General features: G+C 67.9%; 54 protein-coding genes, 1 tRNA gene, 1 pseudogene and 1 riboswitch (1 of these 57 cut by a window edge). Of the genes and pseudogenes, 36 read left to right on the forward strand and 20 right to left on the reverse strand.

All coding sequences use genetic code 11. The features are described from left to right. Both ACFXKA_RS32815 and ACFXKA_RS32820 read right to left on the reverse strand, forming a co-directional pair. Nucleotides 1–296 (reverse strand): annotated as a pseudogene (locus tag ACFXKA_RS32815) (cyclase); the annotation flags it as partial. Between the two features lie 5 nt (nt 297–301). Beyond that, nucleotides 302–907, reverse strand: a complete 606-nt coding sequence (locus ACFXKA_RS32820; protein WP_379430250.1) for a hypothetical protein — start codon at nt 905–907, stop codon at nt 302–304. Between the two features lie 652 nt (nt 908–1,559). Between ACFXKA_RS32820 and ACFXKA_RS32825 the strand changes: the two genes are divergently transcribed. Further along, on the forward strand, nt 1,560–1,715 hold the full coding sequence (locus ACFXKA_RS32825) for a DUF6131 family protein (RefSeq protein WP_354836738.1): 156 nt from the start codon (nt 1,560–1,562) through the stop codon (nt 1,713–1,715). Between the two features lie 304 nt (nt 1,716–2,019). Here ACFXKA_RS32825 and ACFXKA_RS32830 read toward each other — a convergent pair whose 3' ends face one another. Then, entirely contained in the window at nt 2,020–3,273 is a 1,254-nt protein-coding gene (locus tag ACFXKA_RS32830; RefSeq protein ID WP_379430251.1) for a PucR family transcriptional regulator, read from the reverse strand. A 141-nt stretch (nt 3,274–3,414) separates the two neighbouring features. Between ACFXKA_RS32830 and ACFXKA_RS32835 the strand changes: the two genes are divergently transcribed. The 6 genes from ACFXKA_RS32835 to ACFXKA_RS32860 all read left to right on the forward strand — a co-directional run bounded on the left by ACFXKA_RS32835 (nt 3,415) and on the right by ACFXKA_RS32860 (nt 11,510). Next, on the forward strand, nt 3,415–5,217 hold the full coding sequence (locus tag ACFXKA_RS32835) for an AMP-dependent synthetase/ligase (protein WP_379430252.1): 1,803 nt from the start codon (nt 3,415–3,417) through the stop codon (nt 5,215–5,217). 79 nt (nt 5,218–5,296) lie between these two features. Further along, entirely contained in the window at nt 5,297–6,517 is a 1,221-nt protein-coding gene (locus tag ACFXKA_RS32840) for an acetyl-CoA C-acetyltransferase (RefSeq protein WP_379430253.1), read from the forward strand. A gap of 31 nt (nt 6,518–6,548) precedes the next feature. Beyond that, the gene (locus tag ACFXKA_RS32845; RefSeq protein WP_379430254.1) at nt 6,549–8,699 is read left to right on the forward strand and encodes a 3-hydroxyacyl-CoA dehydrogenase NAD-binding domain-containing protein; all 2,151 of its coding nucleotides are present in this window, start codon (nt 6,549–6,551) and stop codon (nt 8,697–8,699) included. 33 nt (nt 8,700–8,732) lie between these two features. Continuing rightward, nucleotides 8,733–9,872, forward strand: coding sequence for an acyl-CoA dehydrogenase family protein (locus tag ACFXKA_RS32850; RefSeq protein ID WP_379430255.1), 1,140 nt, complete (start codon nt 8,733–8,735; stop codon nt 9,870–9,872). 224 nt (nt 9,873–10,096) lie between these two features. After that, nucleotides 10,097–10,564 carry a MaoC/PaaZ C-terminal domain-containing protein gene (locus ACFXKA_RS32855; protein ID WP_354836750.1) on the forward strand — a complete coding sequence of 156 codons (468 nt, stop codon included), beginning with the start codon at nt 10,097–10,099 and terminating at the stop codon, nt 10,562–10,564. Between the two features lie 304 nt (nt 10,565–10,868). Beyond that, nucleotides 10,869–11,510, forward strand: a complete 642-nt coding sequence (locus ACFXKA_RS32860; RefSeq protein WP_379430256.1) for an esterase/lipase family protein — start codon at nt 10,869–10,871, stop codon at nt 11,508–11,510. 28 nt (nt 11,511–11,538) lie between these two features. Here the strand turns inward: ACFXKA_RS32860 and ACFXKA_RS32865 are convergent, their stop codons facing one another. The 3 genes from ACFXKA_RS32865 to ACFXKA_RS32875 all read right to left on the reverse strand — a co-directional run bounded on the left by ACFXKA_RS32865 (nt 11,539) and on the right by ACFXKA_RS32875 (nt 13,161). Then, complete coding sequence (locus ACFXKA_RS32865; RefSeq protein ID WP_379430257.1) at nt 11,539–11,901, reverse strand: hypothetical protein; 363 nt, start codon at nt 11,899–11,901, stop codon at nt 11,539–11,541. Nucleotides 11,902–12,034: 133 nt separating this feature from the next. Beyond that, nucleotides 12,035–12,445 (reverse strand): VOC family protein, encoded by a 411-nt coding sequence (locus ACFXKA_RS32870; protein ID WP_379430258.1) that lies wholly within the window; start codon nt 12,443–12,445, stop codon nt 12,035–12,037. A gap of 71 nt (nt 12,446–12,516) precedes the next feature. Then, on the reverse strand, nt 12,517–13,161 hold the full coding sequence (locus ACFXKA_RS32875; RefSeq protein WP_379430259.1) for a dihydrofolate reductase family protein: 645 nt from the start codon (nt 13,159–13,161) through the stop codon (nt 12,517–12,519). Nucleotides 13,162–13,219: 58 nt separating this feature from the next. Between ACFXKA_RS32875 and ACFXKA_RS32880 the strand changes: the two genes are divergently transcribed. From ACFXKA_RS32880 to ACFXKA_RS32890, 3 genes are read left to right on the forward strand one after another with little or no spacing between them, the layout of a single operon-like run. Then, the gene (locus ACFXKA_RS32880) at nt 13,220–13,756 is read left to right on the forward strand and encodes a helix-turn-helix domain-containing protein (protein WP_354836760.1); all 537 of its coding nucleotides are present in this window, start codon (nt 13,220–13,222) and stop codon (nt 13,754–13,756) included. Nucleotides 13,757–13,775: 19 nt separating this feature from the next. Next, nucleotides 13,776–14,066: a hypothetical protein gene (locus ACFXKA_RS32885; protein WP_379430260.1), complete on the forward strand. Its 291-nt coding sequence runs from the start codon at nt 13,776–13,778 to the stop codon at nt 14,064–14,066. A 56-nt stretch (nt 14,067–14,122) separates the two neighbouring features. Next, entirely contained in the window at nt 14,123–14,749 is a 627-nt protein-coding gene (locus ACFXKA_RS32890; RefSeq protein ID WP_354836764.1) for a hypothetical protein, read from the forward strand. 192 nt (nt 14,750–14,941) lie between these two features. Here the strand turns inward: ACFXKA_RS32890 and ACFXKA_RS32895 are convergent, their stop codons facing one another. Continuing rightward, on the reverse strand, nt 14,942–15,700 hold the full coding sequence (locus ACFXKA_RS32895; protein ID WP_354836766.1) for a dienelactone hydrolase family protein: 759 nt from the start codon (nt 15,698–15,700) through the stop codon (nt 14,942–14,944). Nucleotides 15,701–15,995: 295 nt separating this feature from the next. Here ACFXKA_RS32895 and ACFXKA_RS32900 point away from each other — a divergent pair, with 295 nt between their 5' ends. The 3 genes from ACFXKA_RS32900 to ACFXKA_RS32910 all read left to right on the forward strand — a co-directional run bounded on the left by ACFXKA_RS32900 (nt 15,996) and on the right by ACFXKA_RS32910 (nt 18,006). Further along, nucleotides 15,996–16,805, forward strand: coding sequence for a PIG-L family deacetylase (locus ACFXKA_RS32900; RefSeq protein WP_379430261.1), 810 nt, complete (start codon nt 15,996–15,998; stop codon nt 16,803–16,805). A 272-nt stretch (nt 16,806–17,077) separates the two neighbouring features. Further along, nucleotides 17,078–17,626, forward strand: coding sequence for a hypothetical protein (locus tag ACFXKA_RS32905; protein WP_379430262.1), 549 nt, complete (start codon nt 17,078–17,080; stop codon nt 17,624–17,626). A gap of 68 nt (nt 17,627–17,694) precedes the next feature. Beyond that, a complete protein-coding gene (locus ACFXKA_RS32910; RefSeq protein WP_354836769.1) occupies nt 17,695–18,006 on the forward strand; it encodes a hypothetical protein in 312 nt (103 codons plus the stop codon). A 237-nt stretch (nt 18,007–18,243) separates the two neighbouring features. On the opposite strand, the gene ACFXKA_RS32915 is transcribed toward ACFXKA_RS32910, so the two are convergent. After that, nucleotides 18,244–19,788 carry a long-chain fatty acid--CoA ligase gene (locus ACFXKA_RS32915; RefSeq protein WP_379430263.1) on the reverse strand — a complete coding sequence of 515 codons (1,545 nt, stop codon included), beginning with the start codon at nt 19,786–19,788 and terminating at the stop codon, nt 18,244–18,246. Between the two features lie 141 nt (nt 19,789–19,929). Between ACFXKA_RS32915 and ACFXKA_RS32920 the strand changes: the two genes are divergently transcribed. The 4 genes from ACFXKA_RS32920 (at nt 19,930) to ACFXKA_RS32935 (ending at nt 25,490) form a co-directional block, all read left to right on the forward strand. Continuing rightward, nucleotides 19,930–21,060: a PucR family transcriptional regulator gene (locus ACFXKA_RS32920; protein ID WP_379430264.1), complete on the forward strand. Its 1,131-nt coding sequence runs from the start codon at nt 19,930–19,932 to the stop codon at nt 21,058–21,060. A gap of 400 nt (nt 21,061–21,460) precedes the next feature. Further along, nucleotides 21,461–21,985, forward strand: a complete 525-nt coding sequence (locus ACFXKA_RS32925) for a MarR family transcriptional regulator (protein WP_354836773.1) — start codon at nt 21,461–21,463, stop codon at nt 21,983–21,985. Further along, entirely contained in the window at nt 21,982–24,672 is a 2,691-nt protein-coding gene (locus ACFXKA_RS32930; protein WP_379430265.1) for an MFS transporter, read from the forward strand. The genes ACFXKA_RS32925 and ACFXKA_RS32930 overlap by 4 nt, the downstream gene beginning before the upstream one ends. Continuing rightward, the gene (locus ACFXKA_RS32935; RefSeq protein WP_379430266.1) at nt 24,669–25,490 is read left to right on the forward strand and encodes a YceI family protein; all 822 of its coding nucleotides are present in this window, start codon (nt 24,669–24,671) and stop codon (nt 25,488–25,490) included. Before ACFXKA_RS32930 ends, ACFXKA_RS32935 begins: the two co-directional genes overlap by 4 nt. A gap of 128 nt (nt 25,491–25,618) precedes the next feature. On the opposite strand, the gene ACFXKA_RS32940 is transcribed toward ACFXKA_RS32935, so the two are convergent. The 3 genes from ACFXKA_RS32940 to ACFXKA_RS32950 all read right to left on the reverse strand — a co-directional run bounded on the left by ACFXKA_RS32940 (nt 25,619) and on the right by ACFXKA_RS32950 (nt 27,434). Continuing rightward, on the reverse strand, nt 25,619–25,795 hold the full coding sequence (locus tag ACFXKA_RS32940) for a hypothetical protein (protein ID WP_379430267.1): 177 nt from the start codon (nt 25,793–25,795) through the stop codon (nt 25,619–25,621). A gap of 461 nt (nt 25,796–26,256) precedes the next feature. Beyond that, a complete protein-coding gene (locus ACFXKA_RS32945) occupies nt 26,257–26,730 on the reverse strand; it encodes a hypothetical protein (RefSeq protein WP_354836779.1) in 474 nt (157 codons plus the stop codon). Beyond that, complete coding sequence (locus ACFXKA_RS32950; protein ID WP_354836781.1) at nt 26,727–27,434, reverse strand: hypothetical protein; 708 nt, start codon at nt 27,432–27,434, stop codon at nt 26,727–26,729. Before ACFXKA_RS32950 ends, ACFXKA_RS32945 begins: the two co-directional genes overlap by 4 nt. Before the next feature lie 195 nt (nt 27,435–27,629). Here ACFXKA_RS32950 and ACFXKA_RS32955 point away from each other — a divergent pair, with 195 nt between their 5' ends. From ACFXKA_RS32955 to ACFXKA_RS32965, 3 genes are read left to right on the forward strand one after another with little or no spacing between them, the layout of a single operon-like run. Continuing rightward, entirely contained in the window at nt 27,630–28,190 is a 561-nt protein-coding gene (locus tag ACFXKA_RS32955; protein WP_354836783.1) for a hypothetical protein, read from the forward strand. Between the two features lie 9 nt (nt 28,191–28,199). Then, complete coding sequence (locus ACFXKA_RS32960) at nt 28,200–29,534, forward strand: peroxidase (protein WP_354836785.1); 1,335 nt, start codon at nt 28,200–28,202, stop codon at nt 29,532–29,534. Next, on the forward strand, nt 29,531–30,544 hold the full coding sequence (locus ACFXKA_RS32965; protein ID WP_379430268.1) for a hypothetical protein: 1,014 nt from the start codon (nt 29,531–29,533) through the stop codon (nt 30,542–30,544). The genes ACFXKA_RS32960 and ACFXKA_RS32965 overlap by 4 nt, the downstream gene beginning before the upstream one ends. Nucleotides 30,545–30,601: 57 nt before the next feature. On the opposite strand, the gene ACFXKA_RS32970 is transcribed toward ACFXKA_RS32965, so the two are convergent. The 3 genes from ACFXKA_RS32970 to ACFXKA_RS32980 all read right to left on the reverse strand — a co-directional run bounded on the left by ACFXKA_RS32970 (nt 30,602) and on the right by ACFXKA_RS32980 (nt 32,093). Further along, nucleotides 30,602–31,357, reverse strand: a complete 756-nt coding sequence (locus ACFXKA_RS32970; RefSeq protein WP_379430269.1) for a type 1 glutamine amidotransferase domain-containing protein — start codon at nt 31,355–31,357, stop codon at nt 30,602–30,604. 303 nt (nt 31,358–31,660) lie between these two features. Next, nucleotides 31,661–31,885: a hypothetical protein gene (locus ACFXKA_RS32975; RefSeq protein WP_379430270.1), complete on the reverse strand. Its 225-nt coding sequence runs from the start codon at nt 31,883–31,885 to the stop codon at nt 31,661–31,663. A 4-nt stretch (nt 31,886–31,889) separates the two neighbouring features. Beyond that, the gene (locus tag ACFXKA_RS32980) at nt 31,890–32,093 is read right to left on the reverse strand and encodes a hypothetical protein (RefSeq protein ID WP_379430271.1); all 204 of its coding nucleotides are present in this window, start codon (nt 32,091–32,093) and stop codon (nt 31,890–31,892) included. 172 nt (nt 32,094–32,265) lie between these two features. On the opposite strand from ACFXKA_RS32980, the gene ACFXKA_RS32985 reads away from it, so the two are divergent. From ACFXKA_RS32985 to ACFXKA_RS32995, 3 genes are all read left to right on the forward strand, one after another. Next, nucleotides 32,266–33,171, forward strand: a complete 906-nt coding sequence (locus ACFXKA_RS32985) for a helix-turn-helix domain-containing protein (protein ID WP_379430272.1) — start codon at nt 32,266–32,268, stop codon at nt 33,169–33,171. Further along, on the forward strand, nt 33,168–33,362 hold the full coding sequence (locus ACFXKA_RS32990) for a DUF397 domain-containing protein (protein ID WP_379430273.1): 195 nt from the start codon (nt 33,168–33,170) through the stop codon (nt 33,360–33,362). The genes ACFXKA_RS32985 and ACFXKA_RS32990 overlap by 4 nt, the downstream gene beginning before the upstream one ends. An 84-nt stretch (nt 33,363–33,446) precedes the next feature. Beyond that, nucleotides 33,447–33,510: riboswitch (guanidine-III (ykkC-III) riboswitch) on the forward strand. Between the two features lie 9 nt (nt 33,511–33,519). After that, nucleotides 33,520–33,834 carry a DMT family transporter gene (locus ACFXKA_RS32995; protein ID WP_379430274.1) on the forward strand — a complete coding sequence of 105 codons (315 nt, stop codon included), beginning with the start codon at nt 33,520–33,522 and terminating at the stop codon, nt 33,832–33,834. A gap of 3 nt (nt 33,835–33,837) precedes the next feature. On the opposite strand, the gene ACFXKA_RS33000 is transcribed toward ACFXKA_RS32995, so the two are convergent. Next, a complete protein-coding gene (locus ACFXKA_RS33000; protein ID WP_379430275.1) occupies nt 33,838–34,494 on the reverse strand; it encodes a hypothetical protein in 657 nt (218 codons plus the stop codon). A gap of 322 nt (nt 34,495–34,816) precedes the next feature. Here ACFXKA_RS33000 and ACFXKA_RS33005 point away from each other — a divergent pair, with 322 nt between their 5' ends. From ACFXKA_RS33005 to ACFXKA_RS33045, 9 genes are all read left to right on the forward strand, one after another. Continuing rightward, the gene (locus ACFXKA_RS33005; RefSeq protein ID WP_379430276.1) at nt 34,817–36,178 is read left to right on the forward strand and encodes a hypothetical protein; all 1,362 of its coding nucleotides are present in this window, start codon (nt 34,817–34,819) and stop codon (nt 36,176–36,178) included. Between the two features lie 673 nt (nt 36,179–36,851). Next, nucleotides 36,852–37,628 carry a hypothetical protein gene (locus ACFXKA_RS33010; RefSeq protein WP_379430277.1) on the forward strand — a complete coding sequence of 259 codons (777 nt, stop codon included), beginning with the start codon at nt 36,852–36,854 and terminating at the stop codon, nt 37,626–37,628. A gap of 3 nt (nt 37,629–37,631) precedes the next feature. Beyond that, the gene (locus ACFXKA_RS33015; RefSeq protein WP_379430278.1) at nt 37,632–38,600 is read left to right on the forward strand and encodes a MinD/ParA family protein; all 969 of its coding nucleotides are present in this window, start codon (nt 37,632–37,634) and stop codon (nt 38,598–38,600) included. 425 nt (nt 38,601–39,025) lie between these two features. Next, the gene (locus ACFXKA_RS33020; protein WP_354836805.1) at nt 39,026–39,610 is read left to right on the forward strand and encodes a hypothetical protein; all 585 of its coding nucleotides are present in this window, start codon (nt 39,026–39,028) and stop codon (nt 39,608–39,610) included. A gap of 17 nt (nt 39,611–39,627) precedes the next feature. Continuing rightward, entirely contained in the window at nt 39,628–41,310 is a 1,683-nt protein-coding gene (locus ACFXKA_RS33025) for a cutinase family protein (RefSeq protein WP_379430279.1), read from the forward strand. After that, complete coding sequence (locus ACFXKA_RS33030; RefSeq protein WP_379430280.1) at nt 41,307–42,497, forward strand: hypothetical protein; 1,191 nt, start codon at nt 41,307–41,309, stop codon at nt 42,495–42,497. Before ACFXKA_RS33025 ends, ACFXKA_RS33030 begins: the two co-directional genes overlap by 4 nt. A 151-nt stretch (nt 42,498–42,648) precedes the next feature. Then, nucleotides 42,649–42,721: transfer RNA gene (locus ACFXKA_RS33035), tRNA-Gly, on the forward strand. Between the two features lie 116 nt (nt 42,722–42,837). After that, nucleotides 42,838–43,137, forward strand: a complete 300-nt coding sequence (locus ACFXKA_RS33040; RefSeq protein WP_354837076.1) for a hypothetical protein — start codon at nt 42,838–42,840, stop codon at nt 43,135–43,137. Nucleotides 43,138–43,236: 99 nt separating this feature from the next. Continuing rightward, nucleotides 43,237–44,421 (forward strand): hypothetical protein, encoded by a 1,185-nt coding sequence (locus ACFXKA_RS33045; RefSeq protein WP_379430281.1) that lies wholly within the window; start codon nt 43,237–43,239, stop codon nt 44,419–44,421. Nucleotides 44,422–44,822: 401 nt separating this feature from the next. Here ACFXKA_RS33045 and rox read toward each other — a convergent pair whose 3' ends face one another. Together rox and ACFXKA_RS33055 are read right to left on the reverse strand one after the other, a co-directional pair. Further along, nucleotides 44,823–46,250 carry a rifampin monooxygenase gene (gene rox / locus ACFXKA_RS33050; RefSeq protein ID WP_379430282.1) on the reverse strand — a complete coding sequence of 476 codons (1,428 nt, stop codon included), beginning with the start codon at nt 46,248–46,250 and terminating at the stop codon, nt 44,823–44,825. 257 nt (nt 46,251–46,507) lie between these two features. Then, nucleotides 46,508–47,545 carry a hypothetical protein gene (locus tag ACFXKA_RS33055; protein WP_379430283.1) on the reverse strand — a complete coding sequence of 346 codons (1,038 nt, stop codon included), beginning with the start codon at nt 47,543–47,545 and terminating at the stop codon, nt 46,508–46,510. Between the two features lie 220 nt (nt 47,546–47,765). Here ACFXKA_RS33055 and ACFXKA_RS33060 point away from each other — a divergent pair, with 220 nt between their 5' ends. Both ACFXKA_RS33060 and ACFXKA_RS33065 read left to right on the forward strand, forming a co-directional pair. After that, nucleotides 47,766–48,998 carry an MFS transporter gene (locus tag ACFXKA_RS33060; protein ID WP_379430284.1) on the forward strand — a complete coding sequence of 411 codons (1,233 nt, stop codon included), beginning with the start codon at nt 47,766–47,768 and terminating at the stop codon, nt 48,996–48,998. A gap of 8 nt (nt 48,999–49,006) precedes the next feature. Further along, complete coding sequence (locus tag ACFXKA_RS33065) at nt 49,007–49,543, forward strand: GNAT family N-acetyltransferase (RefSeq protein WP_354836819.1); 537 nt, start codon at nt 49,007–49,009, stop codon at nt 49,541–49,543. On the opposite strand, the gene ACFXKA_RS33070 is transcribed toward ACFXKA_RS33065, so the two are convergent. The 3 genes from ACFXKA_RS33070 to zapE form a co-directional block, all read right to left on the reverse strand. Further along, nucleotides 49,519–51,339, reverse strand: coding sequence for an ABC-F family ATP-binding cassette domain-containing protein (locus ACFXKA_RS33070; protein ID WP_379430285.1), 1,821 nt, complete (start codon nt 51,337–51,339; stop codon nt 49,519–49,521). The genes ACFXKA_RS33065 and ACFXKA_RS33070 overlap by 25 nt on opposite strands. A gap of 273 nt (nt 51,340–51,612) precedes the next feature. Next, the gene (locus ACFXKA_RS33075) at nt 51,613–52,416 is read right to left on the reverse strand and encodes a tyrosine-protein phosphatase (RefSeq protein ID WP_379430286.1); all 804 of its coding nucleotides are present in this window, start codon (nt 52,414–52,416) and stop codon (nt 51,613–51,615) included. A 139-nt stretch (nt 52,417–52,555) separates the two neighbouring features. Further along, nucleotides 52,556–53,578: a cell division protein ZapE gene (zapE, locus tag ACFXKA_RS33080; RefSeq protein ID WP_379430287.1), complete on the reverse strand. Its 1,023-nt coding sequence runs from the start codon at nt 53,576–53,578 to the stop codon at nt 52,556–52,558. A 35-nt stretch (nt 53,579–53,613) separates the two neighbouring features. On the opposite strand from zapE, the gene ACFXKA_RS33085 reads away from it, so the two are divergent. Both ACFXKA_RS33085 and ACFXKA_RS33090 read left to right on the forward strand, forming a co-directional pair. Further along, on the forward strand, nt 53,614–54,387 hold the full coding sequence (locus ACFXKA_RS33085) for a pyrimidine reductase family protein (protein WP_379430288.1): 774 nt from the start codon (nt 53,614–53,616) through the stop codon (nt 54,385–54,387). Between the two features lie 32 nt (nt 54,388–54,419). Continuing rightward, nucleotides 54,420–55,771, forward strand: the 5' portion of a protein-coding gene (locus tag ACFXKA_RS33090) for an alpha/beta fold hydrolase (protein WP_379430289.1). The gene runs 211 nt beyond the window's last position; 1,352 of the gene's 1,563 nt are visible here — the first part of the coding sequence; its start codon is at nt 54,420–54,422; the stop codon falls past the right edge of the window.

Below are 55,771 nucleotides of genomic sequence, written 5' to 3' on the forward strand. Positions count from 1 at the left end.
GCGCCCCCGGCCAGTTTCTCCACCCCGGTCACCGCCGCCAGCAGATTGCCTCCGCTACCCTCTGCGTAGTCGGTGAGCCGCTCCGCGGTTCGCGATGCCCGGTCCGACAACCCGGCTACCGCGCGTTCGGCCAGGGTCCCGGCAAGGTTCTGCACCGATTGTTGCAGCAACCCCGTCGGGGTGGACGATTTCCCGGCCTTCGCCCCCGCATGGGTCGCGGTGTCCGCAATTTTGCCGACAGCGTCGGCAGCGAGCTTGCCGACTCCATTGGTCTTGTCGTGCAACGTCTTCGGCATCGATCTCATCTCCTCGTGCGGCGCACGGGCGCTTCGTCGGCATCGGCGCGACTACGGCGTCGCGTGGACGAGGCAGGCTGACGATCCGAAGATCCGGACCTACGAACCGGGGTCCGGGAGCCGGATTGACGCGCGCGGGTGGTTCTCGGGCTGCTCGACCGCGCCCGCGCCGCGGGCTGCTTCCTGCGCTCCTCGTCGTCGTGGTCTGTTCCGGACTCGGTGCGGTCCTCGAGATCCTCGTCCTCGCCGGCGGACGATTCCCCGGCGTCTCGGGAGGTATCGTCGGCGTCCTGATCTTCGTCGGAATCCGTTTCGTGCGAACGGTCCCGGTCTGTATCCGAGACGATGGTTGAGCCCTGCTGTAGCCGTGTGTTGAGTGCGTCGATACGGTTGCTCGCGGCGGTCACCGCGGCCGACCGGACCGCACCCACCAACTCGCCGCGAACGGTGTCGGTGAGCTCCGCCAGCTCAGGTGACGATTTGAGCAATTCAGTTCCTCGCCCCAGCAGCTCCCCGGACAATCCCGAAGATCGCTTCGCCAGCGCCGCACCCGCCAGCGACAACGCAAAACGCATCTTGCGTGTGCGGCCGAGTACGTAGCCGATTCCCACGCCTATCGCAATTCTTGTGCCACCTTGCATGGCTTACTCCTTGCTTGCTCGACTCCCGCTGCACCGATGCGGCCCCGGATCGGTCGAGACCCGATGAGTGGGGTAGGCCATATTGCGAATGGCCTTACCTGGCGTATACCCAGCAATCTCCGCCTTATCGGCCAAGATCTGGATGGCTTCAATCGAGTTCGGCCAGCGTGAAGTGCGGGGGCAGGCGGGAGCCGGGCAGCAAGGGCAGAAGACGGGTCGACACGGCGCAGGCCGAGCAAATTGCCCAGCGGGCGGGTCCATCCCGCGAGGCGGATTCACGAACCGACAAAGACTCGGAGCTCGCGGACAAGGTCGATCCGGACTGACGGTCCGGACTCGAAGTCCGATGACAAGAAGCGGGAGACAGGTGCGCCCTATCAACGGCGTTGTTTAACTGTCCGAATCCGGGTTATCCGCCAGGAGACCGCTCGAGTAGGCCGGGAGCCTTCGAGAAGAGGGGCCGTGATCACGGCCGCTCCTGGGCCTGAGGCGCCTACTGGAACAGCGGGATTGGGTGGGCGCGGTGACGCATGCCGGCATTGCGCACACGATCGATACCAGCATCAGCAACGGAGGGTTTCAAAGGCCCTTCCAGTACAGCAGCGAAACCAGGTAGCTGACCATGATCGTTCTCGGAATCATCCTTCTTATCGTCGGGTTCATATTCAGCGTCCCGATCCTCTGGACCATCGGAATCGTTGTCCTCCTCATCGGCCTCGCGTTGATGCTGTTGGGGATGGCGGGTCACGCCGTCGGCGGCCGAAGTCACTATTACTGACCCCTGGATCGCGTTTGCGCTCTGATCCGGTGGCCGTCACCGCCGTCGACTCACACTCTCAGGGTCGACGGCACTCGGCCTCGTGCACAGATCGGCCTATCACTGGAAGATGCCCGTTTGGTCCCAGGCCGGTGCGGACCGGGACGCTGTGGCGCGAACGGCGTGCGCGTCACTGGTTCAATCCCAGTATCGCGCACCAGAATTCGACCGGATCAGGCCCGGTTCCCGCCGGGCCCTTCTACCGTCGTGAACTCAACATGAACTATTGACGGCCATCGGCTTTCGTACCGAAGCCGATCGGTCTTCAGTGCGGGAGCACCCGTTCACCGAGGGTGGCCACTACCCGGAGAGCGACCTCCAAGGCCATCTTGTGTTCGTCGAGCGGCTGCGGCAGTAATTCCTCGACCTGCTGCATCCGGTAGAGCACGGTGTTCTTGTGCACGCTCAGTAATTCGGCGGCCTTGGCCATACTGCCTTGTTCGAGGTAGACCAGGGCGGTATCGCGCAGCCGTGCGGTGGCCTCGCCCCGCTCTGCGAGGCCGCCCAGTTCGCGGCGCACCAACCGCGACAGCGCGGCGATGTCGGCGGCCAGACAGCTGACGAGTTCGACATCGCGGTACAGGGTGACCGGCGCGGGCTCGGTCTCCGCCGCGATCCGGTAGGCCCGCAGGGCTTCCTGGTGGCTGACGCGGAATCCTTCCACTCCGGTCGCGGGGACCCCGGCGGCCAGCTGAACGATCGGTTGACGCTGCTGAAATGCCTTCAGGTGAGCGATCTTCCGGAGGTCGGGCACTTCGGGTGTAGCCAGCCAGGCCCAGAGCATCCGGCCGCCGGCGGGCAGCATCAGCGGACGTGGAGCGCCGAGACCGGTCGCGATGTCGACGGCCAGTGTCTCCAGCATCGCGGTGACGTCGTCCTCGGTGCGGTCCAGAGTCCAGATAATCAGGCCGGTCTGCTGGATGTAGAGGTTGTGCCCGAGTTGCCGTGTGCTGCGCTCGACATCGACCCTGTCCTCGTGCAGGATTGCCTCGACGAGCTCGCGCCTGCGGGTCAGCGCGCTGCTCGCTTGCCGCCGCGTCTCGTCCAGAAAGGCCATTTCAGCGCGCTCGGTAGCACCGGATATGGTGCGACTCAAGTGATCCCACCGTAGATCCAGCACCACCGGCAACAACTCCGGATCGGTGATCTCACGGCAGGCGGAGGTCATGATCTCGGCCCAGCTGATGCGTTGCAGGGTCCGGTAGCAGCGTTGCAGCAGTGCGATGTCGTAGCCGCGCTGGGCCAGTGCGCGGCCCAGGGCCTTGGCGGCGTTGGGCAGGTGGATATCGCCGGGACGTTCGTGCGGCCCCTGGCTGAAGTACGCGCCGACTCCGTCGTGCACGGCGACCCGAAGTTCCTGTCGGAGCGCGGCGTCGGATCCAATCTCGGGCACGTCAGCTGCGATGGCATCGATCATTCGCCCGGACAGGGTGCTCAACTCCGGCTCGGCCACCTCACGGTCGGCGAAGGATTCGAACCAGGCTCTGGCCTCCGCAACGAGGTCACGGGGTTGACGCATATCAATTTCTCCCGGCGTACGTCGATGTACAGATGGCGGCCGTGGCACATTACAGACTGCGGCGGCGGCACAACTGCGGCCGGTCGCTTTGTGATCCACGGTACAAGCGTCCCATTCGCGCATGACAGCACACTGACCGTCATGAGCACTACAGACACCCTTTCGCGGCTGTCGCAGGCGAAGTCGCTGTGCGAACTGTTCCAGCACACCTGCGCGACTCGGGCCGGAGATCTCGCGCTGCGCACACTCGACGGCAAGACCGCGTTGACGTGGGGTGAATACGGTGCGCGAGTGCACCGGCTCGCCGCAGGGCTGGCGGCCCTCGGTGTCGGACGCGGTGACACGGTCGCGATCATGCTCACCAACCGCCCCGAGTTCCATCTGATCGATACCGCCGCGTACCACCTGGGCGCGATCCCGTTCTCGGTCTACAACACCAGCGCCCCGGCGCAGATCGCCTACCTGTTCGCCAATGCGGGCAATCGCGTCGTCGTGTGCGAGTCCCAGCTCCTGGCACGTGTGCTCGAAGCCCAAGAGGGTGGCCGGGTCGAGCACGTGATCTGCCTCGATGACGCCCCGGCGGGCGCCATGACGCTCGCCGAACTCGAAGCCCTGGGCGATCCCGAGTTCGATTTCGAATCCCGTTGGCGTGCGGTTGAAGCCGATGACACGATCACCATCATCTACACCTCCGGCACCACCGGGGCGCCGAAGGGCGTGGAGATGTCGCATCGCAACGCCATGTTCGGCACCGAAGCGATGCTGGGAATCCCGGAGTTCGCTGTGGGTTGCGGTGGGCGGGTGGTGTCCTATCTTCCCGATGCGCACGCCCTCAACCGGTGGCTTGCCCACTACATGCCCGCCGTCACCGGTGCGGCGGTGTACACGGTGGCCGACGGCAAGAACCTCGCGGCCGCGCTGCCGGTGGTGCGGCCGACGGTGTTCGTCACCGTGCCGATGCTCTGGTACAAGATCGAGGCGGCGGTGCGTACCGCGCTCGCCGAGCAGACCGGCGGGCGCGGTGCGGCGGCCGCGTGGGCGCTCGGGGTCGGCCGTCGCAAGGTCGCCGCGGATCTCGCGGGCCGATCGATCTCCGTGGCGCTGCGGCTGCGGTATCTGCTGGCCGAGCGCCTCGTGTTGGCGCGGCTGCGGGAACGAATCGGTCTGGACCAGACGAGTATTGCCTACAGCGGCGCCGCGCCGATCACTCCCGAGACCCTGGAATTCCTGCTGGCACTGGGGATTCCGGTGGCCGAGGCGTGGGGTATGTCCGAGATCGGTCTGGCGACGTCCAATCGTCCGGGTGCGCAGCGGGTGGGCACCGTCGGCACGGTGCTGAACCGGGTCGAGATTCGCTGTCTCGAGGACGGTGAATTGGTGGTCCGCACCCCGGGATCGATGAAGGGTTACCGCAACGACCCGGTCCGCACCGCCGAGGCCGTCGACGCCGGCGGCTGGGTGCACACCGGCGATGTCGGGGTCATCGATGCCGACGGTTATGTCACCATCGTCGATCGCAAGAAGGAATTGATCATCAATTCCGCGGGCAAGAACATGTCCCCCGCCAATATCGAGAGCACGATCCGCGCGGCCAGCCCGCTGGTCGGATCCGTGGTGGCCATCGGTGATCGGCGCAAGTACGTGACCGCGCTGATCACCCTGGAGCCCGAGGCGGCGGCCGAGTTCGCCGCCGAGCACGGCATCGAGGGATCGCCGCAGGTGCTGGCGGCCCACCCGGCCATTCGACGCCGGCTCGACGCGGCCGTCGCCGCCGCCAACGCTCGACTGTCGCGTGTCGAGCAGGTGAAGGCATACACCGTGCTGCCGGTCGTCTGGGAACCCGGCAGCGACGAGATCACTCCCACGATGAAGCTGCGCCGCAACGTCATCGCCGAGAAATTCGCGGGCGAGATCGATGCGCTCTACACGCGCGACCGGGCCTGAACGCACTGCCGCTCAGGCATTTCCAATCGTATGAACCGTCGCGTCGAATCCGAAGCGACAGAACGGAAGACAGAGAGCAATGACGACAGAAGCACTCGTGTACGACGCGATTCGCACCCCGCGAGGTCTGGGCAAGCCGACCGGTGGGCTGTACACGATCGCGCCGGTCGAGCTCGCCACCGGCCTGATCCGGGAACTGCTGCGGCGCAACAAGGGCATCGACCCGAACCGGATCGACGACGTGATCCTCGGCTGTGTCAGCGCGGTCGGTGAGCAGGGCTTCGGCATCGCCGAAATGGCGGTACTGCGTGCGGGATTGGGCGAGACCGCCGTGGGCGTGCAGCTCAACCGGTACTGCGCTTCGGGACTCGAAGCGGTGAACACCGCGGCCCAGAAGATCGCCTCGGGGTGGGAGGACCTCATCCTCGCCGGTGGCGTCGAATCCATGTCCCGGGTTCCGATGGGCTCCGACGGCGGCATGGTCGTCGCCTCGGATCCCAATGCCTACCAGCGCACCCCGATCATTCCGCAGGGACCGGCCTCGGATCTGCTGGCCGCCAAGTACGGGTTCAGCCGCACCGATCTCGACGCATTCGCCGCGCGCTCGCACCAGAACGCCGCCCGAGCGTGGGCCGAAGGCCGGTTCAAGGATTCCGTGGTGCCCGTCGCGGATCTCAACGGCGTCGTCGTGCTCGACCACGACGAACTGGTTCGCCCGGACGCCACCGTGGAGTCGCTGGGCGCGTTGCGGCCGTCGTTCGCGGCGATCGGTGAGCACGGCGGCTTCGACGCCGTCGCGCTGCAGCGCTATCACGAGCTCGAGCGCATCGAGCACGTGCACACCGCGGGCAATTCTTCGGGCATCGTGGACGGTGCGTCGCTGCTCGCCATCGGAAACGCCCGTGTCGGTGCGGAATTCGGGCTCACCCCACGCGCCCGGATCGTGGTCACCGCGGTCACAGGATCCGACACGTCGATCGGATTCACCGGCCCCTACCCGGCCTGCCGCAAGGCGCTGGACAAGGCCGGACTGAGCATCGACGACATCGACCTGATCGAGGTCAACGAGGCGTTCGCGGCCGTGGTGCTGACCTTCGCCCGGCAGTTCGACATCGACGTGGACAAGATCAACGTCAATGGCGGCGCCATCGCCATGGGGCACCCGCTGGGCGCGACCGGCGGCATGCTGCTCGGCACCGTCATCGACGAACTCGAGCGCACCGGTAAACGCTACGGCATGGTCACGCTCTGCGCGGTCGGCGGCATCGGCATCGCCACCATCGTCGAGCGCCTGAGCTGATCCGCCCACACCAGAGAGGACTGGAAAGACTATGAGCGAGAACATCATCGGCTGGGAACTCGGCACGGACGGCATCGTGGTACTGACCATCGACGACCCCTCCCAGACCGCCAACACCTGGAATGCCGCCTTCCGGCAGTCGCTGGCCGTCACCGTGGACCGCCTGGAGGCCGAACGGGAGACCTACGCGGGTGTCGTGATCACCTCCGGTAAGGAAATCTTCAGCGCCGGAGCGGATCTCAAGGAGGTCGGGCCACTGTTCCAGAGCGCGGACGCGGTACAGATCGCCGCCTTCTTCGACGGGGCGAAGGCGCTGCTGCGTCGGCTGGAGCGCCTGGGCAAGCCCGTCGTGACCGCGATCAACGGCACCGCGCTCGGCGGTGGCCTCGAACTCGCGTTGGCCACACATCACCGAATTGCTGTGGACCGTCCAGGAGTTCAGATCGGCTTGCCCGAAGTGAACCTCGGTGTGATTCCCGGCGCGGGCGGCGTGGTGCGCACCGTGCGCATGTTCGGCTTGGCCGGCGCGTTGACGAACGTTCTGTTGAAGGGCACCAAGTTCAGCCCACACAAAGCGCTCGCGGCCGCGCTGGTCGACGAGGTGGTCGACACCGACGCCGAACTGCTGCCCGCCGCACGGGCGTGGATCGCAGCCAACCCGGCTCCGGTCCAGCCGTGGGACCGCAAGGGCTACACTCTGCCGGGCGGCCTACCCAACGGAGCCGAACTGTCGCAGCAGGTACTGGCCCTGACGGCGAGCGTGCGCAAGCAGCTCAAGGGAACCGATCTGCCGGCCCCGCGCAACCTGATCGCCGCCGCGGTCGAGGGCAGCCTCGTCGACTTCACCGCAGCGTCCGCGATCGAGACCCGGTATGTGGCCAACCTGGCGTTGAACCCGCTGACCGCCAACGGGATTCAGGCGTTCTTCGACCTGCAGCAGGCGAACCGGAACACCGACCGGCCCGCCGGGCTGGCGCCTTTCCGTCCGACCAAGGTGGCGGTGATCGGTGCGGGCATGATGGGCGCGGGTATCGCCTACGAATACGCCAAAGCCGGTGTGGCCGTAGCCCTCAAGGACATCTCGCTGGAGGCCGCCGAACGCGGCAAAGCGTACTCGCACACGCTGGTCGAGGCCGCGGTCGCCAAGGGCCGCTGGACCCAGCAGCGCGCCGACGATCTGCTCGCCCGCATCACCCCGACGGCCGACGACGCCGACCTCGCCGGTGCGGATCTGATGATCGAGGCCGTGTTCGAGGACCCCGAACTGAAGAAGAAGACCTACGCGCAGGTCGAGCCGGTCCTCGACGGCAGCGCGCTGCTCGCGTCGAACACCTCGCAGATCCCGATCTCCGGACTCGCCGAGGGAGTCACCCGGCCGGAGGCGTTCATCGGCATGCACTTCTCCTCGCCGGTGGACAGGATGCCGATGGTCGAGGTGGTCAAAGGTGCTCTGACCAACCGGGAAACGGTGTCGCGCGCCGTCGACGCGGTCCGGCTGATCAACAAGACGCCGATCGTGGTCAACGATGGTCGCGGCTTCTACCTGACGCGCTTGTTCATGGCGGCCACGTTCGAGGCGTGCGAGATGGTGGCCGACGGCGTGCCCGCCACTTCCATCGAACAGGCGGCGCTGCAGAACGGTATGGTGACCCAGCCGCTGCTGGTGCTCGACCAGGTAAGCCTGTCGCTGTCGCGGCAGATCATCGCCGACCGGGAAGCCGCGGCGGGTAGCGCGGACAAACGCACCGCCGGCCAGGGCGTCGTGGTCCGCATGGTCGACGAATTCGGGCGCCTGGGCCGCGCCGCCGGCGCGGGCTTCTACGACTACGCCGACGGCAAGCGCCTCGGGCTGTGGCCGGGCTTGCGCGAGGCGTTCGGAGCCGCCCGGGACATTCCGTTCCAGGATCTGCGCGACCGCTACTTGTTCCGGATCGCGTTGGAGGTGGCCGCCTGCCTCGAGGAAGGCATCGTCGAATCCGCGACCACGGCCAACGTCGGGTCGGTGATGGGTGGATTCCCGGCCGGGACCGGCGGCGCATTGTCGTTCATCAACACCTACCCCGGCGGCCCTGCCGGATTCGTCGCCCGCGCCCGTGAACTCGCCTGGGCTTACGGCCCCCGCTTCGCCCCGTCCGCCTCGCTGGTCGCCGCCGCCGAGACCGGCAGCCTCGTCGGCCGCTGAATCACCTACTTCCGCAACCAGATCGGACCCATCATGAACGCGTTCATCCTCGACGAGGATCACCTCGTCTTCCGCGACAACATCCGCAAATTCGCCCGCGAGAAGTTTATTCCCGGCCAGCTGCAACGGGCCGCGAGCACGGAATACCCGCGCGCGGAGCTGCGGGAGCTGGCCGCCGCGGGTCTCACCGCATTGGCGGTGCCGGAGGAGTACGGCGGACAGGGCGCGGACCTGCTCGCCCTCGGGATCGCCGCCGAAGAAATCGGCTACGCCTGCTCGACCATGGCCTTGGCGTACTTCTTCGTCAATGTGCAGACCAGCTTCTTCGCCGCACACGCCCCGGCGGCGGTGCGCGAGGAGTGGCTGCCCAAACTCATCTCCGGCGAGGCCATCGGCTGCACCGCGCTCACCGAACCCGGCACCGGTTCCGACGCCTCCGCGTTGACCTGCCGCGCCGAGCGGGTGGAGGGCGGCTGGAAACTGTACGGGGAGAAGTCCTCCATTACCCAGGCCCCGCACGCCGACGTCGCCGTTGTCATCGCGCAGACCGATCCGGGCAAGCGCGCCAAGGGAATCGGCGCCTTCGTGGTGCCGCTCGACGATCCGACGATCGCACGCCAGGCCTTCCACGACCCGGGCTGCAAGGCCATCGGCCGCGGCGCGCTCATCTTCGACGGCACCTTCGTGCCCGACTCCGCCGTGATGATGGAACCGGGCACCGGCTTCCACGGGATCATGCGCGAATTCGACCTCACCAGGACCCTGATCGGGCTCATGGTGATCGGCACCGCGCAGCGCGCCCTCGACATGACCGTGGAATACACCCAGCAGCGCACCACCTTCGGGCAGCCGTTGGCCGTGAACCAGGGTGTGCAGTTCCCGCTGGCCGAGCACAACACCTACATCACCGCGGTCCGGGCGCTGGCCTACCAGACCCTCGGCTTGCGCATGGCCGGCCAGCCGCACACCGCTCAGGCGGCGATGCTCAAATGGTGGGCTCCACAGGTCGCGATGGCCGCCATCAACGACTGTGTCGTCCTGCACGGCCACATCGGCTGGTCCGAGGAAATGCCGTTGCAGGCCATGCTGCGCGACGTGTCGGGCTACCAGATCGGTGACGGCACACCGCAGATCCAGAAGATGATCATCGCCCGCGATCTGTACACCCGGTGACGACGCCTGACGCATAGGCCGGCGAGGACCATCTGGTTGGCGTCATCAGTGGTCCGCCAACCAAGTGATCCTCGCCGTCGTGCGCCAACTCGGCGCGCTGTTGCTCGAACCGCTGGTCGAGCGGTCTCAGCGGCACCTCGGGCACCAGTCGGAGCATGCGCCTGCCGTCAGGGCACCGCTGCCCACCGAGTCTCCTCACCTGAGCCACTCCAAGGAGATATCCCATGAACGGAAACCAGTCCACAGGCGCGCGCCTCTACGCCGAGGACCTCACCGAGATAATCGGTGTCACACAGGAACTCGGCCGATACAGCCTGACCGAGGAGGCCATCCGCGCGTTCGCGCAGCAATGGGATCCGCTGGCAATCCATGTCGGCGATGGTGAACACTTCGGCGGTGTGATCGCCAGCGGACTACACACTCTGTGCGTGTTCCAACGACTCGCGGTGGCCGGCGTCTACTCGCGATGGGCCATCGTCGCCGGACGCGACGTCAAGGGCATGACGCTGCCGAAACCGGTCCACCCCGGAGACACCCTTACGGGCCGGGTCACGATCGCCGAGGTCGCGCCGGCGCGGCGCGGGCGAGCGAAAGTCCGCGTCCAGGGCGAACTCTCGAACCAGCACGACGAGCGCGTCATGATCATCGAACTCGATGGCTACGTCCACTGCCGAGGCAACGCCGCTACATGACACCCGCTGGTATTGCTGTCGGCCCTGCTTATGGCGGCCTGGCGTGCCGCGCTCAGGATCTCGGCGACCGGTTGGACCGCCAGGTCGATGCCAGGCTCTGAAGCCAAGCCGTCAGGATCCACCGCAACGCCCTCGAGAAATTCGGATCGGCTGCACCGACTCGGCACGCTGATAACTGCGGTGGTAGAACGGCAGTCAGATCTTCAACGAAAGCGGGCCGATGCACTCCCTCAGGCAGATCGCACGCATAGGAATCGTCCTGCTATGCGCGGCAACAGGATTGGTCACGGGGCAGGTCGGGGCCGTGGCAGCGGAAGGCGGTGACCGGGACCCGGTCCTGGTGATCGGCGGCATCTATGCGGATCAGGCGCGGTTGGAGAGCCTGCAGGGTTGGCTCGATGCACGCGGATATTCCACCTTTTCGATGGTGCTGGCCGGGAATCCTACGGGGACAGCACCGATCTCGGAGTCAGCGCAGGCCGTCGCCGACAAGGTCGCCGATATCCGTCGACAGACCGGGGCGCGACGGGTGGATCTGGTCGGTCACTCCATGGGCGGTCTCGCAGAGCGGGCCTATGTGAAATTCCTCGGCGGAATCGATTCGGTCGGAACCTACATCGACTACGGCACACCCGAACAAGGTGACGACCTCGGAACCCTATGCTCCGGGGTGTCCCCGGGTTGCCAAGATCTGGTGCCGGGTTCGGCATTCCTGACTCGGCTCAATGCGGATCCCGCGGTGCCGTCGGGCCTGATCGCCTACCACTTCTCCTCCGACAACGCCGGGGCGGAGAAGAGCCCGCTGCCGGGTGCGACCAATGCCAGTATCCAATCGTTCTGCCCCGGCCGTACGGTCTCCCACGGTCAAGAGCCGATCGACAGTGCATTGCAGCAGTTGATCGATTCCGCGCTGCGTGGTGCGCCATTGGCCACCGGCTGCCCCTGACCCGATTCACCGGCGTTTCGAGGGTGGATCACACACCGGATCGGTGCATGTAGCAGTTGGTTTCGATCACTGAACCGGGGTCGAGGTGTTCGGTCCAGCCGCCGGGGCCGACCACGTGGAGCGTGTCCGTCCACGGCGAATAGGGCTTGCCCTGGGCGTTATAGCCGGGGTACGGCACGTAACCCCAGTAGCAGGCGAGTCCGGCGGCCGGGGGCGCGAAGACCCACGTGTCGGAGGGGATATCCACTCCGACCGACACGTGCCGGATCTGCTGCTGTGCAAGCACATTCGGGTCGCCGTTGCTCACATCGCCGGGGGCTGCGCCCGCTACACCGACTGCCATCGCGAACGCCGCCGCGGCGGCCGAGCCCACCCCGAACACACGCTTCATCCCCAACCCATTCCTCTTGTCGAATCCCCGCCGCGCCCGAAACAAAGACGGCGGCGAACTCTAACAGGGACTGGGCATCTCGCAGTAGGGCATTGAATTGGTCATCGAATCCGTCATCGGTGGGATGATCCGTTCAACCGCGGTCGGTCGGGTCTGCTCCGAACAGCGAGCGGTACTGAACAAGACAGAATTCGTGCTCCTCGGGGTCAGCCATCACGACGACCACGCCCTCGTCATAGTCGTGCCGCTCCCCCGTCCACCGTCCGCCGAGCGCGACAACCTGGGCGATCCCCTGATCGATATCGTCCACTGCGACATCAAGATGCACCCGTACCTTGCCACGCTTGGGCTCGGCCACCGGCTGGAAGACAAGGCGAGGCTGCTGATCCCCGGGATCCCCGAGATAGACCCAGCCGGGTTCGGAAGGCCCCCGCGGCCGGTCCAGCAACGCGCTCCAAAAGCCCGCCACCCGTTCGACGTCGACGCAGTCGATGGTCACCCCGACCCAGCGATTAGCCATCATTTCAGTGTCCTGCAACGTCACCGCTGCCGGCGAGACCGCATCGGACTCGGTGCCGCCCCGCGCGCCCGGGCGGCACCGCCAGATGATCCGAGCTATCGACGCCAGAAGAAGTGGTGCGTCACGCCGCTCGGGCTCGGGATCTGCTCCAGGTGGAAGCGGTCGGTGAGTTCGCCGGGGCTTGTCCACAGTCTTTCGCCGTGGCCGAATTCGACTGGCGCGACGGCGAAATGGAGGGTGTCGATGAGGTCGGCGTCGAGGAATTGGCGGACCGTGGCCACGCCGCCGCCGATGCGGACGTCCTTACCTTCGGCGGCCTCGAAAGCCTGTTCCAGGGCGTCCTTCGGGGATGTGTTCAGGAAATGGAATGTGGTGGCGCCCCGGGTGATCGACGGCCGTACATGGTGGGTGAGGACGAATACCGGTGTGCGGAAGGGCGGTTCCTCTCCCCACCAGCCTTCCCACTCGTAGTTCTCCCACGGGCCGCGTTGGGGACCGAATTTGTTGCGGCCCATGATTTCCGCGCCGATGTTGCGGTGCCATTCCCGGGTGCAGTAGTCGTCGAGGCCGTAGCTGCCGCCAGGCTCGGTCCGGGTGGGCGCGTGGGCGGTGGCGCCGGACCAGGAGAACAGCGCGGTCGCGTCGGCATCACCGAACGGGTGCGCGAGACTTTGCCCCTCCCCGGCGCCGTAGCCATCGCTGGAGAGATTGAAATTGTGAACCCGAACCATCTGCGCCATCGACAATCCCTTCTGGTTGCAATATGCAATCAGTTTGGACTGTACCTAGACTGATCTCATGGTGCAACCAGTTGCTCATGACAAGCTGACGACGCCCCCGGGCAAGTCGGGCTGCCCGATCAATATGACGGTCGAGCTGCTCGGGGACCGGTGGAGTCTGATCGTCCTGCGCGACATCATGTTCAGCGGTGCCACCCACTTCCGCGAACTACTCTCCGGATCCATCGAGGGCATCGCCTCGAACATCCTCGCGGCTCGCCTGTCGAAACTCGTCGACGCGGGCCTGCTCACCCGCGACGACGATCCGAGCCACCGGCAGAAGGTGGAATACCACCTCACCGAAGCGGCGATCCAGCTCGTGCCGGTCATGGCTCAGCTCGGCGCATGGGGCGCACGCTGGCTCGATACGACCCCGGAGCTGACCGTGCGAGCCGAACTCCTCGCCGCCGGCGGCCCCGCACTGTGGGAGCGATTCATGGCCGAACTCCGTGCCATCCACCTACACGGCGCACCGCCCCCGACCGATGGCGTCCTGTCGGAACTCACTGCCGCTTACGAAGCCGCAGTCCGCCGAGAGCAGTACGCCACCGGATAACGACCGCGGATCTTCGGCGGTGACCGGCAAGCAAGAACTGCCTCATCAGCCGGCCGCGGTGCGGCCCGGAGTACACCATGTCGGTTTGTACGAGAACCGTTCGCTCTCTGCCGATTTCCAGGTCTCGCAGCCGCATTCGCCATATCGGTGGTACTGCGACCACGCCGCCGCCGGCCCGCATGCGCGGGAAGTCGAGATATCCGCTCAGGCATCGGGGCGGCGCCGGGTGATCTGTTTCCGCTGTTCACCCATGGCTGCCGAGCGTTTGCCGGCAGGCTATTGCCACAGCGATCTTGCCGGGGCAGGCTGAGGGGCGTCGGTGGCGTCACCGAGGCGCTGCCCCCGCTCAGAGGAGGTGGATCGAACGTGTTCGCACGCTCTAGCACGATTCAGGCGCAGCTGTCCTCTATTGATGCCGGGATTGCCTACATGCGCGATGAAGTGATGTCCGAATTGGCGGACATGCCCGGTTGGGTGGGCCTGTCGCTCATGGTCGACCGACGCTCCGGCCGGTGCATCGCCACGACCGCGTGGGAAACCGAAGACGCGATGCGTGACAGCCAGGGTCGAGTTCGCCCGATTCGCGATCGCGCGGCCGAAATGTTCGGGGGTGGCGGACCGCTGGTCGAGGAATGGGATATCGCCGTTCTGCATCGGGACCACCGCGCACAGGAGGGTGCCTGCGTGCGTGCGATCTGGACCCGGACCACACCGGATCGGCTCGACTCGGCCATCAATGTCTACCGATCTGCTGCCCTGCCGGGCATGGAAGGGCTGGAAGGCTTCTGCAGTGCCAGTCTCATGGTCAATCGGACAACCGGGACCGCTGTCTCGAGTGCCTCGTTCGATAGCGCCGAGGCCATGGCTCGCAACAGCATGGAGGCCGCGGATCTCCGGGCATCCACGACCCAGCAGGCCGGCGTCGAAGTGACCGACGTCGGTGAGTTCGAACTCGCGCTCGCACACCTGCGCGTCCCCGAGTTGGTGGGTTAACCCGCACCGGGCGGCGCCGGCACTCCGGCGCCGCCCGTCCGAGCGGTCGAGACCCACAGCAGCGCAAGCGCATCGCTCGCCATGATGTTCGCAGCGACGACCGGGGTTGCGGTTCCAGGACGCGGATGTGGCGGATCGTGGGACGCTGCACGTGTATGGGACCGAGGGTCTTGGGCTCAGCCGAATTGGGTGTCAGCGCAGGTTGCGGTCGAACAGGTTCAGTAGTTCGCGGTAGTGGCGTTCGTCGGCCTCGGCGTCGTAGGCGGAGGTATCGGCCTGGGTGTAGCCGTGTTGCGCGCCTTCGTAGACCTCGGTGCGGTGGCGGATACCGGCGGCATCGAGTGCCTTGTCGAACTGGGCAATGTGCTCCGGAGTCATGTGGTGGTCCTCGCCGGCGTGGGCGAAATACAGCTCCCCCGTGATGTTTCCGACGGTCAGGTGCGGACTTTCCGGGCTGTCGGTGACGAGCGGTCCGCCGTGGAATCCGGCCACCGCCGCGACCCGGTCGGGGAACATGGCGGCGATGATCACCGCCAGCCGGGCACCCATGCAGTAGCCGGTGAGACCGACCTTGCCCGGGGCGACCCGCGGCGACGCTGCCAGCCAGTCGAGGTAGGCGCCCGCGTCGGAACGCATTCGCTCCGGTGTCAGCTCGCGGATCATCGGGAAGACCTGCTCGAAGATCTCCGGCCGCTCCGACGGGTCGATGAAGTCCGGCAGCTCGACCACCGGTGCGCGCCCGTGCCGGTAGAAGGCGTTGGGTAGCAGGACGGTGTAGCCGTGGGCGGCAATACGATCGGCCAGCGCCCGCAGGCTCGGCCGCAGCCCGAACCCGTCCTGGATCACCAGCACTCCCGGATGGGGCGCGCCATCGTCGGGATGGACGACGTACGCGTCCGCGACTCCGTCCGGTGTCCGAATGTCGACCGACATCCCGTGCACAGCAGTCATCGTTGAATCCTCCTGTCGCGTGGCCCTTTCGAACGTACCTCATGCAAGATCGGCCGATTCGACTCGGCGGCGGACAGCCGCGAATGGCGCGGCGCGCACATCGACAACGAGCATCCATCCCCGCCTCGGCGCCATCTCATGACTTCGAACATCCGGTGATACCCGCGCGGTATACGTGCCGATCACAGCGCTGGTCGCCGTGCGATCTCGAGACACGGGAATCACCGCTCCGAGTCACGATGTTGGTTCGTAGAGTGAATGCACCGAATCGCCGAGCACACACGGATGGGGACTCATGACCGACCAACTGACGATCATGGCCGTACATGCCCATCCGGACGACGAAGTCCTCAGCACCGGTGGGGTTTTCGCGCAGTATGCCGCCGAAGGAATCCGGACCGTCCTGGTGACCTGCACCAATGGTGAGCAGGGCGATGCGCCCGGCGGGATCAAGCCGGGCGCGCCCGGCCACGATCCGAATGCGGTACGGGCACAACGACTTTCCGAACTTCAGGAGTCTGCCGCGCTGCTGGACATCCAGCACGTCGAGCTGCTCGGCTACCGCGATTCGGGGATGGACGGCTGGGACGCCAACCACGACCCCGAGGCCTTCTGGAATATTCCGGTCGATCAGGCGGCCGCACGACTCGCGGACCTGATGCGGCGCTACCGTCCCCAGGTGGTCGTCACCTATGACGAAAACGGCAACTATGGCCACCCTGACCACATCCAGGCCAACCGTGTCGCGGTGGCGGCGGCAGCGGCGACCGATATCCCGGACAAGCTCTACTACACGGCGCTTCCGCGCGAATCCTCCCGCGAAATGTTCGCGGATCTGCGGGTGAGAGGCCTGATCGACTTCGAGCCGCCGGACAACTTCGGCACGCCCATGGATCAGATCACCACCGTCGTGGACGTGGCCCCCTATACCCGGCGCAAGATCAAGGCGCTCGAGGCCCACGCCAGTCAGAGCGACAGCGTGCCGTTCCTCCAATTGCCCGCCGAACTACAGCACACGATCTTCGCCACCGAATCGTTCGTCCGCCACTTCAACCGCGTCGCCGTACCCACCCGCGAAACCGACCTCTTCGCCGGCCTCCGCTGACCGGCGCAGTCCCCGCTCCACACCGTCACGGCGGGTTGTTCCGCCCGTCGTGACCTGGTGGACTCGGCAACATAGGCAGACGCTGTGCCCAGTACCCGCCTCACATCATTCGTCTTTTACGCATCGGCCGCGTGCAAGTAATCTTGATCCAGGGGAACGCACGCTACCGCAGGCCGGAGGACACCTTCGGTTGTAATGCGGGGCAAGCAATTCGACAGAGATCTTCAAGGCTGCACCCGTAGATTTCGAGGGGATCGAGAGGGTGAAAGGCTATGGCGCTCCGCATATCCGGTCGCGCGATTACCAGCAATGTGACGCCCGAGACCGCGCATCTGGTGTTCGGTTCCGGCGGTGGTACGTGGGCGTTGAGCTGGCTGCCGGGGTGGGATCTGACCCGGGAGCAGGCCATCGACGGGATGGCGCTGGACGAGATCCTGAGCGATCCGTCCCCCGCCGACCGGGAGTTCGCGTTGGAGATGGCCGCGCTGCGGGCCGAATCGCTCGGCCTGCGGCTCGAGGAGGTCGTAGTGCGGCTGTTCGCACGGATCGCCGAACGGGATCGGCAGCAGCAGACGAGAACGGACGGGGCGGACGGTCCGCCGGGGAACGCTGAGGGACCGTGCCGCACCCGCCGCCTCGAGACGATCCGCCCCGGTGCGCTTCGGCGACACGCCGAGCCCGCACCAGGCGGGAAGCGGCCGACAGTGCGCATCGCGGATTCACGGCGGCGAGCCGCCCATCCGATGCCCGGGAACTGCACACCATTGGGGGATTTCTCCCTAATCAGCCCCGATGGTGGGTCGTTGGCCAGATGTCGATGATCGATTTTCGGCGGGCATCGGGCAAACTCGGAGGCGCCAACCGCACACGATCTCTTGGGAGTGAATGAATGCGCAAGATCCTGCCTTCCGCCCTGCTGGCCGCCAGCGCCGTGGGCGCCCTGCTGGTGCTGCCCGCCGGCACCGCCAACGCCCTCACCCCGGCCTGCCAGGCCGCCAACGACATCCTCGCCAGCTACGGTTCGCTCGGCCCGAGCCCGCAGCAGAAGCAGGAAGCCGCCGACCGCCTGCACGCCATCGACGCCGGCGGCCAGGAGCGGTGGGCGATCGACAACTACGCCGACGCGCTGGCCAAGGGCGACGTCGCGCTGGTCGGTAACAACGCGGCGATCCTGAACGGCGTCTGCCAGACCGGCCAGTAGCTCTTTCTGCTCCGCAGCACACTTCGGGCCGGGACACGCTGGGTGTCCCGGCCCGAAGTGTGAGGGCCGGCCGGCAACGATGCCCCGTCCACTGAAGGCTCGAATTCGGTTGGTTCCCAATACACCTCCGCGATACGTTCGAACCTTCGCTCGGACGGGGAGGTGCGGATCGGGCTTTCACAGCGGTGCGGAGCCGTCCGGGTGGCGGCCGCGATTCTCCGATAGGGCTTCGGCTCGTCAGTTGACCAGGCGCGCGTGGTCTCCCCAATACCGTTCGCGCAGGTCGCGTTTCAGGATCTTTCCGGCTCCCGACACCGGCATGGCGTCGACGATCTCGACGCTGCGCGGGGCCTTGTAGCCGGCGATCAGCTGCCGCGTGTGATCGCGGATCTCACCCGGGGTCACCGAATGGCCGGGCTTGCAGACGATGACCGCGTGGACTCGTTCACCCCATTCGTCGTCGGGGACGCCGATGACGGCGACCGCGGCCACGGCGGGGTGCGCGGCGACGGCGTTCTCCACCTCGGCGGAGTAGACGTTCTCACCGCCGGACACGATCATGTCCTTCAACCGGTCGACGATGTGCAGGAAGCCCTCGGCGTCGAGGTAGCCGCCGTCGCCGGTGTGCAGCCAGCCCGCGCGGAGGGCGGCGGCCGTCTCGTCGGGCTTGTTCCAGTAGCCGAGCATGACGTGGCCGCCGCGGGTCACCACCTCGCCGACCGCACCCGCCGGCACATCCTGCCCGTCGCCGTCGACAATGCGGATTTCGCTGTGCGGCACCGCCTTTCCCGCCGAACGCAATCGGCCCGCCCGGTGCTCGCCGGGGCCGAGCAGGGTGATGATGGGCGAGGCCTCGGTCTGGCCGTAGGCCTGGGTGAATCCGGCGCGGGGGAACAGCCGCATGGCCCGTTCGAGCACCGCCTCCGAGATCGGGGACGCACCGTACATGAGGTGCTCGACGCTGGACAGGTCGAATTCGGCCGCCTGTGGGTGATCGGCGAGCAGCTGGATCATGACCGGCACCAGCACGCTCGAGGTGACCCGGTGCTGCCGAATGGAACTCAGCACCGCCACGGGTTCGAAGGCCGGAACCGTCACATGGGTGCCACCGACGATGAGCACGCCCAGCCAACCGGCCAGATCCGCCAGGTGGAACATGGGCGCGGCGTGCAGGAACACCGTGTCCTGGGACATCAGGTAGCCGGTGGCGACGCCGCCGAGCGCGGAGGTCATCAGATTCGCGTGACTGAGCATGACGCCCTTGGGGAATCCGGTGGTGCCGCCGGTGTAGAAGATTCCGGCCAGCGCGTCACCGCCGCGGCGGGCGTCGGCGATGGGCTCGGCCGCGGCGATCAGCGTCTCGTAGGCCTCCATGCCCTCGGGCGTCGCACCGTCACCGCAGTGGATCACCGTGGCCAGTCCGTCGTACCGCTCCCGCAATGCGGGCACCAGAGCCGCGAAGGCGTCGTCCACCAGGAGGACGCGGCTGTCGGAATCGGCGAGGCTGTAGGCGATTTCGGCGGCGCTCCAGCGGATATTGACCGGGTTGAGCACCGCGTCCGCCCAGGGCACCGCGAGCAGGTACTCGTGGTACCGGTCCGAGTTCAGCGACAGCATGGCCACCCGGTCCCCCGGCGCGACCCCCAGCCCGCGCAGCGCCCCGGCCAGCCGGGACACGCGATCGAGCACCTCCCGATTGGTGCGGGTCCGCTCGCCGCAGATGGTCATGACGCCGTCGGGCCGCTGCTGGGCGGCGCGGTGCAGCCCCTGGGTCAGGTACATCGGGTAACCCTTCGTCGAACAACTGTGGTCGGTGTCACGAGTATTCGCGGGCACTGTGACGTGCGCCATGGAGATGGGGTTCAATTCCAGGTCGCTGGATTGTTGATTTCTCCAAGACACCGGTCGTAGGGTCGGGGCACCATGAGTTCGAGTCGCGTGAGCGCCAAACAACGGATGATCACCGGGGTCCTGGACCGGGTCCCCGAGGCGTCCGAGCGCATGGTCGCCCGCGCCCGCGCCGAGATGCCCGACTACGCCCGCCTGTCCGCGACGACCGTTGTGCGCAGCACCGAATCTATCCTGGAGCGGCTCGCGCGGGCCCTGCACGAATCCCGACCACTCCTCGCCGACGATCTGGACGCCATTCGGGATTTCGGTGAAACCCGTGCTCGCCAGGGCATTTCACTGGCCGACGTGCAGAATGGCTGGCGCATCGCGGTGCGCGAGATCCTGGCCGAGCTGACTGCGGCCGCCCATGCCGGCAAGGTTCCCGACCGCGTACTGCTGGAGTCCATCACCGACCTCCTCGACCTCGTCGACCAGGCCTCCATCGCCTTCAGTTCCGCCCATCGCGAGGTCGAGATCGCGCTGGCCCGCCATGACGAGCAGTTCCGCGCCGAGATCACCCGCGCCCTGCTGCTGGGCACGATCGGCCCCGCGGAGCTGCAGATTCGCGCCCAGCAGCTCGGTCTCGACGTCGACGGCGAGTATCGCGCGTACCGGTCCCGCCCGGACGAGGGACCGACAGTGCCTGCCCTGCAAGGTATTTCGACCATGCGCGGGTTCGCCACCACGGTGGACGGCGATCTCGCGGGCTTTGTGGAAAACTCCAGCAGGCTCGAGGGGTCCCGCCTGATCGCCTACGGCCCCGCCACGCGCATCGCGGACCTGGACCGCTCCTTCCGCCTGGCCACCCGGGTCCTCGCCACCGCCCAGCTGTTCGACCTCACCGGCCCGCTGGACCTCGATCGCGTCGGACTGCTGCCCGCCATTGCCGCCGACACCGAGCTGGGCGCCGAACTCGTGCGCCGCTACCTCGACCCGCTCGGCCCCGGCGAGGCCGCCCGCACCCTGATCGACACCGCCGAGTGCTTCCTCGACACCGGCATGCGGGTCGACGCCACCGCCGAGCGACTCATCGTGCACCCCAACACCGTTCGCTATCGACTGTCCCGTTTCGAGGAACTCGCCGCGACCGATCTGCGCGGTGCGGGCACCGCACTACAGGTCTGGTGGGCGATCCAGCACCGCCGCGCCACCGGTCACGACTGAGCCCGCAACCGGGGACGCGGGAGCCGTCGCGCGCCCGCCGCCAGGGGCGTTTCCCGCGGTGCTGGATACAGGCGCCTCGCATCGAGACCACCGGACTGGGCGAATCGGGTGCACAGGTGCCGGCCTCACGGCGTGGTGAGGCAGCGCCGGGAGCGACGCAGCCTGCCGCTCCGATCATCGAGACCACCGGACAGGCGAGCTGGATGCACAGGTGCCGGCCTCACGGCGTGGTGAGGCAGCGCTGGGAGCGACGCAGCCTGCCGGTATGAATTCCCGGCCGCGCTTCTGGTTCGCGGCGATGGCTGCCTGACCCGGGACTGGAATCAGGCGGGCGAACGTGGGTATAGTTGGCACGCGCAAGTAGTTGCACGTGCTAACTAAGTGTGAGAAGGAACCGATAATGGCTCACACCACCCACGATCCCGATACCAGCACCGACCTGTCGGACGCCGGGGCTCTGGGGGATGCCGACGCGCTAGGGGCGCAACTGGTTCGGCTCCTGCGAGCCGTCGGCAGGGCCAAGCATCGGGTGATCAAACACGGTCCCGAAGGACTCGAACAGCTGGCCTACGCCATGCTGTTCACCCTGGTCCACGACGGGCCGCAACGCACCGGGAAACTCGCCGAAATGCTGCACGCCGAGATCTCCAGCATCAGCCGGCAGAGCCGGAACCTGGTGCGCCACGGACTGGTCGAGCGCGGCGCCGATCCGATCGACGGACGCGCGTGCGTGCTCAAGGCCACCGCCGACGGGGAGCGCGTCTTCGCCGAGAACCGGCGGCTGCGCAATCTCTGGATCGCCGAAATGGTGGCCGACTGGTCCACCGCCGACCGGGCAGCGTTGACCGGTCTGCTGGCGCGACTCGTGGACGGCATCGAAAAGACCACCGCAACAATCGATTCGAAACAGGGCATCGACACATGACAACAGCGACGACCGACGCGCACGCAGGCGCACCGGCAGGCGCTCCACCCCAACTGTCGCATCGACAGATCCTCACCATCCTGTCCGGCCTGCTGCTGGGTATGTTCCTGGCCGCGCTGGACCAGAACATCGTCAGCGTGGCGATCGTCAAGATCGCCAACAGCCTGCACGGGTTCGACCAGCAGGCCTGGGCCACCACCGCCTACCTGATCACGGCCACCATCAGCACCCCGCTCTACGGCAAGCTGGCCGACATCTACGGGCGAAAGTCCTTCTACCTCACCGCGATCGGGCTGTTCGTCATCGGCTCCGCGGCCTGCACGTTCGCCACCTCCATGTACGAGCTGGCGGGGTATCGAGCCTTCCAGGGCCTGGGCGCGGGCGGGCTCATGTCACTGGCCATGACGATCATCGGCGATATCGTTCCGCCCCGCGAAAGAGCCCGCTACCAGGGCTATTTCATGATGACCTTCGGTATCGCCACCGTGCTCGGGCCGGTGCTGGGCGGCTGGTTCTCCGGCTTCGACCACCTGTGGGGGATCGAGGGCTGGCGCTGGGTGTTCCTGGTGAACGTGCCGATCGGCGTGCTCGCGCTCGGTGTGGTGGCGCGTGTGCTCAATGTGCCGCACCAGCGGCGTGACCTGCGGGTGGACTGGGGCGGCGCGGTGGCGCTGGCCATCTGCGTGGTGCCGTTGCTCATCGTCGCCGAACAGGGCCGCGGCTGGGGCTGGGGTTCGGGCAGGGCGATGGTCTGCTACGGCATCGGGCTCGTCGGCCTGGTGTTGTTCCTCATCGTCGAGCATCTGATGGCGGACGCCGCGCTGATTCCCTTGCGGCTGTTCAAGAATTCCACCTTCACGGTGTGCATCGTGGGTGGTTTCATCGTCGGTATCGCCATGTTCGGCGCGATCTCCATGGTCCCGCTGTACATGCAGGTGGTGCGCGGCTTCTCGCCCACCAAGGCGGGTCTGCTCATGCTGCCGCTGGTGGCGGGCATCATGATCGGCTCGCTGGTCTCCGGTCAGGTCACCAAGCGCACCGGGCGGTACAAGATCCTGCCGGTGCTGGGCACGTTCATCATCGCCTGCGGCGGTGCGCTGTACGCGACCGTGCAGTACGACAGCGCGCTGTGGCAGCCGCTGGTCTACGGCGGCATCATCGGTCTCGGCCTGGGTGGCTGCATGCAGACGCTGATCATCGCGGTGCAGAATGCCGGGCCGCGTTCGGATATGGGTGTGTCGACCGCGGCGGCGACCTTCTTCCGGCAGGTCGGCGGCACGCTGGGCGTCGCGGTCTTCCTGACGATCCTGTTCAACCTGTTGCCGCACAAGATCACCGACGCGTTCGGCGGACACCTGCCGCCCGGATTCTCGGCCGACAAGCTCTCCAGCGTGCAGTCCAATACCGCGGGCATCGCGGCGCTGCCGGCGCAGGTGCGCGACCCCATTCTGATCGGGTTCACCAACTCGATGCACGGAGTGTTCTGGGCGGCGGCGGGAGTGGCGCTGGTGGCGTGCATCGTGCTGCTGTTCATGAAGGAGATCCCGCTCCAGGAGGCCCCGGCCGCTCCGGCCCGGGCCACCGATCCCCTGGCCGCGCAGTCCGATCCGGCGGTCGCGGCGCGCGAGGCCGAGGCCGAGTGGGCCGATGACCAGGTATGGGAGGGTGCGGCCCAGGCGATCTCCCAGCCCGAGCCGGTGCTGGCCGCGGCCGCGGCGGCGCACAGCTCGATTGCCAACGGGCACAGCGTCATCGCGAACGGCCACACCCTGCTCGCCGGTGAGCAGGCGGCGACGGCCGACGACCCGATGGCGCAGCGGATCGCGACCGCCGCACTCGGCGGAGCGGACGGCTCGTCGATCGGCGGCCGGATCCAGCGGACGGACGGCAGCCCCGTCCCGGCCGCGGCGCTCACCCTGATCGATCAACGCGGGCATCAGGTTTCGCGCGCCACCGGCGGTGACGACGGCCGCTATCGCATCGACTCGCCCGCTACCGGCAGCTATGTGCTCATCGCTTCGGCCAACGGGCACATGCCGACCGCGGTGAATGTGTCGATGAACGGGCGGTCGCCGGAACTGGACCTCACGCTGGAGGGTTCGGGCGAACTGTCCGGCATCGTGCGCACCGCGGGCGGCGAACTGCTTGCGGGCGTGACCATTACGGTGACCGATCTGCACGGCGAGGTGGTCGGCGCGGCCATCTCCGGTGACGACGGTGGTTATGTCTGCCACGGCGTCGGAGCCGGTACGTACACCCTGGTGGCCGCGGCCGAACGCCTGCGCCCGACCGCCACGGCACTGGTGGTGCCCGCCGGTGGCCTGCTGCGCTACGACATCGCACTGACCCCGACGGCGACGCTCACCGGCACGGTCCGGGGCGACGGCCGGGCGGTGCCGAACGCCGAGGTCACCGTGCTGGACGCGGCGGGCACGCCGGTCGGAACCACCCGCACCGACGCGGACGGCCACTACACGCTCACCGACCTGGACGCGGGCGCGTACACCGTCGTCGCCCGCGGCTATCCGCCGGTGACCAGCCGGGTGACCGTGCTCGGCGGCGAGGTCGAGCACTCCGTCGAGCTCGGCTACGACCTGGAAAGCACCGAGCCCGAACGGGTTCCGGAGGAACAGGGCGAAACCGAGCTCTACGCAACGAGTTCCGATCCGGCCGCGGAGTTGTCGTGACCGGCCTGACCGCCGAGATCCGCGATCCGGAGGGCTGGCCGGTCGCCGAGGCGGTACTCACCGTCACCGGCCTCGACGGCCACCAGCTCGCCCGGGCCGCCGCCGATGCGACCGGGGCGGCGGCCACCGCGCCGCTGCCCCCGGGCACGCACACCGCGGTCGTCACCGCACCCGGCCATCAGCCGGTCGCGCTGATCGCCCGCATCTCGGCCACCGGCGCGGGCACTCTCGGCGAAATCCGCTTGGAACGCTCCGCCGACACGGTCACCACCCCACCCCCGGGCCCCTGGACCATCGACCCGGCGCACTCCACCGTCCTGGTCACCGCTCGCCACCTCGGCATCGCCGGCATCAAGGCCCGCTTCGCCGAGGTCGGCGGCCGCCTCGACATTGCCGAGATCTTCGAGCGCAGCACCGGATACGCGGAAATCAAGGCCGCCACCGTCGACACCGGCATCGCCATGCGCGACGACCACCTGCGGTCGGCGGACTTCCTCGATGTCGAGCGCTATCCGCTGATCACCTTCCGTGGCAACGGATTACAGCGCACCGGCCCTACCGGCTGGTCGATGCCCGGCGCCCTGACCCTGCACGGCCGCACCCGCCCCACCGAACTCACGGTCACCTACGGCGGCTACGGCCCCGACCCGTGGGGCGGCGTCCGCGCGGCCTTCCACGCCGAAACCCTGTTGCACCGTGAGGATTTCGCGCTCGACTACAACGTCATGGTGCAGGCGGGCATTGCCGCGGTGGGCACCACCGTGCGTATCGAACTGGACATAGAGCTCATCCAGGGAGACCGGCTACCCGCGATGTAGCGCGGACGCGTTCGATATCTCTGCCTGGTGAGTATGGGGGCATCCCCGGCCCTGGGTCGTCGGAATCCGGGGATGCCACAGGATCCTTGCAGCTCCTTCCAACTATGCGGAGGCGTCAGCCCGTGGTCTCAGATGCACCAGACCACACTGCCCAGGGGGAAGCAGATAGCAATTGATCCATCAGCGGGAGTAACCGCCGTCGATGTCGAACTTGGCGTCGCGGCCGAAGCTGCCGGAGCTGCGATAGCGCCCAACGGCAGGGCAATAGCGATGGCGGCCACGAACTTGATCATTTTGCTGGACATATCTGTTCCTCGATGTCGAGTGACTTGTCCAGTGCAGCCGGGCAACCTCAGTGATTGCCGCCGAGCCGCTGCGCTGGTGATTGAGCGGCGAAGTCTGCTGAGGCAGACAGTGGTACGACTGCTGTCGCTCGTTTCGCCGCTCTCGGAAGCGGCTCATGACGCACTTCGTCGTTCTCGACCCCGACCGTTTGTCATGGTCCTGATGACGAGCGATAGCCACACGATGAAGTTGCCGAACCAGATCCTGTGTGGGAATGGTCCGGTGCCAGGCACTGTCGCCACCACGTCGACCTGGCGGCTCCGGTAGCTGTTGTCGACCGAAGCGACGTCCTCTCCACAGTTTTTGAGAAAGGACGATCTTCAGGCTAACCGCGATCGGCCAGCGTCCGCTAGGGGCCAGAAGCCTCCATTCGCGGGTCCAGCATGCCGACCAGCGGAGACTGCTCAATTGCCGAGACCGATCAGATCAGTGTCCGCAGGATCATGAAGACGGCGGCTACGCCGAAGCAACCAAGTCCGACGACCCATACCTTGAACATCTGCCGCATCGGTGTCAGCTTGCCCACAAGCCCCGCGTCCAGGTCGGCGATGTCTTGTCGCCGCGCGAATGCGGCGCCGTGTGCGCCCCAGGTTCCCACGTCGAGTTCGTTCTGTTCGAAACGCTCCAGCCAGAGCTCATCCTTGCGGCCGGCGAGGCGATGACTCGCCATCAACATGATCGACATGATCGAGACGATCAGCGCGAGGAGCGAGGAGACGACCCGCGCGACGGGGTCGTTGCCCGCTCCCATCGCGATACTGAACAGGAAGGCCTGAGCGGTCAGACTGAGCGCAGGCACCTGCCAGAGCAGATTTTCGTATTGCAGGTGCCGGTCCGCCACCGCGAAGTAGACCAGCTCCAGGTCGGGCGAACGCGGCGAAGATGGCTCGTTCACGAAAGCCTCCGAGACAGATCGCCCTCGTCGCGCCGCTCACCGATCAGTCCGGCGCGGGCCAGGAGCAAGCAGCTGACCACGAGCACCCAGACCGGAAACACCAGGGTCAGCCACCGGCTCATCTCGCTGCCGATCAGCAGCACCAGGGCGGCCAGGTAGCTGAGCGCGACGAGCCAGCGGGGCATCAGCCTGGTCTTCAACCAAATCGTCGCGAGCGAGATCATGAACACCGCGGCCATCCGCAGCGCGTAGGTTTGGCTCGCCGAGATCACCATCATCCTGGCGAAATTGATCACCTCGGTGCGGGCGGCCGGATCGGTGACGCTGTTGTTACTCGTCACAAGACCGGCGATACCAGCGGTCGCGACGAACATCATCGCGACGAAGAGCAGTCCGCTGCACAGGAATACCGTCAGGAAGAATCGGTCTTCGTGGCGTCCGAACCCGTCGCGGACGACGCCGATGAACCACAGGAAGCTGATTCCGGCGAATGGCATCAGCACGGTCGCCGTGGTGAGCGCACCGCGCCGGCTCTGCAGCCATTGCGCCGAATCCTCGACGTGGTCGGGCATTTGAATGCGGATCAGGATCAACGTCGTACCGAGTAATATCGCGAAGAGCACTCCGGCCAGTGCGGCGGCTCGCGGCGTTGACAGTTGGCCCAGAGGCGGCGCAGGCTTGCTCTGTTGCGACGGAGTCGGCATACGGTCATCCTGCCAGAATGGGTTGCCTGCCCCGGGAATTCGGCGGTATCGCCACCGCGTATCGCGGTCGGGCAGCCTAACAAATCGACAACAATTTCACCCCGACCTCAGCCGATTCGCGGCATCCGTATTCGGTGCCGAATGCAGGTTACGACACGGTCTCAATAGGTGGCTTATTGCGAAAGGTGTGGACACATGCCATCCGCCGATCAGGACTGGAGCAAACCAGCAGCGCTGGCCATTCCCAAGGAGGGCTACTTCGAACTGCAACGCGGCCGATACGGTCCCACCTTTCCACGAACCCCGGCCTGCTACGGGTTCTCGATCATCGCGAAGGTGAAACCTGGCCGGGAAGAGGCCATCCGCGCCCACGGCCAGCGGATCCAGGACGCGGTGGCCGCAAGCCCGGACGTATTGGCACCGCTCCGGCTGCACTACCTGCGGTGGCTGCTGTTCGACGTCGGATTCGGACTGTACTTCCAATATCAGGGCATCTTCGACACCGATTTCGACAAGTACACCGAAGACGCCGTGACGCTGTTCTCGCAGACGGGTATCGACACCGTCTTCACAAACCTCGAGGGATTCCCGGAGGACTGGAAGGAGAATCCGGAGTCATTCGTGGAATTCGTTCGCAAACACCAATTTCCGAGCTTCCTCGAGTACGGCGAGTACCCCTACGCCACCGCTGACGAGATCAAGAAGGCGCTGCGGGCGAAGGCGGCGTTCTCCGACATGCTCGACCAGATGCAGTAGCCCGGGGCCATGCTCGAACTCGAGGATATTCAGCACATCCTGCTGACCCGCACCCCGGCGGTGACCGGCCGCTATGAGTTCCTGTCCTTCGACGACCCCGCCGGGGGCCGGGCCTGGTTGACGCCGCTGCTGGACCGGGTGCAGTCGGCCGCGGACGTGCGCGCCACGATGGACAGTTCGCAGCGGTGGGTCACACTGGCCTTCACCTGGAATGGGTTGCGGGCACTCGGGGTTCCAGACCGAGCGCTTGCCACCTTTCCCGACGAATTCCGCGAGGGCATGGCCGCCCGGGCCGACATCCTGGGCGACACCGGCGCCAATCATCCCGACAACTGGGTGGGCGGACTGGCCGGCGCCGACCTGCATGCCATCGCAATCCTGTTCGCCCGCACCGAGGAAGAACGCCAGCGCTGCACGGCCGAACACGAGAAACTGGTGGCCGGCTGTCCGGGGGTGCGCGTGTTGTCGTTCCTGGATTTGAACGCGACACCGCCGTTCAACTACGCCCACGACCACTTCGGGTTTCGAGATCGCCTGTCCCAGCCGGTGATGGAAGGATCCGGGGAAGAACCGACCCCGGGCTCGGGCGCGCCGCTGCAACCCGGTGAATTCATCCTGGGCTACCCCGACGAGGACGGGCCACCCCACGGGCTGCCGCAGCCGGAGGTCTTGTCCCGCAACGGCAGCTACATGGCCTACCGGCGGCTGCAAGAACACGTGGGTGCCTTCCGGGACTTCCTGCGTGAGAACGCCGACACGCCGGACGGGCAGGAGCTCCTCGCCGCCAAAATCATGGGCCGGTGGCGCAGCGGCGCGCCGCTCGTGCTGTCACCGGACCACGACGATCCCCAGCTCGGTGCAGATCCCTTGCGCAACAACGATTTCAACTACAAGCAGATGGACCCGCACGGTTATGCGGTGCCGCTGGGCTCGCATGCGCGCCGACTCAACCCGCGTGACACCGCGGTGAACATGAACCGGCGCAGGATGATTCGCCGCGGTGCCACCTACGGGCCGGCGCTGCCCGAGGACGCGCCCGACGACGGCGCGGACCGGGGCATCGCCGCGTTCATCATCTGCGCCAGCCTGGTTCGCCAGTTCGAGTTCGCCCAGAACGTCTGGATCAACGACAAGGCATTCCACGAACTCGGCAATGAGCACGACCCCATTTGCGGCGCCCAGGACGGCACCCTGGAATTCACCATCCCCAAGCGCCCGATCCGAAAGGTGTTCACGGGCCTGCCCGCCTTCACCACTCTCAAAGGCGGAGCGTACTTCTTCCTGCCCGGTATCAGCGCCCTGCGCTACCTGGCCACGCTCGAAAACCGAGAGGTGACCTCATGAGCAGCCTGCCGACGGCACGCACCTACAACCAGAGCCACATTCCGCGCATGGCCGACGGGCGGCGGCGGGTCAGCATCTACTGGACGTGGAGCTACCCCTGGGAAGCCCAACGCGACCCCGCCGAAATCTACAACCGTTTCTCCACGATGACCGAGGTCCGCAACGTCACCTGGCCGGCCTACGAGACCCCCGAATACGACAAGGACCATTTCCTGCAAGGTATCGCCGGCACCCTCGAGCTGTTCCACCGCTCGACACTGGATTTCCAGCAGCTGGCGGGGCAGGCCACCGGCCATCCCGTCGCGGTCTTCCAGCGCATCGATCAGGCCGGCTACTTCCTGCCCATCGACGAACGCATCCTGGCCGACACCGACACCCTGATGGTGTTCGGACTCGACCATGTCCTCGCCGAACAGCAGGCCGCGCCCGAGGAGATCGACGCCATCCGTGCGTGGCTGCAACGGGAGGGCACCTGTCTGCTGCTGGCGCCACACCACGACGTCGGCTTCACCGACGACAACGCGCAGCGACAGATCGAATACCAGCATCACGGCGATCCGCTCGTGCCCCGCCAGCAGCGATTCGGCCAGTACACGCGCTCGCTGATGAAAGCGCTCGACGTGCCGGTGCACAACATCTGGGGCCTACGCCCGGCAGTCGTCGAAGGCACAGATCAGATCGCCCCCGTCACCGCGTTCCGCGACCTGGACACACCCCAACTTCTCGACCAGGTCACCACATTCAACTTCCACCCCCATCTGCCCCACTACCAGCTCACCGCGCCCGAAAGCGACTCACTCCGAGTGCTGGCCAGCCAGCGCGTCGACCCCCACCGACCGCACCCCTTCACCAGCGCCGGAAACACCGAATTCAACACCTTGATCTGGATGCCGCCCGCCGGCCCGCGCGCCGGCGACATCCTGCTCATCGACTCCACCAACTTCACCACGCTCTTCGGCGGCACCGACAGCCTCAGACACCTCTGGCACAACCTCGCCACCATGAAATGACCTGGCGCCCACGGTGCGCACATAGGCCATCGCCGCACCCTACGGCGCCCGGGTTGGTTAAGGTGCAGCCGCGGCAAGCAGGTCGAGGTAGCGGCGAGCGAAAAGGTAGGCGTCGCCCGGCCATCGGGCGGACAGGTAGTTGCCATCCAAGACGACGAACGCGGGGTTGTCGTCGGTGGCAGTGCCGCGTCTAACGAGTTCGATTGGCCCCCTTCGAAATTGGCTGTCGGGATGGACGAGGGCGTCGCGAACCTCGTCCTCGACGTATGCGGAGTAGGTGCGGTAGTAGCGGCCCAAGCGCCAAGCGGTGAGAAAGTAGGCGGTACGTTCCATATATTTCGGTAGGCAGGTGGTGCTGCGGTCGGCCAGCACACTGCGGCCCGTGGACGGGTCGTTGGCGCGGGCCAGCACCAGTACTCCGTGGCAGATCGCGCCGACCGGACGCTCCAGTGCCCAGAACCTGGCGACCTGTTGTTGTAGCAGGTCGGAACCGAGGTACTGCCGCATGCGGGGTGCGTGGCCACCGGGCAGAATGAGCCCGTCGTATTCCTCGACCTCGAGGTCGGACCAGGACACCGTCGCCCGAAATTCGGGAGATTCGGTGAGTTGCCGGTAGTACTGCTTCGGCTCGTCCTCGGCCCCCAACTGCCCGAACAGCACTCCGGTCAGCAGCCGTGGATCGGCGTGGGGCACGGTGCCGGCGTGCTCGGTCGCGAATACCACCTGGTGTCCAGCGTCGGTAAGAATCCGCCAGGGCACCGCCACCTCGGTGACATCGAAATCGCTGTCGGGGAGCGGCATCAATACGCGCATGACGGCATTATTACAGGCTTCGTCTCCGTGGCCGGATCGAGCAACCTACCTGCCGAGATAGCCCTCAACGCCGGGCTGCCGCCGAATGCACTACGGCACAAGGCATCTTTCGACCAGCCCAATATTCGACATCGCCGATACGGCACAGCCATTATGTGGTTCGCAGGTCTTCGGCCTGGGCACCGCCGCTGTTCGTTCACAGCACTGCGATCGGTGACCAACAGACCCTGCCCCCGGGCCGACGCTGCCACCCGGCCCGGGGAAATCGACTCATCCTTCCTGCCTCGCCCGAGACGAGCCGGGTCAGGCGAAGCGGCGGGCCTTGGCGACGAGGGCAGCTCGGCCGCGCGGGGTGATGCGGTAGCGGCCACGCGGGCGACTAGGAGTGATGAGTCCCCGGGATTCCAGGCGGGAGAGGGCATTTCGGGTGCGCCAGCTGGTCAGTGCGGCGGACTGCTGGATTTGCGGGGCGGTCAGAACACGATCCGGGTGGAGGGTGGTAAGTACCGCTACTTCGGCGGGAGTCATCGGGTCACCTCAGGGTTTGGGGGCGATGGCGGCCGGTGGGATGGCCTGGCGGACAGGGGATGTCGAGGTGCCCGCCGGTGGACAGGGGCAGGCGGAGGGTGGTGGGGCGGGACTCGCGACCGAGGCGGTACGAGTCCCACGCGGTGCGGGCGGTGATGGCGGTGCAGACCACGATGATGGACAACAGCGCCCATGCGTCCCAGGGCATTTCGGACTCCCTTTTGCGAGGAATTCTTCGAGATTCGGTGTGGCGCGCCGTATTCAGTAGACACTGCTCGGGACGAATTGACACCATCGAATCGTGCAATTCATTCCAATTCGTTGGACATCCACCGAGGGCTATTCCAGTACGGAACTTCCCAGATAGAGAGGCTAACGAAATGGCGGGATCGACATTGCCCCGCAGGGCATTTGGACGTGCGCTCCGAAGCTTTCGCCTTCAGGCCGGAAAGGGGCAACTCGCGGCCGGTCGGCATATCGAGATGTCACCCCAGAGCGTCGGACGACTGGAGGACGGCCAGCGGGTCAAGATGTGCACAGCACAGATCAGGGACCTACTCGAGTTCTACGGCGTCCCCAATCCGAGCCCGAAACGGGACGAGGTGCTGCGGTTGTGGGAGGAGGTCAAGCAACAGGATCTCATCATGAAGGCGCAGGGCGGCACCGCCGGCTGGTGGCGGGCCTACAGCGATCAGCTGGCTGCGCACTTCGATCACTACCTGAGACTGGAGGAAGAGGCGGATCACCTGACAACACATCAACTTTCGCTGGTACCTGGCCTGTTGCAGACCGCTGAGTACCGCCGAACCCTCATCAGCTTCGCCGAGCTGGAACTGTCCGCCGTCGATATCGAGCGCCGCCTCGAGTTCTCCGCCCGGCGGCAGGCGCGGCTCGAACAGGACGACTTCCGGCTCGACGCGCTGCTGTCGGAGGCGGTGCTGCGACATCGCCCTGGCGGACCGTCCGTCATGGCCGCACAGCTGCGGCGGCTCAGTGAGGCCGGCGAGCGCGAGAACGTATCGATTCGAGTGGTCCCTGCCGCCACCGAAAACAACTGCGGTCTGGTGGTGCGGTCTTTCACGCTGCTCGAATTCCCGCCACTCACAAACAGATTGGTCGAGCCGCCGGTCGTCTACATCGAAGGCTATGAAGGGGCGATCTATCTCGAACAGCGGGAGGTCATCGCACGGCATCGGCGGGCCATCGACACTCTCCGGCAGGTAGCGTTGAGTGAGGACGCCAGCCGCGATCTGGTGTGGCGCATCGCGAAGGAGTGCACCGCGTGAGCTTCGATCTTTCCAACGCCCAATGGTTCAAGTCCAGCAAGTCCCCGAACGCTTCGGAGTGTGTCGAGATCGCCTTCGCCGACGATGCCGGGCTCGTCGGGGTGCGTGATTCGAAGGATCCGGGTGGGCCGGTGCTCGTCTTCTCCGGTGCGCAGTGGGATCGATTCCTCGGTAGTGGGATCTGGCGATGAGATGCAGCTGGTGATCTCGGCGGATGGAGGCGGAGATCACCAGCGGGGAATTTGCCCTGGTCGCTGAATATTTGCCATCGTGTAGGTAGCCCCCGATTGGGGGCCCGGACGAGGGAGCCGTACCCGGTGTGCGACAAGACGGCCTTCGGAGGTTGTCATGTCGTGGCTGGTGTTGGTCGTGTCCGGGGTTTTCGAGGCCGTGTGGGCCACCGCGCTCGGGAAGTCGGACGGGTTCACCCGGCTCGGGCCGACGGTGGTGTTCGGGGCGGCGCTCGTGGTGAGTATGGCGGGGCTGGCCTATGCCATGCGGGGGCTGCCCGTGGGGACGGCGTACGCGGTGTGGGTGGGGATCGGGGCGGTGTTGACCGTCGTCTATTCCATGGCTACCGGCGGGACCGCGGTGAGTGCGGTCAAGCTGCTGTTGCTGGGTGGGATCGTGGCGTGCGTGATGGGGTTGAAGCTGATCGGGTAGCCGCTATTTCGGAGGTTGCAGCTTGACCGCGTCCGCGGGGACGCTGGGAACCGATTGCACGGTCTGGGTTTTGGCGGCGGGGTCCGTGAGGAGCAGCCGCCAATCCTCGGACGCCCAGAGCACCGTCTCGGTGGTCGCGGTGATGCTGGCGTCGGAGTAAGTGGCGTAGACGGTGAGATCGGCGCGGTCGGGGGTGTAGGCGGTGAGCTTGTAGGCCGTGATGTGGGGGGCCACCACCGGATTGGCGGGGGCGGTGATCGAGACCTGCGCGCGGGCCAGCACCCAGGAGTCCTTGGCTGGACCGGGAATCAGCGAAATGGCCGCCACCTGCGGCCAGGCGCCGTCCGGGGCCAGTGATAGCCGGGTGCTGTGATTGATGGCGGCCAGCGCCGCGCCCTGCGGGGTGTGCGAGAAACCCGCGGCGGTGGTGCCGAGTTTGCTGGGACCGTCGTGACTGCCGATGGGCAGTTGGACTCCCTGGTAGTTCTCCCAGTGCACGTCGGCGGGAGCGCGGGCCGGATCGACCGGTGTGGTGGTCGTTTTCGCGGCGCTCTGATCACTGACTCCGCAGGCAGCGACGCTGAGCACGACCGCGGAGACGAGCAGGGACGGGGCCGCGGCGGCGAAAGTTTGCGCATGGTGTGCTGGCTTGGCGCGCATGAGGATTCCTCCGGATGGACCTGGGCATGGTCGAGAAGTGTTGCGGTGAAGCCGGTTCGGATGACGCGCGGGCGGGCGACGTGTCGTGATCCTACGAGTGCCGGACGCTGATCTACGAGTGTTGCTCGGCTCGGTTTAACAATTCGTCACTCCTGTCACGGAACCGGTTGTGGGGGCTCACGATCCGGGTAAGATCAGGGCCGCAACATGATCATCGCAGGTGGTGGGGTTCATGATGGATCACCGGGACCTGGTTCCGGTGGGCCACCTGTGTAGTCGGCCAGGGGTGCGGAATGCCATGGCATCCGGGGGGATTCGGGCCGTGCGTCCGGTGCTGTCCATTCGGGGAAGGGGAATTGGGGACATGAAGACCACACGAACTTCGATCCTGTTGTCGATGCTGCCCATCGCGCTGGTGGCCGGCCAGGGCGTGGCCGCCGCGGCCCCGGGCCAGCCGGGCCTCGCCGTACCCGGCGACGGGCAACCGGGCCTGAGCACCCAGCCGCAACAACCGCCCGCGAATTCCGCACCCAGCCCGGCGGATTACATCCCGGATCCACCCATCACGCCCCCGAACCGTCCCCGGCCGAAGCAGCAGACAACGCCGCAGCAGGACACCATCATTCAGCCGCAGGTCCAGCCGACTGAACCGCAGGACACCCAGCCTGGTCAGCCCGCCGCGAATACGCCCGAAGTGATGCCTGCGGACCCGCACAAGCTGCGAGTGGGCACGGGCGGCGTCGAGTTGCCGGACTGGATCGATACCAAGACTCGCGATAAGGCACAGGCCTATCTCGACATGGCGGAGTGGCAGATCGCGGCCGCTTACGACCGAATGGGTTTCTCGCGAGACGATTCCGACCGAATGGCGGCTTCGAGCTCGATGGGTGCGCTTCTCGGCGCGGGCACGGTTGGCGTGGCCGCACCAGCAGTGCTGGCGCCGATCGGCTGCGGCGTTGGCGCGGTAGTCGGAGCGCTGGCCGGTGCTGCTATCGCCGGTGTTCCAACTGCCGGGGTTGGAGCGCCTGCGGGCGCAATCGTCGGTGGCATAGCGGGTTGTGTCGGCGGCGGCTCGCTCGGCGGGCTCGTCAGCGTCCCATTGGTAGTCGGCGGCGGCGCACTCGCTGCCCTCGGCGCAGGTGCACTCAGCGGCGGCGATGCGACGCAGCCAGCACCTCCTGCTCCCCCTGCTTTGATCGATACCGCTGCGCAGGTGCCGGTTTCGGATCCGGTGACGGGTTTGCCCGGGGTACGGCCGGTTTCGGCGATCGCCGGATTGCCCGCGCCGATCGCGCAGGTGGCCGCACCAGTGGTGCAGCAGGTCGCCGCAACCGTCGAGCAGCAGGTCATGCCGGTGGCGCAGCAAGTTGCCACCACGGTCGAGCAACAAGTCGCGCCGGTTGCGAAGCAAGTGGCCGCCACGGTTGAACAGCAGGTCGCGCCGGTCGCGCAGCAGGTCGCAACCACGGTCGAGCAACAGGTCGCGCCGGTGGTGGAGCAGGCGGCTACCGGGGTCGGGCAGCAGGTGGCCGCGGTGGCGCCGCAGGCCGCGCCAGTGGTCGAGCAGGTGGTGGACGGCGTGAACGCACAGGTCGACTCGTTCCGCGCCGCCGTGGCGCAGATGCCCCCGCTCACTCCCGAAGCCTTCATGGCTGCCCTGCAACCCGCCTCGCCGGGTGCGTGACCGGAACGGCACGGGCAACGCCGTGACTCCAGACACCAACGCCTCCGACTCCACCCCAGGCCACTTACCTCCAGCCACCTGCCCACCCCCGCATCCCGACCTGACCCGAGCCGACCGCGCCCACGACTTCCTCGCCCTCGACCCCGATCCCGCCGTCCAGGCATCCGCCACGGCCCGGACCGAAGACCGCGCGGCCCAGGCCGAAAGCACCGCGCCACAAGCCAATAACGGCGCAGCCCAGACCCAAAGCGGCACCCGCAGAACCGAATACGGCACACCCCGGGTCGAAAGTGGCGTAGCCAGGGCCGAAAGCAGTACCACTCCACACGCGGCCGACCCGGCACACCGAAGACCCGGCACTGCGCAACTCGAATCCGCTGCAGCTCAGCACCGAACCGGCACTGGTGAACGAGAACCCGAAACAGGTCGGTGGGAACCCGACAGGGGTCGGCCGGGGCGGGGTGCGGCCGCGCGGGTAATCAGCGCGGGGCATTCGGGAGCTGTTTCGGCTGGCGGCGGGGGCGCTCGAGGTACTGGCGGTGGGGTCGACGGGGGCTTGGGTGAGGGTCGGGTTGGGAGTGAAGGCATGGACGGTCGAGGTGGGGCGGGGCGGCATCGGGCTGCGGAGGTTTGGGAGGGGTTCTCGGCGGAGCGGGATAGGGGTGGCGGGAATGTGAGTGGGGGGCGGCCGGTGATGCCGGTGCTGGCTCCGGGCGGTGGGGAGCCGGTGGGGGCGGTGGAGGCGGAGACGCCGGGGTGGGCCTCGTGGCTGACGGAGGGGGCGGTGCCGGCGGCGAGTGAGGCGGGGCGGCAGTCGGTTCGGGCGGACGAGTTGCGGGCCGAGGATCCGATGGCGGCACTGGTGTCCGAGGCGCGGCGGCGGGCGGAGCAGACGCAGCGGCGGTTGCGGATCCGCAATCGGGCACTCGCGATTGCCGGAGTTTCGCTCGCGCTGGTGCTGGTGGCGGGTGCCGGGTGGCTGGCGCTCACGCCGGGCGATTCACCGGCGCCACAGGCGGTTCCGGCGACCAGTGCGGCGGGCACGAGCACGTCCGGCGGGAATCAGCCGGGGCTGGTCGCCTGGTGCCAGGAAATCAGTACGCCGCAGCGGGTGAGCGGCGACACCGCCGGCGACCTCCTCAGTGGGCCCGGCGTCATCATGCACCTCGAATACGCCTGGTACGTGCTGCGCGACGTGGGCGCGGTCCGCGCCCTGCTCACCCCGGACGCCCGCGTCGCCCCGGAACAGGCCACCCGCGATGCGATTTCGGCCACCCCGGCCGGCACCGAGCACTGCGTCACCATTACCGGCGCGGACGCCGACCGCTGGAACGTCACCGTCGACGAGAAACACCCGGACGGCACTCAGACCTCCTGGCAGCAGGTCATCACCACCGCCGCCCGTGACGGCCAGGTCCGCATCACCTCCATCGTCGCCGGAAGTCGGTGAGCCATGGTCGACATCGACGACCGGCTCCGCTCCACTCCCCCCGGTCCCCCCACACCCCGGCCCGGTCTCGCACAGCCGAACACGAGTGCAGAGGTGGAGGCGCGGCTGGTGGAGGCGGCGCGGGCGAGTGCGGCTGGGGGCGAGGGGGATTCGGGGCTCAGTGAGCTGATGCAGCCCGGGCCCGCCGGTTCGCCCACCGATGGCGTGCCATTGCGGGGCGGGCAGGGGCGGCTGGTGCGGGCCGCCGTGCCGCCGGTGCTGGTGCTGGGCGGGTCGGGGGCGTCAGGAGCCAGTACGACGGCGCTGGGGCTGGCCGCGGCGGCGGCCGTGGACAGTGACGGCGAGGTGTGGCCGGTGGTGGTGGACGCGACGCTCGGGGGCGGGGACGTGGCGTTGCGCGGGTGTGACGCGGCGGCTCCGGTGGGGAGCTTGCAGAAGTGGCTCGGCACACCGTATCCGGGGCTGGCATCGAGTGTGGGGGCATGCTCGGGGCAGACGTCGACCGGAGTGCGGGTGCTGGGGCGGACGCCGGACCCGTTGCCGCGCAGGGAATCCCTGGTGTCGGTCGCGCGGCATCTCGAAAACGCGGGATTGCTGGGGGTTTTCGATGCGGGCGCACCGGTCACCAGCCGATTGGCGGCCCCGCTGCTGGCGGACCCCCGGGTCGGGCTGGTGATCACCGTGGCCGCACGTCCCGACGCCATCAACCGCCTCCAGCCCGCCCTCACCTGGCTGGACGAGAACTTCAGCGAATTCGTCGTCGGCGACGCGGTCATCGTCCTCACCGAACAGGTACCCGGTTCGGCCGCAGCGGTTCTCGACCATGTGCGCACCCACCTCGGCTCCTGGGTCCGCGCCGTGGTCCCGATCCCCTTCGACCTCCACCTCGCCACCGGCGGCCCCATCACCTGGCATCACCTCACCGCCCCCACCCGCGACGCCTACCTCACCCTCCTCGGAGCGCTGCGATGACCACGCTCCACGACCCGCACCGCGCATCGCCACCAGACCCGGCACCGCACGCCGCCCACACCCCGGCACCGCACGCCACCGACAACTCGGGTCCAGCACCACACACCGCCCACAGTCCCTTAGATGGCGACGAGACAACCTCTGGTCGGCCGTCTATGCCGAGCGCCGCATGGCAACCACTCGGTGGCGGCGAATGGCATAGCGGCACAGTACGTTCCGACGCACCAGAACCAGGGCCTGTCGCCTCGCCCGCACCGGGACACTCCGACACGACCGCACCGGGACACTCCGACACGACCGCACCGGGACACTCCTACGCAACCGCACCGGGACACTCCGACGCAACCGCACCGGGATACTCCGACGCGCCTCCACCCGGGCAGCCCGCGCCTACGGCTCCACCCGTGCCGATGTGGCATCGAGCGGTGCCGAATCGGCCGCCGCGGCCGCCACTGGTGTGGCTGGTGGGCGTGCACGGCGGCGCGGGGGTGAGCAGTCTCGCGGCCAGTCTCAGCTGGGCGGGGGACGCGGGGCAACGGTGGCCCGCGCGGATCGGGCTGGCGGGGGATCTGGATTCGCCGCTGGTGGTGCTCGTCGGGCGCAGTCATCTGCGCGGGGTGAATGCCCTGCATCGGGCGCTGCTGGCGCATCAGGCCCGGGCCACGCCCGCCGGCAGCCAGGTGGTCGGCGTGGTGACCGTGTCGGATTCGGCCCGGCCGCTGCCGATTCCGGTCGCGCAGCGGCGCGAGGAGATGGAGGGCCTGGCCGTCGCGCTGGGCGCCCGCACCTGGCGGCTGGGCTGGCTCGAACAGTGGCGCGCCCTCGAACCCTACGAAATGGCGGAATGGGATCCCGCCGCCGGTGGCTCACCGGTGGACGACGGGGATCCCACTCGCACTCCCCCGCAACCGGTTCGGCTTCTGGCCGAGCAGATCCTCACCGCGGCGCGCATTGCCGGGGCGCGGATCACCGAACGCGCGCAGCACGGCGCGGAATCAGCCAGTCCATAACCTGAACGAGGTGCGACGTGCATCGAAAACTGCTGCCCAGCGTGGGGTTTCGGAGTTCGGCACTCTTGACCGCGGCCGTCTGCATCGTGGCGGCGGCCGCCGTCGGGCCTGCTGTGCTGAATACGGCGGAAGCCCGGGGCGGGCCGCCGGACACCACGGTCCCCATCGACAAATGCCCGGCGCTGTTCGCGCTCGGCGTCCAGGGCACCGGCGAATCCTCCCCCGACGCCGCCGTCACCACCGACACCGGCATGCTGTCGGAAGTCTTCCGGCCCATGATGGCCGCCGCCAGCGACGCCGGTCTGGTGGACCGGGCCTACGTGCCCTACGAGGCGTCCTTCGGCGGCGCGGTGTCGGTGTCCACCACCACCTACAGCCAGTCGGTTACCGGCGGCCTGGACCGGCTGCGGTCCATGGCCAGACAGGTCACCGACCGCTGCCCCAGCACGAAACTGGCCATCGCCGGGTACTCGCAGGGCGCGCATGTGGCCTCGCAGTTCGCACAGGAGGTCGGCGCGGGCCAGGGCACCGTCCCGGCCGACCGGATCGCGGCCGTCGCGCTGTTCGGCGATCCCAACCGCAATGCCAACGCGCCGCTGTTCCCGGGCAAGCCGGATCAGAAGCTGCCCACCGCCGCACCCGGCACGAACGGCAAATCCGTAGCGGCACTGGGGGATCCGCCCGCCACCAAGACCGCGTCCGGGGCGGGCATCGCCCCCGACAGCGCCACCCTCGAGAACTTCGGCACCCTCGTAGGGCGGGTCGCCGAATTCTGCACCGAGGGCGATCTGGCCTGCGATACCCCGGTGGGTGCGCCGCTGGTGCGGACCGTCGCCAATATCGCTGGGCAGGTGGAGATTTCGGCCGGTGACCCGATCGGGTCGCTGAAATCCATCGCAGAGGCGCTGGCCTACACCTCCATCAAGACCGCCACCTCGGTGGTGAACAAAGACGTGTCCGGCAACTCGCTGTCGGATCTGTCGTACCAGCCGCAGAAGTCGATCTCGCAGCGCATCGCAGACGCCTCCGACCCGAACACCCAGGTCGACGTCCCGGGCGCGTTCCAGGCGCTGCTCAAGGTCGGCACCATCGCCATCAATTCCATTGTGGCCGTGGTGAAGGACATCCTGACCCCGGCCAATATCACCGAGATCGCCACCGCCGGACTGGCCAACCCCCTCGCCGGGCTCGCGGTGTTCGGGGCCAAGCTGGTCGGCGCGGTCACCAACCTGGTGCCGCCCACCACCATCAGCCGGCTCACCACCCAGGCATTCACGGCCGTCACCCAGAACGTCACCGACAACAAGGATCTGCTCGACATCACCACCTGGGTGCGGTACTGGGACACCGCGCAGAAGCACGACTACACCCACGCCCAGGGCGCGGGATTCGGAGAGAGTCCGACCGACTGGGTCGGCCAATGGTTCGCGGCCGTCGCCCACGACCTGTCCGGGGCCGCCACCCCGGGCGCCATCCCGAGTGGTGGCAGCGACAAACCCACGCTGGGAATGGATTTCGCGGGCACCTCGACGACGCCCACCAGCGTCGCACCCAATGGGCAGTTCCCGCTCGGCGGCGGCACCGGCACCGGCACGCCCGGCAGCGGCGTCCCGGTACTGAGCTTCTCCCCCGCCCCGACCACACCCACCACCAGCGGGGCGCCACTGATCCCCGACCTCAGCCCGCGGGCGACGCCATGAGCACCACCGAATCGGAGTCGCGGACAACGGAATCGGAGCCGCCCACCCCGCTGCAGGCGGGCGCGCAGGCGTACACGGGCAGCTGGTCGGACTGGATCACCGGCGCGGCCGGGCCGGTGCGCTCCGGATACGGCGAGTACCCCGAGCAGTCCGGCAGGGTCAGCGCGGCCCGCCACGAGAGCTACGCGGCCGATCGTGACGAGTACGAAGCCGACGAATTCGACGACGAGTACGACGATTTCGACGACGAGGACGAGTACTACGAGCCGCGGTCGGCGGAATCGAATCCCCAGCAGGCGTCCGGCTGGGCCGCCGCCGCTTCGGAGTACAGCGGGCCCGGCGCCCGGCCGGCCTCCGGTCCGTTCCACGCTCGGTCGATCGACGACCCGCCGGACACCCGGCAGGCGAGCGCGTCGCACGCCCGGCTGGGCCGCGTCCGGGCAGGCGATCCGCCACGGACGCTCACGGCCTACGCCCCGGCCCGGCACGCCGCGGGCACCCACGGTCCCCCGCCGGGCTACCCGACCGCCCGCCGACCCCTGAAGCGGGCCGCGCGGCCGACCAGGCAGCGACCGAGATTCGTACTCCCCACGCTGAACGGCGGCCAGTGGGCCGTCCCCCTGCTCGGCCTGCTCGCCGTCCTCGCGGTGACGGCCGCGATCGCGGTCCAGATCGCCAAGGTCACCGGTGGCGACGCACCCGCAAAACCCCATGTCGCCACGCCTCAGGCCGCACCCGCCGCATCCACGCCCACCGCAGCCTCACCCACCGACCAACCGGCGTCGGGCCTACCCGCCAACCTCTGCCCCAACGAGGTGAAGGGCGGCAATGTCCGCGGTAACGGGCCCGGCAGTACCAAGTCCGGCCCGGACGCCATTCTCGCGCTGCAGAACCGCTACTACGTCGACCGCTCGGGCAAGGCGGTCCGTGAGATGTTCGCGCCGGACGCACCCACGCCGACCGTCGACCAGATCCAGGCCGGTATCGACAGCATCCCGGTGGGCACCACCTACTGCGTGCAGATCATGCCCGGACCCTTCGACGGCCAGCACATCATGGTCGTCACCGAACAGCACCCCGACGCCACCAAACGCACCTGGTCCCCGCAGCTGGTCATCACCACCAAGATCGGAGACGCGACCCTCATCTCCGCCATCGTGCCCATGAACGAGGACACCCCCAAATAGCCGCCGCGCCACGACCGGAACACCGCCAACCCCGCCCCGGCGGCACGCCGGGGCAACTCAGGGTTTGCCAGCCGTTTTGGAAATGCGGGGCGGGTGGGCTAGTGTTCTCTCTCGCAGCCGGACGGGCCGAAGCGGGCCGGATGGAAGCGATGCGGATGTAGCGCAGCTGGTAGCGCATCACCTTGCCAAGGTGAGGGTCGCGGGTTCGAATCCCGTCATCCGCTCAACACAGACAACGGGACGCAGCGCTCGAGCCGCGAAAGTTGTTCTTGCGCAGTAGATCCCGAGCATATTCGCAGCCATATCGGCCCGATTTCCCGGTAACCTTGTCAGAGTGACCATGTTGCTCAGCGCCTTCCACGACACTGTGCTTTCCCAACACGCCGTGCTCGCCCAGCTCGGCAACCCGACACCGGAGACACCGCCGGTGGCGGACAAGCTCATGAAGCTCGTCCGGTACTTCACCTGGTTCGTGTTGCTGTCGGGTGTCCTGGGCATCACCTACGCCGGTGGCCGCTTCGCCTGGGAGAAGTGGTCGGGCGGCGGGCTCGCCTCCCCGAAGATGGTGGCCGGAGCGATGATCGGCGGAATCATCGCCACCAGCGCGGGCACCATCATGAATGCCGTCATCGGATCCTGACCGTTCCACGGCAACTCCGGCCGTTCAGCGCGTGGTGCGCCGTGTGTCGGTGGGCACCGTTAGGCTCGTCGAACCGACTGGCGAAGACGGGTAGGGGCCTTGACGACGAGCAATGCACGCACCGCGCGCACCACACCGCGCGACGACCCGGCCGAGGGAGTCGACTTCGGGCTGGAGCACGTCAACGAGGTGCTGGCCGCCATGGCCGGCGATGTGGTGGCCGATCGGCCACGCGATGCCGAGTTGATCACCTGCCGGCTCGGACTGGACGGGGAGGGTCCGGAGACCCTCATGCTGCTGGGCGCGCGATTCGGGGTCTCGCGCGATCGAGCGCGGCAGCTGTACACGCGGGCCGTGGGCACCATGCTGCGGCAGACACTGGCCATCGGGCAGCACGATCTGGGGGTGTTCGCGGAACGGTATCCCGTGGGGTGGGGTGATGAGCGACTGGTGCGGACACTGCTCGCGGAAACCTATGCCACCGACGGCGATATCGCGGCCCAGGACTGGGCGTATCTGAAGCTGCGGCTCGCCGGGCACGATCTGCAGGACTCGAAACGACTGGCGGGCTTCGTCTTTCAGCGCATCGCAGGGTGGCAGCAGAAGGGGCGCTGGCATCTGCTGCCCGCGGCGCAATCCGACGACACACCCGACGACATGTGGAATACGTGGCTGCGGCGCGTCGAATGGAGCGACGGCAGCCCCGAGGACCTCCCGGTCCTCCCGGCCGGACGCCTGGACTACGACGATGACGGCCGCGGGCGCATGTACTCCGAAAAGCTCGGCCGCGAAGTCACTTTCGACACCGCCCTGCAGGCGCGCCTGCTCCGCCTGCTGGACGCCAGCCCGCGCGTGGAATCCTTCCGCGAGCTCCCCGCCGCCGTCACCTACGACCTCGATGGCGCCGACCGCGTCCACTACCCCACCGCCGCAGCGCGATTCACCGATGGCCGCACCGTCCTCATCGACGTCCTCCCCCTCGCCCACACCGCCCTGCACCCCCAGCGCGCCCGCGCGGCAGCTTCCCGTGCCCACGCCTTCTCCCGCGGCTGGGGCTGGCTCACCTGGACCGGCAGCCGCGACGGCATCCAGGAACTGCTGTCGCGCACCGTGAATTCCCACCACGAGTCCACCCTGACGAGCCGACTGTCCACGGGCCCGATGAGCTGGCCCGCCCTCGATGCCTACCGCACCGAGACCGGCATCGACCTCCTCGACCTCGCCGCCCTGGTCCTACGCCACGACTGGCACTGGCACCGCGCCCCCTTCCGCCTCACCCGCTGACCCGCTTCAAGTCAGGGAACTCTCACCGGGGAATTTCGCCCGATACCCCGCGCTGTGAGCTCCCTGATCTTGAAACCCTGTGGGGGACCGGCGTGGCCCGGGTCTCGGCACGGGCAGATTCGGCGGCATCTCGATCATTCGCCTGATGGCCGGCGAGGTGGTCACCATCTGGCCGGAGCATCTCGGCCAGCGGTCTTCTATCGGGGCGCAGAACGGTCGAGGTCGTGGCCGAATCAACTCGTGGCGGTGCCGAATCGGCATGCGACGCTGACCGATCAACGCACGATGGTGCTGAACCCGCATGCGACGCTGCCGAATCAGCTCGGCACGGCGCTGAACCAGCACTCGGCGGTGCCGAATCAACTCGTAATGGCGCCGAATCAGCTTGCGGCGGTGCCGAATCAACTTGCGGCGGTACCGAACCAGCGGGGCAGGACTTCGAGCAGGTCCTGCTGGTCGGAGCCGGACCAGGCGATGTGGCCGTCCGGGCGGAGCAGGATCGCGGGGGTGGTGAGTTCCTCGCTGACATCGACCACGTGGTCGACGCGGTCGGACCAGCCCTGGACCGACAGCCGGCCGGCCTGGTCGAGGAGGAGGCCCCGTCCCTGGTGCATGAGCTCGTAGAGGCGGCCGCGCTTCAGGGCCACATCACGCTGGCGGCGACCGCGGAGGTCGTCGCCCGGGCCGAAGTCGTAGCGGACGCCGAGGGCGGTGACGCGTTCGATCAGGAACCGGTGGACCTCTTCGAATTCCATCAGTTGGCCGAGCAGGCGGCGCAGGGCCTGGGGGCCGGGTTCGAGGGAGGTGAGTTCGCTCATGGCGCGGGCGGTGTCGAGGACGTCGGCGGCCACCGGGCGGCGTTCGGATTCGTAGGTGTCGAGGAGATCGGCCGGGGCCCAGCCGTTCACGGCCGCGGCCAGCTTCCAGCCCAGGTTGAACGCGTCCTGGACGCCGAGGTTGAGACCCTGACCACCATTGGGCGGATGGACGTGCGCCGCGTCGCCCGCCAGGAAGACGCGGCCCGACCGGTAGGCGTCGGCGAGACGGGTGGCGTCGCCGAAGCGGGAGAGCCAACGGGGTGAGTGGGCACCGAAATCGGTGCCGGCGATGGCCCGGACCTGGCGCTTGAGCTCGTCGAGGGTGGGCGGGACATCATTGTCCTCGGCCACGCCGTCGGCGGGGGCGCCCAGCCGGTACACGCCATTGCCCAGCGGCATCGCACCGAAGCGCCGATGCGTCTTGTGCAGTTCGGTGACCAGCGCCATCACCTCCTCCTGCGGTGTGGTCAGCTCCACCTCGCCCATCAGCGTCTCGAGCCGGGCGGGCTCGCCCGGAAACCCGATGCCGAGCAATTTCCGCACCGTGGACCGCCCGCCGTCACAGCCGACCAGGTAACGCGAGCGCAGCCGGGAACCGTCGGCCAGCTCGACCGTCACCCCGTCCGCGTCCTGGCTCAGCCCGGCCACCGCACACCCGCGCCGGATCTCCGCGCCCAGCTCGACCGCGCGCTCGGCCAGCAGGCGATCGGTGATCGGCTGCAGCAGACCCAGCACGAACGGAAACGTGGTGTCCAAGCGCACCGGCCGCGCGGGCACGATGCCCGCGAAGAAGGCACTCGGATCGTGCTGCTTGCCCAGCGCCAGGAATCGATCCGCCACACCGCGCTGATCCAGCACCTCGACAGTGCGTGCGTGCATCCCCATCGCCCGCACCACCTTGGTCGGCTCCGGGTCCCGATCCAGCACGAGCACCTGCACCCCGTGCAACCGCAACTCCGCGGCCAGCATCAGTCCCGTCGGCCCGGCGCCCGCAATGATCACATCGGCCATGAATCGCCATCCTCCTGATTTCCGCAGGTAATCGCCTGTCGGCCGACGATTCTGCGGCACCCCCCGGGCCTTGCCGCAAGCCCCCCACTGCGATATACGTTGAAAGGGGAAGCCCAACTCTCGGCGCTCTCAGGGACTTCGCCCCCGAACCCCCGGAAACGCTCGGGGGCTACGCCCCCAAACTCCCAGGAAATAGCGGTGTTCCGCGTGAACCCGCGGATGCGCCGGGCTCGGCCGCTGAGGTGAGGTTCGGTGGGCTACTTCAGGACCAGGCCCGCGGCGATGAAGGTGATGATCACCATCACCGCGAACCAGGTGATCAGCTGCCAGTGCAGGATCGCGGACTTCTGACTCGCCACCGTGAGCCGCAGCGTGGCGTCGACCCGATTGTGGTCGGCGATCTTGCGGCGGGTCTGGGCCAGATCGTCGGCCTGTTGCTGGGCGGCGATCTCCGCGCGCTCCAGACGGTGGGTCATGCGCAGCAGCTGCTTGGTCTTGTCGCGGGTGGCCTTGCGGGCCAACGCCAGAGCCGTGCGCTGATTCATGAGTTCCTGACGCTGCCGTGCGATGACGGCCGCCTGTGTCCGAGTGTGGCGTTCCCAGTCGGTCACCGTCGCCCATCCTCCCATGTGCTCGTCGCGGCAGCCGAACGCTATCGCCCCGTCCACCCAGCCCGTTACGAATTCACGGAGTTCACAGGCGGATTGGCGAGCCGACACCACACCGCCGGGGCCGGAGGACAGCAGGCCGCCGACCACCCGGTACTCGCAGCCCTCGGCGGCGAAGTCGTCGAGGCCGAGCGCGGGCAGCTGCGCGGTCCAGAAACCCGGCGGGCAGATCCACAGCACTTCACCACCACCGCCGGCCCGGAGCTCGGCGGTGACCACACGGGAACGCGCCAACTCGGGTGGCGCACTGGACACCTCGATGACGCCGCTGCGATCACCCTTGCGCCACAGCACATCCGAGAGCTGCGCACCGACAGCGACATCCAGCTGGACATCCTCGGCGCCGGCCGCCAGCAGCCGGCCGCGCAGCCAGAATTTGAGCCGCTGCACATCCCAGCGGCAGTCCGCACAGTCGGTTTCCCGGCACCGCTCCCCCGCCGCATGGCCACGCCCGTCGGCACTGCGGACAGCCGTGTCCGCGTCACCCCGCACAGACTTCTCCACCGTCCCGCGCACAGACTTGTCCACGGCCGAATCCCCCACGGCGGTCGCAGGATTCGCACGCGGATCCGGGTCGGCAAGGGCCACCGACCGCTCCCGCGGAACTTCCACTCGCCTCGTGCTCACAAGATCACCCCAGCCACCACACACACGGAAGGACCGCTTCCGTCCTATCGGAAACCACCAGCCCGAGCCGTCACTTCCAGAGTGCCGCAGGGCATGCGTCCGAAGACACGAAAGCGACCAGATTCGTTACCCAACCGCGAGCCGCGTGTGATCAAGCGCGGCGTGGATCGTAACCCGTGCCCGGGATGCCGGACCGGCCCGCCGCCGCTAGTCTTTCGAAATGCCCCCGAGTCAGTCCCCGAAGCCGCAGCTCAGCGCTCTCCATCCAACACTGCGGGCGGCGCGCTCGGCGAACTCGGTGGCATTCGCGCTGCAGGGGTTCTTCCTGGCCGTGATTCTCACCGAGCTCCCGCAACTGAAGGACAAATTCACGCTGTCCGACGGATTGATCGTGGCGATCGTCGCGCTCATCTCGCTGCTCGCGGGCGTGGGCAGCATCACCGCCGAGCGGATCGCGCTGCACTGGTCGAGCCGCACCGCGCTGCGGATCGGGCTGGGGCTGATCGCGGTCTCCGGTGTGGCGATCGCACTGTCGCCGAACATCATTGCGGCCTTCGTGGCCCTGGGGATGTACGGCGTGGCCGTCGGCATCGTGGACGCCGGGACCAATATGCAGGCGGTATTCATTCAACATGGCTATGGCCGATTCATTCTGGTCTCGTTCTACGCGGCCTGGAGTGCGGGATCGATCACCGGGGCGCTGTTCGTCTCGGCGTTCGAGGCGCTGAAAGTGCCGTTGCAGGCGTCGATCCTGGTGGCCGCGGCGGTGGTGGCCATCGGCTGCCTGGCGGCGGGACCGCGACTGCTGGGCACCGACGAGGCCGAAGCCGGTCCGGCCGAACACGAACCGGCCGGCTCGGTGCCGATGCGCATCTTCTGGATCTTCGGCGCGGTGATCGCCCTGGCCTTCGCCATCGACCTCGCGGTCGGCAACTGGTCGGCGCTGTACCTGAAGGACGAACTGCTGTCCTCCTCCGCGACCGCCGCGCTGGCGCTGGCCGCCTACCAGGGCGCGTCGCTGCTCGGCCGCCTCACCGGCGACCTGTGGGTACGCCGGTTCGGACCACGCACGGTGGTGCGGGTGGCCGCGGCGGTCGGGTCGGTCGGTCTGGTGATCGTGGTCACCGCCCCGGGACCGGTGGCCGCGATCCTCGGATTCCTGGTCGCCGGAATCGGATTGCCGGTGATCGCGCCGCTGTGCTTCAGCGAGGCCGGGCAGCTCACCAGCGGACGCGAGCTGGATGCGCTCATCGCGCGGCTCAATCTGTTCAACTACGCGGGCACCCTGGTCGGTGGCGCGGTGGTGGGTGCGGTCGCCGACGCCGCCGATCTGCGTGCCGGATTCGCGATTCCGCTCGCCTTCGCGGTGGTGCTGATCGGCTGCGCCCGGGTCTTCCATCGCCGCACCGACGCCACCCCCGCGGCCGCCGAGCCCGCCGCGGAGCCTGCTTGACTGGACCGGTGAGCGATTCCGTAGCCATCACACCGGCGACCGCGGACGACGCCGGCGAACTCGCCGTCGTCGCCGCCGCGACCTTTCCGCTGGCCTGCCCGCCCGGATCAACCCCCGAGGACATGGCCGCCTTCATCGCGGAGGTGCTGTCCGCGGACCGGTTCCGCGAGTATCTCGCCGATCCCGGCCGTGTGGTTCTGAAGGCGGTGCTCGGCGGCGAGATCGTCGGCTACGCACTGCTCAATGCCATGGAACCGGCCGATCCCGCCGTGGCGGAGGTCATCACGCTGCGCCCGGTGACCGAGCTCAGCAAGATGTACGTGCTGCCCGGCCGGCACGGCAGCGGGGTCTCGGCGGCGCTGATGCGGCGCGCGCTCGAGCACTCCCGGGCCGGCAGCAGCAAAGCCGTGTGGCTGGGCGTGAACCAGCAGAACGCGCGCGCCCAGCGCTTCTACGGCAAACACGGCTTCACCGTCGCCGGCACCAAGACCTTCACCGTCGGCAACCAGCTGCACCACGACTACGTCATGCTGCACGAATTCTGAAGCTCCAGGCGGCGACCCGCGAAACGCTGCCGCATCCGTCGATCGTGGGTCACCAGCACCACCGCGCCGGGATAGCCGTCCAGGGCCTGCTCCAGATCCTCCACCAGGGCCGGGGACAGGTGGTTGGTCGGCTCGTCGAGCAGCAGCAGATCCATCGGATCGGTGACCAGCCGCGCCAATTCGACGCGACGGCGCTGACCATAGGACAGCTCACCCATGCGCAGGCGCAGGTCATCCGGCCGGAACAAACCCAGCGCCAGCAGCGCCTCGGCATGCTCGTCCGGATAGCCCGTCCGTCCGGAAGCGAACGCACCCAGCACCGTCAGCTCCGCCGGCCACGGTGACTCCTCCTGCCGCAGGTGCCCGACCCGGCCGCGCACCGCGACCTCGCCCGCCTCGGCAGCCAGCTCGCCGGCCAGCAGCCGCAGCAGCGTGGTCTTGCCCGCGCCATTGGGACCGGTCACCAGCAACCGTTCACCGGCCTCGATCCGCAGGCCGTCCATGCGCAAACGGCCTTCCACCACAACCGAACTCACCTCGGCGAGGGACGGCACGACCGCGACCACCCCGCCGCTGTCGCCGGACGCCGTTGGCGTCGTGCCGCCCGACGCGGTAGCGGTCGACGCAATGCCAACGGGTACGACGCCGCCCGGCACAGTGCCGCCTGGGCTGACGAGCGGGGTCTCGGTCAATCCAACCCCGGTCATTCCGGTGCCGGCCGGTCCGGCAACGGCCAGGAGGGGGTCGGTCGTGGATATCTCGGCGGTGAAGCGGAGCGGATCCGGTGGGGGCGCAATCGGATCCGCGGTCAGGCGGGAGACCCGCTCCTTGGCGTTGCGGATGCGGGACTGGGCGCCGTGGCCGCGGCTGCGGGTTCGGAAGGGACCGGCGGCGAAGACCGCGAGCGGCAGCTTGCGCGGAATCGCCTCCAGGCGGACGACATTCGACTCGGCCAGTCGCTCGTTGCGGGCCAGCTCGGTGCGCCAGCGCTGGTGCTCGAGCTGCTGCCGGTGCCGCTGGGCGGCCTTGGCGGTGAGGTAGCCGCGGTAGCCGTTGCCGTGGCGGGCGACCGCGCCCGCGTCCACCTCGAGCACGGTGCTGGTGATGCGTTCGAGGAAGACGCGATCATGGGTCACGGCCACCACGGTGCCGGGGTGGTCACGCAGCTGCCCCTCGAGCCATTCGACAGCGTTGTCGTCGAGGTCGTTGGTGGGCTCGTCGAGCAGCAGCAACTCCGGCGCGGAGGCGAGGGTGGCCGCCAGCGCCAGGCGGCGGCGCTGACCGCCGGACAGCGTGCCCAGCAGGCGATTCCGGTCCAGGCCGGGCAGCCCGAGGCCGTGCAGGGCCGCCTCCACCCGGGCATCGGCCTGGTACCCGCCGCGCGCCTCGAACCTGGCCGCCAGGGCGGTGTACGCCTCGAGGCGGCGGCCGAGCGGCCCGGGCTCGGCCAATTCGGCCTCGGCGGTGCGCATCCGGGTCTCCAGGTCACGAATATCGCTGAGAGCCAGGTCGATTGCCGCGCCGACGGTGGCGGTGGGCGGCAGCTCCAGACTCTGGGCCAGGTAGCCGATGCCGCCCGGGGCCTGCACGACGACCTCGCCGTTGTCGGGGACTTCGCGACCCGCGATGAGCCGCAGCAGGGTCGACTTGCCGGCACCGTTGTCGCCGACCACGCCGGCCTTCTCACCCGGCCTTATGGACAGGTTCACCGCGTCCAGCACGATGCGGTCGGCATAGCCTTTGGTGACGCCGGACAGGGTCAGCTGGGAGACGGCAGGTGTTCGGAGGGTAAGCACAGGGATCTCCTGTTCTCGGCTCGGCACGAGCCGGATGGGTGGAACCCACGCGAAAATCGAACGCCGACAGGCGGATAGGCGTGGGAGGGGATTCGACGCGGAGCAAAGCTCAACGCGGCGAAGCGATCACAAGAACAGGAAACCGATACCCATGAGGCCTGGAACGTTATCGGTGCGGCACTGGGCCGTCAACCACTTTGTCGTGGATCACAAAGGAGAACGCCGGGCGGTGAGAACCACCCGGCGTTCGCTGTCACATCGTGAACGACCTTGTCAGGCCAGCAGTTTCGCCTGCAGCGCGGCCACGTCCGCGTCGGAGAGCTTCAGGCCGTCGCGCACGTAGTTGTCGAAGCTGCCGTAGCTCTTGTTCACCTGGTCGAAGGCCGAATCCAGCGCCGAGGCGGTGACGCCGTTCATCATGTCGCCGTCCTTGGCGCCCCGGTAGTAGTTGGACAGCAGGTAGTCGTAGTAGACCGTGTCCTTGTCCACACCCAGGATGGTCAGCAGCACCGCCGAGGTCCAGCCGGTGCGGTCCTTGCCCGCGGTGCAGTGGAACAGGACGCCGCCCGGGTTGTGGGCGATGTCGCGCAACACGTTCGCGAAGCCCTCGTTCGCGCCCGGTGCGGTGATGAAGGCGCGATACAGGTCGGTGCCCGCGGACAGGGTCGAGACCATCACCTGCGGCGGAGCCTGGCCGATGATGTCGTCGTGATGCTCGGCGGCGCCGGCGGGGACCTTGTCCACGCCCATGAACAGCTGCTCGTAGCTGGTGCGCAGATCGTGGATGGACGCCACGTTCGACGACGCCAGCTCCGCCAGGTCGGCGGCGGTGGCCTTGCTCAGGTCGCCGGTGCGGAAGACCAGACCGGTGCGCACGGTGTGGCCGTCGACGGTCCGGTAGCCACCCGCGTCCCGGGCGTTGAGCACGCCGGTCAGACCGAGGGCACGGTTGTCGGTATCGACGAGCACGCTGCCGGTGGCGGCGGGCGGGTCGGCGGCGAAGGCGGTCGCCGACCCGAGGCTCGCGGACAGTGCGATGGTGACCACCGCGGCAGCTTGGACAGCACGGTTACGCAAGGCAGATCTCCTTCCGGGGCCGAAAACCGAATCCGGCCCGGCTTTCACTGACCCCCGGAATTTATTACCTAAGGAAACTATGAGAGAAACCGGGTCCTACCTGGCGGTTACACCTGAGCCAGGGCGGCGGTCACGCGCGTTACGCGTGAGCCGGGGCTTCGAACCGCGACAGCGCCAGCAGACGCGAGATCGCGCGCAGGTACTTCTTGCGGTAACCACCGTCGAGCATCTCCTGGGTGAAGATCTGGTCCAGCTTCGCGCCCGAGATGGTGACCGGGATGCCCGCGTCGTACAGACGGTCGGCGAGCACCACGATGCGCAGCGCGACCGCCTGATCGGTCACCGGGTGCACATCCGAGATGTACACGGCCGAGACGTCGTGGATCAGGGCGCCGTAGCGGGACGGGTGCAGCGTGCTCAGGTGCTTCACCAGCGCGTCGAAGTCGTCGAGCGTGGAACCCGGTGTGGCGGCGGCCTTCTCGGCCAGCAGCTCGGGAGCGGTGGGCTCCGGGGCGGGCGGCAGATCGCGGTGCCGGTAGTCGGGGCCGTCGACGCGGACGGCCTCGAACAGCGCGCCCAGCTTCTTGATCTCGCGCAGGAAGTCCTGGGCGGCGAAACGGCCCTCACCCAGCTGGCCCGGCAGGGTATTGGAGGTGGCGACCACGGAGACGCCGCGGTCGGTCAGCTCGGTGAGCAGGCGCGAGACCAGCATGGTGTCGCCCGGATCGTCGAGCTCGAACTCGTCGATGCACAGCACGCTGTTGCCCGCGAGCCGCTCCACGGCATTGTTGAAGCCCAGCGCGCCAACCAGATTGGTGACCTCACCGAATGTGCCGAAGGACTTGGGCTCCGGCACGCTGTGGAAGATCGAGGCCAGCAGGTGGGTCTTGCCCACACCGAAGCCGCCGTCCAGGTACAGGCCGATGCCGTGCACCGGCTTCTTCTTGCCGAACAGGCCCTTCTTGTCCGCGGCCTTGCGGAGCTTGGTCACCTGATCCGCGAACAGCTCGGCCTTCAGCACGGCCGCGGCCTGGGACGGTTCCTTCGGATCCGGGATGTAGGAACCGAAGCTCACCTCGTCGAAGGTGGGCGGGGGAACCATCTGGGCCACGAGCTGGTCTGCCGGAACCTCCGGGTGGCGATCGACGAGGCGTTGTTGCACGGCGTCAGCGTAGATGCGTGGTGGGATGGGTCCTTATGCAGCGTATGCCGAATGCGATTCAGCTCACAGATCTCACCCGCGACGACCTGGTCGAGTTGTACGCGTATCCGGTCGAGCCATCCGCACCGTACGTCCGTGTCAACTTCGTCACCAGCATCGACGGCGCGGTCAGCGTGGACGGGCGCTCCGGCGCGCTGGGCACGCCCGCCGACAAGCGGGTCTTCGGGCTGCTGCGGGATCTGGCCGACGTGGTGCTGGTCGGGGCCGGGACCGTGCGCGCGGAGAACTACGGTGCGGCACACACCGATCCGGACCTGCGCAAGCGGCTGCACCGGGAGGGGCTCGGCGGCGATCCGGACGGGACGCCGCCGCGCATCGCGGTCGTCACCGGGTCCGCGGCCCTGGATCCGGCGAGCAAGCTGTTCACCGACACCGGGGCGCGGCCGATCATCCTCACCACCGCCGCCGCGCCCGGCGACCGCAAGAAGCGGCTCCTCGACGCGGGGGCCGAGGTGATCGAATCCGACGCGACCGAATCCACCGTGACCGCCGTCCGCACCGCACTGGAGCGTCTCGGGCTGCGGCGGGTGCTGTGCGAGGGTGGGCCCTCGCTGTTCGGCCAATTCCTCACCGCCGGAGCCGTGGACGAGCTGTGCCTGACCGTATCCCCGCAGCTGGTGGGCGGGACCGCGGGCCGAATCGCGGTGTCCCCCAAGGCCCTGCCCACCCCGATGGACCCCTGCCACCTGCTGCTCGACACCGACGGCACGATCCTGACCCGATGGGAACGCGCGCACACCCGAGGCTGAAACCGCGTACCGGACCTGGCAGGCTGTAGCGCATGCGCTGGACTCGGGCCGCTCTGCTGGCGTCGACACTGTCGATATTGGTGACCACCGCGTGTGGGGCCGGGCCGTCCAACCGGCCCGCCGTCGCCGTGGAACAGCCGCACCAGGCCGGAGTCGCCACCTCCACCGCGCCCGCCGACGCCACCCCGCCCGCACCCGAGGTGCCCAAGGCCGACCTGGCCTGGAAGGACTGCACCGCACCGACATTGAACCTGCTGTCGCTGGGCGCGCCGCCGCAGGGGCTGGTGCTCGAATGCGCCGAATACACCTCGCAGGTGGATGTGGGCGGAAATGTGGCGGGCAACTTCCGCAATGCGGCCATGCGGGCCCGCTACGACCGGACACCCAAGGACGCCGCGCCGCTCATCCTGACCTCCGGTTCCGACCGGTCCTCGACGGCCACCCTGGCCGGGCTCGCGGCCGGGCCCGCCAGCGCGCTGCTGGCCGCGCGGCCGATCATCGCGGTGGACCGGCGCGGCATCGGCAGCTCCCAGCCGGTGACCTGCATGACCGACCCGCAACGCAAGGCCATCGCCGATCAGACCCAATTCACCCGGGGCGCAACCGATGCCGTGGACACCATGAGCACTGCCGGGCGCGACGCCACCGTCGCCTGCCTGGACTTCCTGGCCCCGGCCCAGGCCACCTTCGACGCACCACACGCCGCCGACGACCTCGAGCAGCTGCGCAAGCAGTTGCAGGTGGACCATCTCGCGCTGCTCGGCACCGGCACCGGCACCAACGTGGCGTTGAACTACGCGCGGAAATACGGACAGCACCTGGGCCGGCTGGTGCTGGACTCGCCGCAGGGAGTCGGCACGGACGCCAACGGGCGCGCCGAGCAGCGGGTCAAGGGACAGGAGGCCGCGCTCACCGCATTCGGGCAGCGGTGCGCGTCGCTGAACTGCTCGCTCGGGGGCGACCCGCGGGCCGCCGTCGTCGACCTGGTGAACCGGGCCGGCGCCGGACAACTCGGCGACCTGTCGGCCTCGGTGCTGGTGACCACCCTGAGCGGCTTCCTCGGCGACTCCCGGGCGACCGGTAACGCGCAGATCACCGAATTCGCCGACGCCCTCAGTGCCCTCGGCAAGGGCGACCACGTCCCGATCACGCCGTTCCTGCTGCGCGCCGCCGCGGGGATCGCCACCGACGGTCAATTCGTCAACCGCTGCAGCGACAATCACGAGCCCTCCACCCCCGACAAGGCCAAGGGGCTCGAAACCACCTGGGGCACACAGTATCCGGTGTTCGGCAAGGTCGCCGCCATCGACCTGATGGCCTGCTCGGCCTGGCCCGCCGCCACCCCCATGACCCTGCCCGACAAGCTGAACCTGCCGGTCCTGGT

The sequence above is a fragment of the Nocardia sp. NPDC059228 genome (genome assembly GCF_042754245.1).
Taxonomy (GTDB): domain Bacteria; phylum Actinomycetota; class Actinomycetes; order Mycobacteriales; family Mycobacteriaceae; genus Nocardia.

What these genes read in the sequence shown, in the direction of transcription:
- ACFXKA_RS32825 (WP_354836738.1), top strand. Translation starts at nt 1,560, where the DNA reads ATGATCGTTCTCGGAATCATCCTTCTTATCGTCGGGTTCATATTCAGC.
- ACFXKA_RS32830 (WP_379430251.1), bottom strand. Translation starts at nt 3,273, where the DNA reads ATGCGTCAACCCCGTGACCTCGTTGCGGAGGCCAGAGCCTGGTTCGAA.
- ACFXKA_RS32835 (WP_379430252.1), top strand. Translation starts at nt 3,415, where the DNA reads ATGAGCACTACAGACACCCTTTCGCGGCTGTCGCAGGCGAAGTCGCTG.
- ACFXKA_RS32840 (WP_379430253.1), top strand. Translation starts at nt 5,297, where the DNA reads ATGACGACAGAAGCACTCGTGTACGACGCGATTCGCACCCCGCGAGGT.
- ACFXKA_RS32845 (WP_379430254.1), top strand. Translation starts at nt 6,549, where the DNA reads ATGAGCGAGAACATCATCGGCTGGGAACTCGGCACGGACGGCATCGTG.
- ACFXKA_RS32850 (WP_379430255.1), top strand. Translation starts at nt 8,733, where the DNA reads ATGAACGCGTTCATCCTCGACGAGGATCACCTCGTCTTCCGCGACAAC.
- ACFXKA_RS32855 (WP_354836750.1), top strand. Translation starts at nt 10,097, where the DNA reads ATGAACGGAAACCAGTCCACAGGCGCGCGCCTCTACGCCGAGGACCTC.
- ACFXKA_RS32865 (WP_379430257.1), bottom strand. Translation starts at nt 11,901, where the DNA reads ATGAAGCGTGTGTTCGGGGTGGGCTCGGCCGCCGCGGCGGCGTTCGCG.
- ACFXKA_RS32875 (WP_379430259.1), bottom strand. Translation starts at nt 13,161, where the DNA reads ATGGCGCAGATGGTTCGGGTTCACAATTTCAATCTCTCCAGCGATGGC.
- ACFXKA_RS32880 (WP_354836760.1), top strand. Translation starts at nt 13,220, where the DNA reads ATGGTGCAACCAGTTGCTCATGACAAGCTGACGACGCCCCCGGGCAAG.
- ACFXKA_RS32895 (WP_354836766.1), bottom strand. Translation starts at nt 15,700, where the DNA reads ATGACTGCTGTGCACGGGATGTCGGTCGACATTCGGACACCGGACGGA.
- ACFXKA_RS32900 (WP_379430261.1), top strand. Translation starts at nt 15,996, where the DNA reads ATGACCGACCAACTGACGATCATGGCCGTACATGCCCATCCGGACGAC.
- ACFXKA_RS32905 (WP_379430262.1), top strand. Translation starts at nt 17,078, where the DNA reads ATGGCGCTCCGCATATCCGGTCGCGCGATTACCAGCAATGTGACGCCC.
- ACFXKA_RS32910 (WP_354836769.1), top strand. Translation starts at nt 17,695, where the DNA reads ATGCGCAAGATCCTGCCTTCCGCCCTGCTGGCCGCCAGCGCCGTGGGC.
- ACFXKA_RS32915 (WP_379430263.1), bottom strand. Translation starts at nt 19,788, where the DNA reads ATGTACCTGACCCAGGGGCTGCACCGCGCCGCCCAGCAGCGGCCCGAC.
- ACFXKA_RS32920 (WP_379430264.1), top strand. Translation starts at nt 19,930, where the DNA reads ATGAGTTCGAGTCGCGTGAGCGCCAAACAACGGATGATCACCGGGGTC.
- ACFXKA_RS32925 (WP_354836773.1), top strand. Translation starts at nt 21,461, where the DNA reads ATGGCTCACACCACCCACGATCCCGATACCAGCACCGACCTGTCGGAC.
- ACFXKA_RS32930 (WP_379430265.1), top strand. Translation starts at nt 21,982, where the DNA reads ATGACAACAGCGACGACCGACGCGCACGCAGGCGCACCGGCAGGCGCT.
- ACFXKA_RS32940 (WP_379430267.1), bottom strand. Translation starts at nt 25,795, where the DNA reads ATGTCCAGCAAAATGATCAAGTTCGTGGCCGCCATCGCTATTGCCCTG.
- ACFXKA_RS32950 (WP_354836781.1), bottom strand. Translation starts at nt 27,434, where the DNA reads ATGCCGACTCCGTCGCAACAGAGCAAGCCTGCGCCGCCTCTGGGCCAA.
- ACFXKA_RS32955 (WP_354836783.1), top strand. Translation starts at nt 27,630, where the DNA reads ATGCCATCCGCCGATCAGGACTGGAGCAAACCAGCAGCGCTGGCCATT.
- ACFXKA_RS32960 (WP_354836785.1), top strand. Translation starts at nt 28,200, where the DNA reads ATGCTCGAACTCGAGGATATTCAGCACATCCTGCTGACCCGCACCCCG.
- ACFXKA_RS32965 (WP_379430268.1), top strand. Translation starts at nt 29,531, where the DNA reads ATGAGCAGCCTGCCGACGGCACGCACCTACAACCAGAGCCACATTCCG.
- ACFXKA_RS32970 (WP_379430269.1), bottom strand. Translation starts at nt 31,357, where the DNA reads ATGCGCGTATTGATGCCGCTCCCCGACAGCGATTTCGATGTCACCGAG.
- ACFXKA_RS32975 (WP_379430270.1), bottom strand. Translation starts at nt 31,885, where the DNA reads ATGACTCCCGCCGAAGTAGCGGTACTTACCACCCTCCACCCGGATCGT.
- ACFXKA_RS32980 (WP_379430271.1), bottom strand. Translation starts at nt 32,093, where the DNA reads ATGCCCTGGGACGCATGGGCGCTGTTGTCCATCATCGTGGTCTGCACC.
- ACFXKA_RS32985 (WP_379430272.1), top strand. Translation starts at nt 32,266, where the DNA reads ATGGCGGGATCGACATTGCCCCGCAGGGCATTTGGACGTGCGCTCCGA.
- ACFXKA_RS32995 (WP_379430274.1), top strand. Translation starts at nt 33,520, where the DNA reads ATGTCGTGGCTGGTGTTGGTCGTGTCCGGGGTTTTCGAGGCCGTGTGG.
- ACFXKA_RS33000 (WP_379430275.1), bottom strand. Translation starts at nt 34,494, where the DNA reads ATGCGCGCCAAGCCAGCACACCATGCGCAAACTTTCGCCGCCGCGGCC.
- ACFXKA_RS33015 (WP_379430278.1), top strand. Translation starts at nt 37,632, where the DNA reads ATGGTCGACATCGACGACCGGCTCCGCTCCACTCCCCCCGGTCCCCCC.
- ACFXKA_RS33030 (WP_379430280.1), top strand. Translation starts at nt 41,307, where the DNA reads ATGAGCACCACCGAATCGGAGTCGCGGACAACGGAATCGGAGCCGCCC.
- ACFXKA_RS33040 (WP_354837076.1), top strand. Translation starts at nt 42,838, where the DNA reads ATGTTGCTCAGCGCCTTCCACGACACTGTGCTTTCCCAACACGCCGTG.
- rox (WP_379430282.1), bottom strand. Translation starts at nt 46,250, where the DNA reads ATGGCCGATGTGATCATTGCGGGCGCCGGGCCGACGGGACTGATGCTG.
- ACFXKA_RS33060 (WP_379430284.1), top strand. Translation starts at nt 47,766, where the DNA reads ATGCCCCCGAGTCAGTCCCCGAAGCCGCAGCTCAGCGCTCTCCATCCA.
- ACFXKA_RS33085 (WP_379430288.1), top strand. Translation starts at nt 53,614, where the DNA reads ATGCAGCGTATGCCGAATGCGATTCAGCTCACAGATCTCACCCGCGAC.